The following is a 57,671-nucleotide window of genomic DNA, read 5'->3' as shown; positions in this document are numbered from 1 at the left end:
AGGCACCTATCCTGGCGACAGTAGGCGCGGGAGCTCCTTATATCAACGGTGGTAGTGTAAAGAATAGCGGGATTGAACTGGCATTGACCTGGAACGATCGTATAAACAAAGACTTCAGTTATAATATTGGGCTGAATGGTGCCTATAATAAAAACACAGTAGGAGAGATCCCTACCGAAGACGGTATCATTCACGGACAAACCAACCAGTTATATGATAATACCCCCGAATTTTATCGTGCGGAAAATGGTAAACCCATTGGGTATTTCTGGGGATACAAAACAAATGGCCTGTTCCAGAACGAACAGGAAATCACAGATTGGATCGCTGCCGGTAACGGTGTACTCCAGAATGATGTAAAACCCGGTGATGTGAAATATACCGACGTGAATCATGACGGTGTAATCGACGATAACGACAAGGTAAATCTGGGTAAAGGAATGCCCGACTTCACATTCGGTTTCAATCTCAGTTTCGAGTACAAAGGTTTTGACTTTTCTGTTTTCACCAGTGGTGCTGTAGGTCAACAGATTGTACAGTCTTACCGGTCACACACAAATAAGTATGCCAACTATACAACGGCAATTCTTAACCGTTGGACAGGTGAAGGCACAAGCAATAAAATTCCCCGCGTAACAGAACAGAATATCAACTGGCAGTTCTCCGACCTCTTTGTGCACGACGCAGACTATTTACGTATCAGTAATATCACCCTTGGTTATGACTTTTCCAGATTTATCAAACAGAAGTTCATCAGCCAGGCGCGTATTTATACCCAGGTGCAAAATGCCTTTACATTTACAAAGTACGAAGGTATGGACCCGGAAATCGGCTATGGTGTCGACGGTTGGGTAACAGGTATTGATGTAGGATACTATCCTCGTCCAAGAACAATCCTTTTCGGTGTAAGTCTTAAATTCTAATTAACTAATGGATAATAAAATGAACAAGATGAAATACAATATAGTAGTAGCAGTCATACTCTCCCTGATGCTGGGAATAGCCTCCTGTACCGAAAGCTTCTTGGACGTAGAGTCCAAAACGGAATCTACTACCGGTACATCCTATAAAAACGAGAAAGATGCCTGGCGCGCTTTGATCGGTTGTTACGACGGATGGCGTCAGACCTCCTCGGCTATACAGGTGGGTTTCTATCTGGGTGCTGAAACTATGGGCTATGAATGCTTCGGTGGAACCGGCAATGCCGACGGACGTAACTATCAGGCCATTGACCGTTTCGACATCTCTCAATCGCCCGCCGACCTGAATATCTACGAAAATGATTGGAGGAACTATTATGCCGCGGTTTATCGCTGTAATGAATTGATATCCCGCGAAGAACAAATTAGCTGGAATGAGACAGACAGTAAACGTGGCACCTATATGGGTGAATGCCGCACCATCCGGGCCCTGCTTTATTTTGACATGGTTCGCCTTTGGGAAAATATCCCCCTGTTTGACGAACCGGTGAATGAGAACCGTCCGCAAGCTGATCCTTCGGATGTGTTTACACTTATCTTTGAAGATCTGAAGTATGCCATGCAAAACATCCCCGCAGATGCTTATCCCAAGGCAAATGCTTTGAGCAACGACGGCCATATTACTAAATATGCTGCTGCAGCGCTTTTTGCACGCGCATATCTTTATTATACAGGATACTACGGTACCGAGCCAGCAGGCGCCACAAAAGCGGAAGCCCTGGCTGCACTGGAAGAGATCATTTCTTCCAATGAATACAACCTCGTAGGCGAATTCAAGAACTTATGGCCTGCCGCATCGGCCGGTGTGGCTGAAATCGGTGATATGGAAACCCTGCTCGGAACGTATGCCGGTGATGGTAACAGCGAAACCATTCTTGTCATGAAATTTACCAGTTCGCAAGATTACAATGGGAATAACGACGGCAACCGTTGGCAGGTAATGGTCGGTATGCGAAGTCTGAATGCGCCCCCTTACGGAAAAGGCTGGGGAGGGTTGACTGTGAATCCGGCATTCGTAAGCGAATTCCAAACCGGTGATACTCGCCGTAGTGCTTCCATCATCGACGTGGTCGGCGAAGGTATTACCGGGCTTGCTGATTATGAAGCCAGCTACAAAGACCAACGTGAATATACCGGCTATGCCGTGAAAAAATATGCACCGCTCTGCTTTGCCGACGGGACTTCCGCATCGAAAGCAGATGGATCGGGCGATTTCCAGATTTCCAACCATCAGGATTATGTAATTATTCGGTATGCCGATGTATTACTGATGGCGGCCGAGCTGGGAAGCCCGAACGCACAGGCTTACTTTGACGCTGTTCGTAAGCGTGCTTATACTTCCGACGGCGTGCTTTCTTCTAATTACGCGGCACTTCCTGTAACCAAAGAGAATATTATACAGGAGCGCCGTCTGGAATTTGCGTTCGAAAGTATCAATTATTGGGATTTGCTCCGCCAGGGAATAGACTACGCAGCCAATAAACTTGCGGCTGAGATCCCCGTGTATAGTGGGGGTTCCCAGGATGTAGTCTCTATCAGGGCTGACCGGATCCGTGCGACGAAAGGTCTTAGTCAGATCCCGTATAATCAAATAACGCTGGCAAACGGTATGCTGGTTCAAAACCCGGGATGGTAATCGCCATCATTAACAATTAATACAGGAATGAATATGAAACGAGCATGATAACTGTTCTCACCCGAGTTCATGACTAAATGCGAGTTCCATACGACACCATTGAAAATAAATAATTTTAATCGTATGAAACGAGCATGAAAATGATTTCACCCAAGTTCATGATTATCGCGAGTTCCATACACCGAAATATAAAAAATAAAATAATCGTATGAAATCTATATACATATTTATAGCAAGCGTAATTATACTTTTTTCCGCTTGTACGCCCGAACAATATGATTTGGGTGTAAAGGATGTAACACCGGACGATCTGGTGGAAGGAATTGCATTCAAAATAGAACATGATGCATCAAACCCCAATATCGTCTATCTTTCCAGTCTGATGGATAGCAGATATACCCCCCTGTGGAGTCACCCTCAGGGACGCAGTCAAAAGCAGAAAATAACATTAAAAATAGCTTTCCCCGGCACATACGAAGTAAAATTCGGCGTAGAAACACGGGGAGGGGTAGTATATGGAAATCCCGTTACTTTTACGATTGATGACTTCTATGCCGAGTTTGTAAGTGATGAATTATGGACATTGCTTTCAGGCGGTGTAGGCAATGCTAAAACATGGTATCTCGATCTCGATGCAGATGGAGTGAGCCGTTACTTCATTGGACCATTGTATTTTTATGGAACCGATGATAGCTGGGAAACAGTGACCAATGGCGTTACACTGCCTGAAGGGAGTGACTCATGGAACTGGAATCCCGACTGGCCTGGCAATAGCTGGTTGATGGATGCAGCCGACTTTGGCTCAATGACTTTCGATTTGAGAGACGGTGCAAATGTGGTGGTAGAACATAAAACGATCCCGTCGAGAGGAATAGAAAGGGGTAGCTATATGCTCGATGTGGATGACCATACTTTAAGGATGACAGATGCCTCACCTTTGCACGATATCAACCGTGACGGGGTAGTAATAGATTGGGGAGACATCAAGATCATGTCGCTTACCGAAAATACATTGCAATTGGCTGTATTACGAGATCCCGAACTGTCGGGAGAGGGAGCCTGTTTGCTGGTTTATAATTTCATCAGCAAGGAATATTATGACAACTGGACTCCGGGTGAGCAGGAAGAACCCGAGCCATCGCTTCCCGATAACTGGATGGATGATGTGTCACAGACCGTTCAGAAAACCATTGTATGGAAATTATCGGAAGCCAATCCGCTGGATTGGTGTGGTTTGGACGGAGCAAAAATGAACGGATGGAATAAACCCGAAGATTATCCGGATTGGTTGGGAACCCCAGATCCTACCGTTTATGGAGATTTCAGCCTGACACTCAACTCCGAGGATATGGAGGCAGCTTTCAAGCTGCCTGACGGAACGGAACTGACAATGGGCTATTCATTGGACGATAAAGGGATCTATACTTTTGATGAGACTGTTCCTGATTTTTCGATTATCAGTTGGGCATCTTTCCATCTCGATGCCAACCGTCAATTGCGTATTATGAGTATCGAAAAAGATGCTTCTGGAAGCGTTTCGGGGATATGGCTGGGAGCCCGCGATCCGGAAAAACCGGAATATATGGCCTATCACCTGATCCCATCTGCTGGCGGCAGTACGTCTGCCGATCCCTTAAAAGCATGGAAAAATGCCTTTGCAGGAAAGACCTTCAAACCCGATGTTCACTGGTTTGTCGACTGGGTAGGTGGCGCACCCGGTTTCTCAGGAGGATGGACAAGTTCTTCCACTTTCGGAGATGATTATACGTCCAACGGTTGGGTATGGGATGCCAATGTGAGAGCAGTTGCTGAGAGTGCCACTCTTAAGTTCGGCTTAGAGGGTGATAAGCTGAAAGTAACATTGAATCAATTAAAAGAGGGAGTTGATTATTCTGCGACAGGTGATGTGACAATTAATGCCGCTGATAACATACTGAATATAAGCATACCATTAGTAGATTATGCAGGGACAGCAGCCTCATGGCTGGGAACTGTGAATGATAAATCTCCCACGGGAAACTCTTCCGACTGGTTTTTTGTTTCTCATGGAGGATCTAATTTATCGAATATAGATACCCAGGGCTTCTGGTTAGGACGCTATACCTCTTCTATTGCCGCAGGAGATGAAAATGATGAAGTTTTGATCTTCCATTACGTGTTAGCTGAATAAAGAGGGTAACTAATGGGTCACAAAATATCGTCAGACGAATGCTTTAGTTGCAATCATACGACTTACGAAACTTGAATCACTAACATTTCTGTAAAAATAGAATGATGGATCTCATTAGGCAATATTTTATGGGAGTTTCTTTGCTCCTGGCGATTTTCTTTTACGCGACAGCCTGTTCCGGCAATGATGAGCCGGTAGCGCCGGAAATCATACCGGCCAAATCGGAGATGACTTTCTCCAAAACAGGAGGAACCGAGACACTGTCTGTAAAATCAAATGTAGCATTGGAGGTAAAAAGTAACGACGAAAGCTGGTGCCGGGTGGCACCGGCTTTTTCTGCTTCGGATGCCGTTTATAAATACACTGTTACGGTAGATGCCAATCCGGATACCGATGACCGTTCCACTACGATAACAGTAAAAGGGGGTAATATTACCCAAACCATAAACGTAGCTCAAACCGCTGCCGATGGATTGATGGTAACGCCAACTACATTCGATGATATAACCGGAGAGGGCACTCAGATTGAAGTCAGGTTGACGACAAATGGTGCGGTTACCGTCACCTGCAACGATAGCTGGATTACCGAAATAAGCAGTCGTGCCGCGATGACGGAACGAACCCTGACTTTTAACGTGGCAGCCAACTATGGCGATCCTCGCACGGGAAGTATCACCTTCACTTTGGGAGACCTTACGGAAACTGTAACCGTAAACCAGCTTGCAGGCAATATCCCGAACGTAGGAATGGAGAGCGACGCCCTGGTATTGGCGGCTAAAATGTATGCGGGCTGGAATATAGGAAATACACTCGAAGCCATTGGTGGCGAGACGGCCTGGGGTAATCCCAAAGTAACCGAAGACTATATAAAGAAAATAAAAGAACTCGGTTTTAATGCTATACGCATTCCGTGTGCATGGGACCAGTATATCGAAGATGCTGAAACGTATAAAATTAAGGATAGTTGGCTGAACCGCGTAAACGAGGCAGTGGGCTATTGTGTTACCAACGGTATGTATGCCATCGTTAATATCCATTGGGACGGAGGATGGTTGGAAAACAACTGTACGCCCGACAAGCAGGAGGAAAACAATAAGAAACAACATGCTTTATGGACGCAGATCGCCAATAAGCTCAAGCATTACGACGAACATCTGCTCTTTGCCGGCACCAACGAACCGAACGTGGATAACGCCCAGAAGATGGTCGTATTGAAATCATACCTGCAGACGTTCATCGATGCGGTGCGAGCCACAGGCGGAAACAATGCCGTACGCAACCTGATTGTACAAGGCCCTAATACCGATATCGACATAACCAATAATCTGTTTGGCGATATGCCGACGGATGTTGTGCCCAACCGGTTGATGCTCGAAGTGCATTATTACAATCCGTGGACATTCTGTGGTCTGACGCAGGATGAAAGCTGGGGTAGGATGGCTTACTTCTGGGGAACCCACTCTGTAACCGGATCGGATCGCAATGCCACTTCCGGTGACGAAGCAGAAATGAAATCATTGTTTGCCAAAATGAAGACGAAGTTCGTGGATAAAGGTATCCCTGTCATCCTGGGTGAGTATGGTGCTATCACGATGCGTACCGGATTGGGAGAACATCAGGAGGCACATAACAAGTCCCGCAATCTCTACGACGAAACCGTGACACGCGAAGCCAAGAATCACGGAATGGTTCCTTTCTATTGGGAGACAGGCGGAGTGGTAAATCGAAATACGGGTGAAATTAAAGACAATTACGCGATGGACGGCATTTTGAAAGGAGCAAAAGAGGGAAAATATCCTTTCTGAAACTGAGTGGAAGATACTTTCATGAAAAATAATAATTATATGAGGGCAATCAATTTAGTGAAAACTATTATTTGCATAGCGATGACCGTATGTGCTATCAACAATATGCAGGCTCAAAACGGGTATAAAAACCCTGTAATAAGGGGATTTAATCCTGATCCAAGTATTTGTAGGGTGAATGACGACTTTTATCTCGTGACCTCTTCTTTCGAATATTTCCCGGGATTGCCTATTTATCACAGTAAAGATCTTGTCAACTGGCAGCAAATAGGACATTGCCTTACTAGGGACTCCCAACTGCCATTGCATAAAGCACCTGCGTCTGCGGGTCTATTTGCACCTTCTTTACGTTATCATGATGGGTTGTTCTATGTAATCTGCACCAATGTGTCTGGAGGAGGAAATTTCTTTTGTACAGCTACCGATCCTGCCGGTTCATGGACTGAGCCTGTATGGATTGATATAAATAGTATCGACCCGGATATATTTTGGGATGATGATGGAAGAACCTATTTTGTTACCCAGGGAGATGAAGGCATCCGTGTTACTGAAATAGATATAAATACAGGAAAGAGATTGGCGCCCGAACGTCTTGTCTGGGGAGGTATAGGTGGCCGTTTCCCTGAAGCACCTCACATATACAAGAAAGATGGATATTATTATTTATTGTTGGGAGAAGGTGGGACTGAATATATGCATAGCGCTACCATCGGACGCAGTAAACATCTTTATGGCCCCTACGAATCCTGTCCTCTTAATCCGATTCTCACACACGCTAATCGTTTAGGTCAGGCCAACCAGATTCAGGGTGTGGGACATGCCGATCTTGTCCAGGCTCAGGATGGTTCATGGTGGATGGTATTTCTGGGGTTTCGGGTAACTCATAAGTGGGCTTATTATCATGTGCTTGGACGGGAGACATTCCTTGCTCCCGTTGATTGGCCTACAGGTGGATGGCCTCAGGTTAACGGTAATGGCACAGTATCAATCCAAATGAATGTCCCGACATTACCTCTTAAGCCGTTTGAGATGGTGCCTACTCGAACTGAATTCAATGAAGACAAGTTGAACTTTGATTGGCAATATTTACGAAATCCTATAAGAGATAATTATTCCTTAATAGAAGAGAAAGGACATTTAAGAATAACCGCATCCCCTTACACACTGAATGATGCCGAAGCTGTTTCTATGGTTTGCAGAAGACAGACAGGGCACGATTTCACAGCTGCAACACATCTGGAATTCAATTCTTTAAACGATAATGAAGAAGCCGGGATGACTTTGATACAAAATAATACGCATCATTATGACTTGTTATTAAAAAAATCAGATAAAAACAGGATTATCCAGTTACGTGTCCGTATAGGTTCGCTATCATATATTGCTGCTGAAAAAGTGGTTGACGGAAATAAAGTTTTGCTCAAGATAGAAGGTTCCCCGGATCAATATTCATTCTATTTTGCTGACCCGCAAAAAAAAGAATACATTGAATTAGGTAAACAGGATACGCGCTATCTGAGTACTGAAGTTGCCGGAGGATTCACCGGAGTAATGATTGGGCTGTATGCTTCATCCAATGGCAAATCGAGTAATGCTAAAGCATATTTCGACTGGTTTGATTATCAGCATGGAGAATAAAATATTAAGTATCTTGAAAACCTCTATTCGGTCATGAAATATTCATTATAGTCAATAAAGCAAACCGGGTGGTTTCTTCACAGAGACCACCCGGCTATTGGAAAATCAAAAAGTCATATAAGAAATAGAACTAATTAAGTTGTGGTTTCGATATTTAATAGTATTCATTCGATGATATTACAGGTGTAAGTGTCCGGGCGGTTTTTTCCGCAACGGGTTGGTTATACCTGTAAACCAAGTCGTATGTTGTTTCTCCGTTCCATCCTTTCACTTTAATGGAAAGGTTTACAGAGTCGGCGTTATCATCCCTGAAGGGTTTCAGATCGAAACAAACAAAACCTTCATATAATTTTGTCTGTGTACTCTCATAAGCATTGTGACGGAACTCCAGATCAATTGCGTTGGGTGATGATCCTTCTGAAAGTGTATTCTCTACAAGGTTGATCAGGTGCGGTTTTACACCACCATAATTGAACAAAAACGATACATTCAGATAATCACCCCCTACCCATATGTCCTTGATCCTTACCGGATCGTTGCCTATGCTGTCTTCGTTCTCCGCATTTAACTCAATTGGTTGCTTTGTAAGGATATTCCAGATATCATTTACTTTGATGTCATAATCGTATGTTGTTCCCGGGCTGTCCCAAAGAATAGTATAATTAAGAAAGACACGCTGGTTGTCCTTCGGGGTATATCTTATATTACTGGCCGCAGGCCATAGGCGTTTGCCATTGTCCAATAAGAATGAATAGTTGTTTTCGCCTTCCGGTACGACTGTGGCTATACTGATGTAAATATCTCCCAATGACCTTCCATTATCGTCACAGGAGGGAATAGCCAGTAAAAACCCCATCAAAAGGATACTGATTTTTAATACTGATTTCTTCATGCAACTATATTCTATTTTGTTTTCTTTTCTTTATTATAACAGATGCATAAAAAGAGAAAACGCTGCATGAAGAAACAGGGAAATTTTAATATTTAACATTGTTTAAGTTGTTCAGCCCAATTAGAGCTATTATTTCTTTACATTACTTTTGGTAAGTATATTTGAGAAATATGTATGATTAAAAGGATTAAAAAAGCCGGATGATTTAGTCGTAATCACACAACTTGTGAAACTTGAGTTTCTTTATAGAATATCTTTTGAATAAAGTTTTTTGATCAGGTCGGGCCTACCTATTCGTTTAAGTCTTTTGATTACCGATTGTCTCTGTTTAGGATCATACCAAAAGAAAAATTGACGTTGCTCATTTTTTTCCTCTTTGGTTTTGGCCGTATATACTGGTTGCAATGTATAAGGATGATAACCGGTGTAATAGATTTCGGTAGCCAGTGTCATGGGAGAAGGAGTGAAGTCCTGTATCTGTTCCAGCTTGAAGTTCAGTTTTTTTGTGATAACGGCCAGTTCAGCCATATCTTCCTCTCTACATCCCGGATGCGATGAAATGAAGTAAGGAATTAATTGTTGATTCAGTGAATGTTTTTTATTCACTTCATCGAAGATTTGTTTGAACCGGTCGAAATAACCGAAAGAAGGTTTCCGCATTATTTTCAGGGTATCATCCGATGTGTGTTCAGGAGCCACTTTCAATCTGCCTGAGACATGATTCCTGATCAGTTCGCCGAGGTATGTCCGGTACGATTCATTGGTTTTCTCATCGTTGCTCTCCTGCAACAGCATATCGTAGCGGATGCCGCTTCCGATAAATGATTTCTTTATTCCCGGCAATGCATCCACCGCCCTGTATATCTCTATCAGGTCGGAATGATCGGTATTCAGGTTAAAACAGACCTTCGGGAAGATGCAGGAGGGTTTTTTACACTTTTCGCAAATAGAGAGATCCTTCCCTTGCATCCGGTACATATTAGCAGAGGGGCCTCCCAGATCACTGATATATCCTTTGAAGTCGGGCATCTGGGTGATTTTCTCCACTTCATCCAAAATAGATTGTTTGGAGCGTGAAGCAATGAATTTCCCCTGGTGTGCAGAGATAGTGCAGAAAGCACATCCCCCGAAACATCCTCTATGGAGATTGACCGAGAATTTGATCATCTCATAAGCCGGGATATGCTTGCCCTTGTATTTTGGATGGGGTAGCCGGGTATAAGGAAGGTCGAACGAGGCGTCAATCTCTTCCTCTCCCATCGGGGGATAGGGGGGATTGACGACAAGCGTTCTGCCATCTACCTTTTGAAGAATGCGTGCAGCACGGAGCCGGTTGGATTGTTCCTCTACCACACGGAAATTTTTAGCCTGTTTCAATTTATCTTTCGCACACTCCTCATGCGAAAAAAGGGAGATTTCTTCATTGAACGGATTTTCCGGAGCTTCAGTGCATAGAAAGGCGGTTTGCGGAATATCATTGATCTTCTGGATGGATTTTCCGCTGTGGATCTCACGTATCAGTTGTTTCAGGGGGAGTTCCCCCATTCCGTATATCAGCAGGTCGGCTTTTGCATCTGTCAGGATGCTTTTGTGGAGTTTATCATCCCAATAATCGTAATGGGTGACCCGGCGCAGTGAAGCTTCCACTCCGCCGATTACGACCGGTATGTCGGGATAGAGTTCTTTCAGGATACGGGAATAGACAGTTACTGCCCTGTCGGGGCGCATATCGGCCCGGCCGTCAGGGGTGTAAGCATCCTGTGATCGGAGCCTTTTATTGGCTGTGTAATGATTGATCATTGAATCCATTACGCCGGCGGTCACTGCAAAGAAGAGGCGGGGAGTGCCCAGTTTCTTGAAATCACGTAAATCGTCCCGCCAGTTGGGTTGTGGTACAATCGCCACACGTAAGCCCTGGCTTTCGAGCAGGCGGCCAATTACTGCTGTGCCAAAAGAGGGGTGATCGATATAGGCATCACCGGAGAAAAGGATCACATCCAGGGTATCCCATCCACGAAGATCCAATTCTTTCTTAGTGGTAGGTAACCAGTCTGTGGGTTGGTAGGATCGGTTGTTAATCGGATCAACCATCGTTAGCCTGTTTTTGCCCTGCATTCAATAATACAGCTCTCTCTACTGCCAGGTGGATATTGGAACAGATATTCTCACTCCCGATGATCTGTGGAATATCCGACTTTTCGATACTTTCGCGTACATTCTCTTTCACTCCTGAAAGAATGATTTGTATCTTCTCTTTCTTTGACCGTCTACACAACATTTCGAGGTTGTTCAATCCGGTTGAGTCGATGAAAGGCACCATTCGCATACGGATAATCCGAATACGTGGATGATCCCCCAATTCCCGTGTTATCTCATCGAATTTACTGGCTACTCCAAAAAAGAAAGGCCCTTCAATTTCATAGACTTCCACACCATCGGGCAGATGAAGTACTTCTTCCTGAGTGTCGGCAGATTGGGATTCCATCTCTTTTGCCAGATCAATACTTCCGGTAGTACGGGATATCTGGGTACTTTCATTCATTCTCTTGAGAAAGCCGAAAATCGCAAGCATCAAACCGACTCCTATGGCGATGGTCAGATCGAAAATAACAGTAAGCAAAAAGGTGGTCATCAGAATACCCATAGTCGATTTCGACTGTCTGGTGAGTAATACGAATGTACGCCACTCACTCATGTTGTATGCTACAACCACCAATACCCCTGCAAGGCAAGCCATGGGGATATGCCGGGTAAGATCACCCAGGAACAGGACTATCAACAGGAGTACCACGGCGTGGATAATTCCCGCGACAGGTGTCCTTCCGCCATTGTTGATGTTGGTCATTGTGCGTGCAATGGCTCCGGTAGCCGGGATACCTCCAAAAAATGGGGTGATGATATTGGCCGCGCCCTGTGCCACCAGTTCCATATTCGAATTGTGCTTGTGTCCGGTTGCTCCATCCGCTACCGTAGCCGATAATAGTGATTCGATAGCTCCCAGCATGGCTATGGTAAATGCGGCAGGGGACAGCAACCGGATGCTTTCGAGACTTAGCGGTATTTGTTCCATATCAGGCAACTGGTTGTTGATGATAAACCTGTCGCCAATAGTCTCTATGGTTGTAATGCCTCCGTAGGTTTTCATCAGGTAAGCCGCCAAAGTCATCACGACAAGTGCTACCAGTGAGCCCGGCACCTTTCTTGATATTTTTGGGGTGAATATGATAATGACTACGCTTATCATGGCGATGAGTGCAGCCCACCAATTGATCGAGCCGAAATGCTGGAGGTAGACACCCCATTTTTCAATGAAGCCGGACGGCAATGCTGGAGTGGTAAGTCCGAAAAAATCTTTTATCTGTGTGGAGAAGATGGTCAGGGCGATACCACTTGTGAAGCCGATAACAATGGGATAGGGGATAAATTTGATGACTGCTCCCAGTTTCAGGAAACCCATTGCCAAAAGCATTATGCCGGCCAGTACGGTCGCAATGGCAAGGCCTTGCACTCCGTATTGCTCTACAATACCATAGACAATCACGATAAAGGCGCCGGTAGGACCACCGATCTGAACTTTACTGCCACCCAGGAATGAGATGATGAATCCGGCGATTATGGCTGTATAGATCCCCTTCTCCGGCGCAACTCCTGATGCAATCCCAAAAGCAATGGCCAGTGGCAATGCTACCACTCCCACAATTAATCCTGACATCAGGTCGGCAAAGAATTTCTCTTTGTTATAGGTTTTTAATGATTGAAAAAGTACAGGTTGAAAATCCTGCAAGAAATTTATCCTCATGAAAATAACGTGAATAATATACCCGGGTGCCTAGGTGCCCGGAAAAATGACAATGCAAAGGTAACAAATTAATGTGATGATTTGATGATAATGCACTTCATGCGATAATTAGTAATTACTAAATTCATCACACCGCTCCTTGTTCCACAAGGACGCAGACACGCTCTGTTACACGGTCTTCTCCAAAGGGGTTATACCTGGTCTTGAGGCTATTGCCGAACATTCCGGCAAACAGGTTGTAGGACCACGCTTTAAAACTACCCATAAAGGCGTCGATAATGTGATAGGAGGAGGAGTTGGTTTCCCGGTCAACTAATTTCATTAATAGTTGTCCCTGCGACCGGGTAAGTTTTTTCATTTTGGGGGTATATTGATCCATAAGGTATTTCTCCATCCGATTGAGGTGTTTTTGCCGCTCTTTATCGTTGGGAAGCGTCTCCATATATTCATATGTTTCCAGGATAATGGCCGCAATTTCTTTCGCGTAAGGGAGTGTTTTCTTTACATCACGAACCAGCCTGGTATAGGCTATCTGATCTTTGGTGTTGCGGAAGGTAAGCGGAGAATACTTAATAAAATCCTTCAACCACATACAGGCGACAGTGTCACCTTCCAATACCACGGCAGGATACACATTCGGCATTAAAAAAATAGTAGATGCCGGTGTGTTTGAGTCGGGGCTTATGTTAGCTGCATAATACCCCTGTGCTTTTATCGCAGGGGATAAAAGAGTTGTCAATAGTGTAAGGGATATAATGCTCAGTCTTTCCATAACAATGCAAAGATAATGGGTCACTTTTATTTTCTGTCAAAAAAACACGTTAAGTGTAGTTAATTAATCTTCGAGTTTTTAGATTGTTAAGTAAAATTGAACCAACAGAGAATAAAACAGGGCAAAACTATAAAAAAAGCACATTATTTTGAGGCATAATCGGGAAAAAAGTGTATTTTTGACTGAATTAAACAGAAGGCAATGGCATATTCTCATTTAGGCGGACTTGTTCACAGGCAGGCACAAAAATATGGTAAAAAAACAGCAGTCATGTATCAGGGGCCGGCTGGCGAGTGGTTGCATTTGTCATGGAACGATCTATCGGATAAGATCATGAAAGCTGCCCAAGCCCTGGCGGAAATGGCAGTGGAACCGGGAGATAATATCGGGATATATTCCCAGAATATGGGAAAATATCTGATCACCGATTTTGCAGTATATGCCAACAAGGCGGTGATGGTACCGATGTATGCGACTTCTTCGCCGATGCAGGTAAGTTATATTGTGAATGATGCCCGGATAAAACTACTTTTTGTGGGAGAGCAGTTCCAATATAATAATGCATATAAGGTTCAACAAGAGAATAATTTGCTTGAAAAACTGATTGTCTTCGACAGGAATGTCGTTTTGAAACCTGACGACAAGACGTCGGTCTATTTTGATGATTTCATTACTACCGGGGATAATTCCGAGTCGTTGGCATTGGTGAATGCCAGGTTGAAGCAACTGGATAATAACGACCTGGCGACTATTATCTATACTTCAGGGACTACCGGTGAGCCGAAAGGAGTGATGCTGACACATGCCAACTTCTCTGAAATATTCAGGATACATGATATCCGGCTTACCGATTTGTCGGAAAAAGATCTTTCCATGTGTTTTCTTCCTCTTACCCATATCTTTGAAAAGGCCTGGAGTTATTACTGTCTATACAAAGGAATAACTGTGGCAGTGAACAAGGAGCCGGGGGAAATCAGGGAAACCATTAAACAGGTGCGTCCCACATTGATGAGCAATGTCCCCCGTTTCTGGGAAAAGGTATATGATGGTGTGAAAGAGAAAATGGACAGCGCTTCGGGAGTTATGAAATGGCTGTTTACAGATGCCGTGAAAACAGGCCGCCGTCATAATTTGGAATTTATAAACGAAGGGAAGAGGCCTCCGATAGGTAACAGGATAAAATTCTTTCTCTACAGGCATACCGTTTTTTATCTGGTAAAACGGGTAGTGGGTATTGACCGTGGAAATTTCTTTCCTGTAGCAGGGGCTCCTTTGTCGGATACCATTAACGAATTCATGCAGTCGATAGATGTGCACCTGATATATGGTTACGGCCTTACAGAAACTACCGCCACAGTGAGTTGTTTTCCTGCAAGGGGATTCCGTATCGGTACCGTGGGAAAAGTAATGCCTGATGTGGATGTGAAGATCGGGGAGAACAATGAGATATTGGTAAAGGGGGCAACAGTGACGTGTGGGTATTATAATAAACCGGAGGCAACGAAGGCTGCTTTTACCGGGGATGGCTATTTCAGGACAGGAGACGCCGGTTCCCTTACGGAAAATAATGAGATTATTCTCACCGATCGGATTAAGGACCTCTACAAAACTTCCAATGGAAAATATATTGCACCGCAAATGATCGAAACGCGTATAGGGGAGGATAAATATATTGATCAGGTAGCGGTGATTGGAGACGAGCGCAAATTTGTAAGCGCGTTGATCGTTCCTAACTATGAAGCCCTCAAAGCCTATGCCAACCAACAGGGTATTGCGTTCGATTCGATGGAAGGGTTGGTGAACAATCCTGATATCCACGCTTTTATTTTCGGCCGCATCGAACTGCTGCAGGCACAGTTCACTTCCTATGAGAAAATTAAACGCTTCGCTCTGCTATCCGAGCCATTCCGGATGGAAACCGGTGAGTTGACCAATACCCTTAAACTACGGAGAAAAGTGATTCTGGAGAGGTACGCCGATATTATTGATAAGCTTTATGTATAGAGTGTTGAAGATTACCAATTACTAATTACCATATTAGTCTCATTGGCACATTAATCCCATTATCCCATTAAATCACTATCTTTAGAGAATATAGGATGCGCCTCGGAATAACTCAAGCAAGCTTGGTTATTCCCTCGGCTTTCACTATATTTTCATAATATAGGATGCACCTCGGAAAAGCTCAAACAAGTTTGGCTTTTCTCTCGGCTTTCGCTATATTTGCACCGTTTTTTAAAGTGTAAAGGAATGGATTACAATTTTAGAGAGATAGAAACTCGTTGGCAGCAGTACTGGATTGATCATCAGATATATAAGGTGGGCGAAGACCGGTCGAAACCCAAGTTTTATGTGCTTGATATGTTCCCGTACCCTTCGGGAGCAGGGTTGCATGTAGGGCATCCACTGGGATATATCGCATCGGATATCTTTTCAAGATATAAGAGACTACAGGGATTCAATGTGTTGCATCCCATGGGATATGATGCCTATGGTTTGCCGGCCGAGCAGTATGCCATTCAAACCGGACAACATCCGGCCATTACTACTGAAAACAATATCAGACGTTACCGTGAGCAACTGGACAAAATAGGGTTCTCTTACGACTGGAGCCGTGAAGTACGTACCTGTGATCCTGCCTATTATAAGTGGACCCAATGGGCATTCATCCGTATGTTCCATTCCTACTATTGTAATCAGGCACAACAAGCCCGCCCCATCGACGAATTGACAGAGGTCTTCTCACAACAGGGAACTGCCGGTCTCGACCTTGCCTGTAATGAACCGATGGAGTTTTCTGCCGAAGAGTGGAATGCCAAATCAGAAAAAGAGCAACAAGAGATATTGATGAACTACCGTATCGCCTATCTGGGAGATACCATGGTAAACTGGTGTCCGGAGTTGGGAACGGTACTCGCCAATGACGAGGTAAGTGAAGGCCTTTCTATTCGCGGAGGTTATCCTGTGGAACAGAAGAAAATGCGGCAGTGGTGCCTGCGGGTATCGGCTTATGCGCAACGCTTGCTCGATGGATTGGATAAAGTAGACTGGACCGACTCTTTGAAAGAAACACAGCGGAACTGGATAGGACGCAGTGAAGGGGCTGTGATGCATTTTAAGACCTCCCGGGGTAGCACTTTCGATATTTTCACCACCCGTGCTGATACCATCTTCGGCGTGACATTTATGGTGCTTGCGCCCGAAAGTGAACTGGTGGGCGAGCTGACTACCGATAGACAGCGTGAAGCGGTAGAGGAATATATCATCAAAACCAAGAAAAAAACCGAACGGGAACGTATTGCCGACAAATCGGTCAGTGGCGTATTTTCCGGGTCGTATGCCATACATCCCTTTACGGGAGAACAACTTCAGATATGGATTTCGGATTATGTGCTGGCGGGATATGGGACCGGAGCCATTATGGCAGTACCGGCGCATGACAGCCGTGACTATACCTTTGCCAGGCATTTCAACCTGCCTGTCATCCCCCTGGTCGAGGGATGTGATGTGTCGGAAGAGAGTTTCGATGCCAAAGAGGGGATCATGATAAACTCAGATTTCCTGAATGGAATGACCGTAAAGGAAGCTATCCCCGCAGCCATTGATGAGGTAGAGAAACGAGGACTGGGTTATAGGAAGATCAATTTCCGACTCAGGGATGCTATTTTCTCCAGACAACGCTACTGGGGTGAACCTTTTCCTGTCTATTACAAGGACGGAATGCCCTACACTCTTGATGAAAGTGAATTGCCGCTGGAACTTCCGGAAGTGGATAAATACCTCCCTACTGAAACAGGTGAACCTCCGTTGGGGCGTGCTGCAAACTGGTATACCAAAGAGGGCTATCCGCTGGAATTGAATACGATGCCCGGATTTGCGGGATCGTCGGCCTATTACCTGCGCTATATGGATCCGCAGAACGACAATGCATTGGTATCGGAAGATGCCGGCAGCTACTGGCGCAATGTAGACCTTTATATAGGGGGGACGGAGCATGCTACCGGACACCTTGTCTATAGCCGTTTCTGGAATAAATTCCTGTTTGACCTGGGTGTCTCCTGCGAGGAGGAACCCTTTAAAAAGCTGGTGAACCAGGGGATGATCCAGGGAAGGAGCAATTTCGTATACCGGATAAAAGGATCCAATACATTTGTGTCGCTGAATCTGAAAGAGCAGTATGATGTGACACCTATTCATGTGGATGTTAACATCGTGCACAACGATATCCTCGATATAGAAGCATTCAGGAACTGGAACCCCGAGTACAAGACGGCGGAATTTATCCTGGAGGATGGAAAATATATCTGTGGATGGGCTATTGAGAAAATGTCGAAATCGATGTTCAACGTGGTCAATCCCGATGATATAGTGGAGAAGTATGGTGCCGATACGCTCCGTCTTTATGAGATGTTCCTTGGGCCGCTTGAGCAATCCAAACCGTGGGATACTAACGGAATTGATGGTGTACACCGCTTCCTCCGCAGGGTATGGAATCTCTTTTATAAAGAGGGCAATTTATCAGTGACTGACGACGAGCCGACGAGAGAGGAGTTAAAGGCGCTGCATAAACTGATTAAAAAGGTGTCGTTCGATATCGAACATTTTTCTTTTAATACGTCGGTTTCCGCCTTTATGATTTGTGCGAATGAACTCACCTCATTGAAATGCTCCAAAAGAGCGATCCTGGGCGATCTGGTTGTTTGCCTTGCTCCTTTTGCTCCACATATGGCAGAAGAGCTCTGGCACGCGTTAGGTAACAACACAACGGTATGTGATGCGGAATGGCCGGTGTGGAACGAAGAGTTCCTCAAGGAGGATGCCTTCCCTTATGCGATCTCTTTTAACGGGAAATCACGGTTTGTATTGGAATTCCCGACAGATGCAACCAACGAAGAGATCGAAAAAGCAGTGCTTGACCATCCCAATTCCCAAAAATGGATAGAAGGCAAAAGCCCGAAAAAAATAATTATTGTACCAAAGAAAATCGTGAATGTGGTGATATAAATGGGAAAATTACCTGAATTCAGCCTGAAGAGGTTTTACTGGAAAGACTACCTGGTCATCGTCCTGGGTACTTTCATGTATGCATTGGGTGTTACCCAGTTCATTATGCCGCACCATTTTGTGATGGGTGGACTTGCAGGAGCCGCTTTGCTTTTAAATTATGCTTTCGGGTTACCTGTGTCGTTGATGGTATTTGTAATGAATGCCGTGCTGTTATTGGTAGCCTTTAAGGTGCTGGGATGGCAGTTTCTGGTAAAAACTATCGTGGGAGTTTCATTACTGTCCTTTTTCCTGGGTATGTTCGAGAGTTTTCAATGGCAACCGATTATGATGGACGAGCCGCTTATGGCAGGACTGATCGGCTCCATCGTGGCGGGTTCGGGAGTAGGGTTGGTAATGTCGGTCAACGGTAGTAGTGGTGGAACTGATATTGTAGTGCTTATTATCAATAAGTACAGGAATATTACCCCCGGCCGCACAATGTTGTTTGTCGACCTTGTCATTGTGGCCTCTTCTTTTCTTATTTTCAAGAGTATGGAGACCATTGTATTTGGAATCATTATTATTGCGGTGATGGCTACTTCGGTCGATTGGGTGCTGAACGGTATTCGACAATCGGTGCAGTTCTTTATCTTCTCAACCAAGTATGAAGAGATCGCTACCCAGATCAATCTCCAGTTACACCGTGGCTGTACCGTATTGGATGGCGTCGGATGGTACTCCCAAAAGCCACAAAAGGTACTTTTGGTGATGGCCAAGCGAAATGAGTCGACATCCATTTTCCGGCTGGTAAAACAGATCGATGGCAATGCCTTTATCTCACAAAGCAATGTGGTGGGCGTCTATGGACAGGGATTTGACCGGATGAAATAATTTCAGGACTTTCCACTACTCGCCTTATCCACCAGATAGATCATAGATTTATAGGAAATACCACTGTTTATTGATAATCCTATCTCACATGTTCGACTGTTGGAGTATCCCTCTGTGGCATCTCGAATTCCTTGCCTTAGTGGTGCAAGTGCCGAGTTGTTGAGCTCAGGATAGAAAAACCCCCTATCGCCCGCCCAACCACAACAGTTGATATTTTCGGGGATGATCACCTTTTCTGCACAACGTGACGCCACTGCACGAAGTTTCTCTTCCAGATGCATCTTCGTAGAGCTGCAGGTAGTATGGATGGCAATAGATATAGGTTGTAGGGTAAATTGCAGCCGGTCGAGTAAAAAATCGTGGATAAACTCTACCTGGTCATACAGCCTAAGGCGCTTGTCGAGTGTTTCGCGCATATGCAGCAGGCAGGGACTCATATCACAGACAATGGGCAATTCACCGTTTCGACTAGCTTTCAATAGTGCCTCGTTCAACTCATTCTCCTTTTTTTGTGCCTGCTTCCGGAATCCCTTACTGCTAAAAGCCATTCCGCAACACAGGTCATCTTTTCCCTCAGGAATAATAACCGCATAGCCTGCTTTTTTCAGCACTGAAAGCATTTTTTGAGGTATATCTTCCTTCTCTTCATAACCGGATGAAGGACCACCCATGGCACGGGTGATACATGCAGGGAAATAAACAACCATAGGTGCATCGGGGTTGGTGGCAGGGAAAATATTGCGTTTGATTTTTTTACTGCCGGAGGGCGTATGGCGTGTCCATAGCGGGAATGCTCCGTCACCTAACCGGTAAAGCCCTTTTGTCACGCTTTCCATCGTCCGGTACCCTACACTCTTTCCGATGTAATGAGGGATCGGTAACAATCTGCGTAACAAGGAAGTCATTCCTGCCATATTATCGGCAATGGTATCGGCAACCCGGTTGGCGAGCCTGTTGTTTTGCTGCCATCGCAACTCTTTGATAAGTTTTCCTGTATCAATCCCTACCGGGCAGGCAATACCGCACAATCCGTCGGTAGCACAGGTCTCTTCCATAGGATAGGAGATATTTCTCAACTGTTCCTGTACCGGATCCTTTTTCTTATTCCCGGAAACAGCCTGCTCTGACAGATGCCGGTAAGCGATGATCCGTTGCCGGGGGGTAAGGGTCAGATCCTTTGATGGGCAGCTCACTTCACAAAAACCACACTCGATACATTTATCAATAATAGGATTGGCCTCCGGGATCCGTTTCAGGTTCTTGATAAAGATTTCATGGTCATCATTGATCAATACGCCCGGGTTGAGTATATTTTCAGGATCGAAGGCTTTTTTGATGCGCTTCATCAATCCATAAACTTCTCCACCCCATTCTTTTTCTACAAAAGGAGCCATATTCCGGCCGGTACCATGTTCAGCCTTGAGGCTGCCATTATGTTTTACTGCGACCAGTTCGCAGAGTTCCTGCATGAAAACGGCATATTTTTCTACTTCCTCGGGAACATTGATGTCAGGGAATACAGTGAAGTGTACATTCCCGTCTAACAGATGTCCCCACATCACTGCATTTCCATAACCGGTACGGACAAGTAATTCGCGAACGTCGGTAAGTGCATCACCCAGAGACTCGGCCCTGAATGCGATATCTTCAATAATACTGGCTGTACGGGGTGGGCGGGTAGCGGCTGCCGAAGTGAAAAGCCCGTTCCGGACATTCCAGTAGAGGTTGTATAGATGTTTGTCGGTAGTGAATCTGATCGGAGTAAGCGTATCTATATGTGCCAGCTTTTCTTCAATCTCAGCCATTTGTGCCAATAAAGTCCCTTCGTCGTCGGCTGAGGTGTCGATTAACAGTGCGGCAGCACCCTCCGGTAATGACCTCAACTCTTCGGGCATACCCTCTTGGTCTTCCACGGCACGTAACGCGTTACGGTCCATCAACTCGGCAGCGCTTACCTGGCAACTCCGCAGCGGAATGATCGTATTACTCACATCGTGAAGGTTGGAGAAATAGATCATCGCCGTAGCTTTAAGAGGCGCATCGTGAACTGTCTCGAAGGTGGCCTGTGAAACAAAACCCAGGGTTCCTTCCGAACCGATCATCAGGTGCTGGATAATCTGGATGGGATCGCTGAAATCGATCAGCGAGTTCACCCCGTAACCGCAAGTGTTTTTCAATTGGAATTTTGATGTAATCTTTTCCCGGATAGCTTCGTTATTGACAGTCTCTTTGTGCAACTGTTCTATTTCTGCAATAAGCTGAGGATGGTCGGCAATGAAGGCACGGCAACTCTCTTTATCTGCGGTATCCAATAACGAGCCGTCGGCAAAAATAATACGCATCGACCTGATAGTATTGTAACTGTTATACCGGATACCGTAGCTCGATCCACTCGCGTTATTGGCAATGATCCCTCCAATCTTGGCAGAATTGATGGAAGCCGGTTTGGGGCCCAGTTTACGTTTATATCTTATCAATATACGGTTGGCGGCAGCACCGGTGAGTGCGCAGCCGAATGTGGCAGTAGCTCCCTTATCAGTGATGGTGGAGAATTCAAAACCATTCCCTGCTTCCATTAATATGGAATCGGAGATGGTCTGTCCGCTTAAGCTGGTGCCGGCAGCTTTAAATGTTACAGGCATATTTTCTGTCCGGCAGAATTCCAATAAGCGGATTACCTCATCTTCCGAGTTCACCCTTACCACCGCTTTGGGGATAAGCCGGTAGAGCCCTGCGTCAGTTCCTTTGACAAGACGCGAAAGTTCATCAGTGAACACCTGATCCTGAGGGAGTAATTGTAAGAGCCGGTTGCGTAATTGTTTAACTTCCATACTGCAAAGCTACGTATATATTCTTAAAAACGCAATAAATATGTATTGGAAGATATGGCACTAAAATATTGATATGAAACCTATTAAAAACTTTTTACAAAACGTTTAGCGATGGTGCAGTCATTCTTTATTATGAACCGACAAACGAAAGAATAAAAAAAGCTGTCGTTTCGGACAGCTTTTACACACTTTTTCATTTAAACGATGAGTTTCCTTGTCAGCTCAATGATGCGAAGACTTCTTTTTCTTCGGCTTCCAAAGCAACTTTTCCTTCTCTTGCCAGCCATCCCAGTGCTGCGTAGAGGTCTTTGTCGGTTAATTTCGTTGCTTTTTTGATCTCTTTTACATTCTGCCGGCCATTCTCGTCCAGAATTGTCCATACCTTACCGGCGTTGATTCCAATTTGTTCAACCATTCATTTTGATTTTTAATAGTAATAACCTAATAATTTCGGAGCAAAGTTACAGTTATATTTGCAGAAAAACAACAAATCAGGATGATAATCAATCAGGTAGTGTTTTCATATCAATTTTTAGTTACCTCTTTCATCAGGTCTGAGACTTGCCTGATGAGTGAATGCCGGTTGTCATTACAGATCACATAATCGGCATATTTTATTTTTTCCTCTTCAGGGAGTTGGCTGTCCATCCGGGCTTCTACCTCATTGCGTACCGACCCGTCACGTTGAATGACCCTTTCAATGCGAAGCTCTTTTGGGGCTTGTACCATAATCACTTTATCTACAAATTGGTGAAAACCCGCCTCTATAAGCAGGGCGGCGTCGAGGATCACCATAGGGTAATGTCTCCGTTGCAGGCACCATGCCGTAAAATGCCTTGCCAGTTCGGGATGGATAATGGAATTGACAATGGCCAACTTGCGGCTATCATGAAATATGATAGAAGCTAACTTTTTTCTATCGAGCTTGTCATCTATATAGAGGTCTTTTCCAATTTGTAATGTCAGTTGTTCTCGGATATAAGGTGATGAATCGTTCAGTTTTTTTGCTTCCAGATCAGCATTGTACAAAGGAATCCCGTGCAGATGGAAAATTTCTGATACAACAGACTTGCCACTCCCTATTCCTCCTGTGATACCAATCCTTATCATCTTTTAGTCTTACTTTCAAACAGGAATTCCACCGAAGTGGGAGAAATACGGGGATTGATAATAGAAGAGGGTGCGTCGGTGAGTTCAAGTTCCACACGCCCATCCTCGTTAGAATGAAACTTCCTGTAGTCGAGCTTAATGGAGAAATCTTCCGGGACGATCTTCTTATACTCATCAAGTGTGACAGAGAAAGTGACATTGGCGCGTGACGGGAAAAATTTTACATCGAGGTTTGACGGTATATGGGTGGCGGTAATGGGGACCTCGATGGTCCGTTCTGTATATTCACGTATGGGAATATATATATCTACCCGTGAAGGTATAAATTTTACCCCTTCTACATTGTTTATTTTGACTGGCAGTTGCGAAGTGGCCTTCAGGTTTTTGAATACGGTATATTCGGTTACGGCACCTTTCAACTTTTCTAGCGACTGCTGGGAACCGTATGCCATTACTACTTCCGGTATAAAGGTCGCACTGTCTGCCACTAAATTGGCCCTGCTTGTGGTAATCTCACCATCAAAAATTACAGGCAATTCTTTGTTTTGTAACTTAGAGGTTGCCAAAGAGATATTCATAGGATAATAACCCCTTATAGTGGTGCTGGGAAACAGCTGGTTCCTAATGAGTTGCCTGTACTGGTCGCCCTGAAGTACCGTATTGTTGCCTTCAGTAATTTCGGCAACATCGATTTCGAGTGAATCTCTTTTTCTCATATCGAGACGAAAGATCTGCGCTCCATTATCGGCTACACTTACCTCTAAAAAGGAAGGTAAGGGGTTGTCAAACACCACATCGTCGGGGATGTTCGTATATTTTAACGGTATCCTGTAAGTGCCCTCTACGTTTTCTTTCTGAAAGAAGAGCATTAACCAGAAAATAAAAGCCAGCACCAGGAAGAAAAGGAAAGCCAGTACATTTTTCCACTGGACAGTGGAAAAAAAGGCCTTAATCCCAGGGAGCCATTTCTTGATGATAGCTTTTACTTCCATCACAAACGTAGTTTACTTGGTCTGTTGTGCTACGTCGGCCGGTGAGGCGTATACTGAACCCTTTTCAAATTTTAATTTTACGCCATCAGCTACTTCCACTAAAAACCATGTGTCGCCTACCTCTCTGATCCTTCCATGGATACCCCCTGAAGTAACAACCTTATCTCCCGCTTTCATTGCTTCGCGGCTTTTCTGCAATTCTTTCTGTTTTTTCTGTTGCGGACGTATCATAAAGAAATAAAATACGGCGAAAATGGCAACCATCATTAACAGGGTACCGCCCATGCCTCCTGCACCACCTGGCGCTGCTTGTAATAAAACATTCATAAAAATTATTGTTTAGGTGTTTATAATTAATTTTTAAAGATACGCTTTTCTTTTTTTATCTCCTGTACAATCGCATCCAAAATTCCATTGATAAAGGTGCCGCTTTTGGGTGTACTGTATGATTTGGCGATCTCGATATATTCGTTTAGTGAAACATTGGTTGGAATAGACTCAAATGTAAATATTTCGGTAAGTGCTACCTGCATTATGATAAGATCCATGAATGCAATGCGGTCGAAGTCCCACTTTTCGGTATGTTTCTCGATGAGTCCGCGATATTCCTTCTCGTCCAATATGGAATTATGGAGTAACTTCAACGCGTACTCCTTATCTTCTTCGTCCTTAAACATTGGTAGCAGAGGTTGTTTATCGCCATTCTTTGGAGAAAACCGCTTGATGGTCTTCATTACAAAAGTTTGTACGATCTCCACATCGTCATTCCAATAAATGCACTCATCCTCCAAAATATCATCCAGCTCTTCGTTCACGTAGATAAACTGTTTGAACGTTTTCCGCCAGAACTCCTGGTCCTCTTCGTAAGAGGGAGAAGCAATCGCCGTATACTCTTTGTAAGTTTCCGAAGATAAAATCTCGTCTAACAGGCTCTTGATAAATGCCTCGTTAGACTCCCATGACATAGGACGTTCCGCAAGCTGTTTTTGGAACTGTTTGTTCTCGCGCAACTGCAGGATGAACTTATTGTCAATAAGATGGGTGTTGGGATGCAGATCCTCCTCCGTCGGCAAAAATTTATTCCGTTTTGTCTCAATTCTGTTTTGATACGTATCGGTGAGCTCTACCATCAGAAGAAGTAGAAAATAATAAAGATCATATGATTTTTGTAAGCCGAACAATAATTCTTTTTCAGCGTTACGCAAATCTCTATTCGTATTTTGGTACCAAGCATAAACCAATTGTACAACCCTGATACGAATTAAATTCCTGTTAATCATTGTTTTAATGAACGTTTTCGTTAAGCTAAATGAGCATAATACAAACTTGCGTGTATTATGCCATAGCGAGAATTGAAAATCGAGGAGCGAAGGCGACTCAAATTGTCTAACTTTAGTAAACTTAGTTTTAGAGTTGCAAAAGTAGCTATTTTTTTGGTATTAAACACACTGTTGGACGAAAAGTAAGCATATGGGGGTGAAATTAGGACAGTGACCGGTGAATTATTTCAACAAATTTCGTAGATTTGCGTGTATTGTGGAAAAGTGGGAGAGACTGGAGGGGAAATGATGGTGTGCTTCGCACGATAAAAGTGGACTGGGGAGACAAGGAGATCTACATCCTACATCTGAAGTCTTACATTTGAAATTAAAACTAAGTTATATGAAGAAAAGAATTTTTATACTTGTACTTATGTTGGTCGGTATATCGGTTATGGCACAGCAACAGGAACGGAATATTTCTATTATCCCCGAACCTGTTTCGCTTCTTAAGAAAGGAGGGCATTATGTGTTGCCCGATGAAATAATTATTTCAAGTCCGGCAGACAAAGAGACTGCCTACATAAGCCGATTATTGAAAGAAAAACTTTCAACGGCACCCGGGAAAAAAGTGAAGGTAACCACCTCCGCTGCCAATGCGAATATCCAGATCTTATTGAATAAGACGGCCGATAAGGAGATTGGCAACGAAGGATACCGGTTAGAGGTTGCACCCGGGAAAGTGGTACTAAAAGCCAATAAGCCTGCCGGCCTGTTGTATGGGGTGCAAACGTTTTTCCAGCTTTTACCTCCCCAGATCGAGAGTGATAAAAGGGAGGAGAATGTTTCATGGCAGATACCGGTGGTGGAGATTGTGGATTATCCCCGGGTAAAATGGAGGGGATTGATGCTTGATGTCTCACGTCATTTTTTCACGGTAGATGAGGTAAAGCAATTTATCGATAATATGGTGAAATATAAATACAATATATTTCACTGGCACCTTACTGATGACGAAGGTTGGCGTATTGAGATCAAGAGCCTGCCGAAACTGACAGAGGTGGGGGCCTGGCGCACCGGGCAGATAGGCTGGTTCGGCAGCCTTTCCGATCCTGATCCCGATGCTGCTAAGAGCTATGGCGGTTTTTATACCCAGGATGAAATTAAAGAGGTGATTAACTATGCTATGGAGCGCAATGTCCAGGTGATGCCTGAAATAGACGTGCCGGGACACGCTTCTGCGATACTCGCAGCCTATCCCGAATTGGCCTGTTTCCCGGAGAGTGGAGACCATTTTGTGCGTACGGGTGCTCCTTTCCTCGACTGGAATACCGGAGGGCGACCTGCTGCCATTTATGAGAATACGCTTTGCCCTGCCAATGAAAACGTCTATGAATTCATGGATAAGGTGATTACTGAAGTGGCGGAACTTTTCCCGTTTGAGTACATTCATACCGGTGGCGACGAAGCTCCCTATACTTTCTGGGAAAAGAGCCCGGCTGTCAAACAGTTAATGGCCCGTGAAGGAATAGAAAATATGGCTGGCGTACAATCCTATTTCGGTAAACGGGTAGAACAGATCATTCTTTCCAAAAGGAAAAAAATGATGGGTTGGGACGAGATCCTTGAAGGCGGTATCACACCCACTACCGCATTGATGAGTTGGCGTGGGATTGAACATGGGATTGAAGCTTCCAAATCGGGACATTATGTAGTGATGAGTCCGACTAATTATGTATATATCGATTATATGCAGGGTGATCGTTCTACTGAGCCAATTGTATATAACAGTCTGCGATTGAATCAAACCTATCAATTCGACCCTATACCGGAAGGTGCCAATGCACAGTATATATTGGGTGGACAGGCAAACTTGTGGACTGAACAGGTATATAATATCCGTCAGGTGGAATACATGGTCTGGCCGCGCGGATTTGCTGTGGCTGAATCACTCTGGTCTCCAAAAGAAAAAAAGGAATGGAATCGTTTCGTTGCTAAGACAGAAGATCATTTTGCACGTTTCGATTTTGCGCAGACTAAATATTCCCCGGCGATGTACGATCCTATTGTAACAGTCACAAAGGAAGGGGAGGAACTTGTGGTGACACTCACCACAGAAATCGAAGGACTGGATATTTACACCAGTTTCGATGCTTCTACTCCTGACAATTTCTATCCGGTCTATAAGGAACCTTTACGGATTCCGAAAGATGCTTATGTAATGAGGATTATTACTTATCGTGACGGGAAACCTATCGGGCGACTGATGAGTATTTCCGCAGAGGAACTCAGGAAAAGAGTAAAATAAATAATCTCTTAAAAAATATTGGACTGTTGTTTAATAAAAAGAAAATCATTACCTTTGCGCCGCTTTTTTGAAAGCTCCCGTGTGATGGGAAATAAAGAAAGCACTTTATTTTGAGTAACACAAACAAATTGTAAAAATGAAAACATTTGAATTGAAAGGCGAGATCAGAGACGATTTCGGAAAAAAAGCGGCCAGGGCATATCGCAGCGAAGGGCTGATCCCGTGTGTTGTATATGGCGGACATGGCGAAGGGAATGTGAACTTCGTTGTGAAGCAAGGAGATGTTCGCAAGTTGATTTATACTCCGGAGGTCTTCCTGGTAAATCTCGACCTTGGAGAAAAGAAATTACAAGCCATTGTAAAAGAATTGCAATTTCATCCGGTAAAAGATACTATTCTTCATATCGACTTCCTGCATGTGGTTGAAAATGCACCTGTAGTGATTGAAATCCCTGTTCGTCTGACTGGTCTGGCTGCTGGTGTGAGAGCCGGTGGTAAGTTGTCGCTCGATACACGTAAGCTGAAAGTGAAGGCGTTGCCGTCTAAATTGCCTGAAGAACTTGTAGTAAACGTAGAGAAGCTGGAATTGGGTAAATCTATTCAGGTTGGCCAGTTAAACTTCGAGGATGTTGAAATATTGAATGCCAAAAATGCGGTTGTTTGCCGTGTGCAGTTGACACGTGCCGCAAGAGGGGCAGCAGCAAAGGCTGATAATTAAGAAATTGAATATTATCGCATAAAACGAGCTTAAGAATTATTACTGGTAAAGTATATGATTAAAGCGAGTTCCATATGACACATTTTGAATAAATAATTTCAGTCAAATGAAATATTTGATTGCGGGATTGGGCAATATCGGACCCGATTATGAGCAAACCCGCCACAATATTGGATTTATGGTATTGGACGCTTTTGCTAAAGCGTCCAATGCTGTTTTTGAGGACAGGCGATACGGGTTTGTTACAGAGATGCGGCTTAGAAATAAATCGCTTATCCTGCTCAAACCTTCTACCTTTATGAATCTGAGCGGGAATGCTATCCGCTACTGGTTGCAGAAGGAAAAGATCGAAAACCGGAATCTACTGGTGGTGGTTGATGATCTGGCTTTACCCTTCGGTGCATTACGAATGAAATTGAAGGGGAGTGATGCAGGCCATAATGGTTTAAAGCATATCCAGGATCTGATAGGACAGAATTATCCACGGCTCAGATTCGGGATTGGAGATAATTTCCCGCGAGGCGGACAGGTAGATTATGTCCTGGACCGGTTTTCGGAAGAAGAACAGCGATTGTTACCCGAACGGATCGATATGGCAGTAGACATGATCCGCAGCTTTTGTCTGGCGGGTATTCATATTACAATGAATCAGTACAATAACCGGTAGATCCTGCCTGTATGGGCAGGCTGTCTGCTGTGAATTTTCCCGTCTGATGATAGTCTTCGTTCTGTTAATCTACTAATCTGAAAGAAATGGATGAAGTAAGGATAGATAAATGGTTATGGGCAGTGCGTATCTTTAAGACACGTACTGCTGCTTCCGAAGCCTGCAAGAAAGGGCGGGTGGTGATCAGTAGTGTTGCCGTAAAACCTTCAAGGAATATCAGGGCAGGGGAGATCATTGAAGTGCGAAAACCGCCGGTCACTTTTTCATTCAAGGTGCTGGCATTGACCGATAAACGCATGGGTGCAACCAAAGTGCCCGAGTTCATGGAAAACGTGACCCCTCCCGACCAATACGAACTGCTGGAGTTGAACCGGATCAGCGGATTTGTCGACAGGCAAAGGGGAGCCGGCCGTCCTACCAAGAAAGAGCGGCGCGACCTGGAGCAGTTTACCGACTCCTTCGATTTTGACGAATTTGATTTTTAAAAAACTATCTAGGTTGACAGGAGTTTAAGACAATAGGATAAACCCATTAATTTATGAGTCTTTTTACAAATAAATATCACCTCATCCTCGCTTCCAATTCTCCGCGGAGAAAAGAGTTGCTTTCTGGAATTGACGTGGAATATGAAGTGCTGACTTTACCGGATATCGACGAGTCGTATCCCGACGACATCCCACATGAGGAAATTCCGGAATACCTTGCAAAGAAAAAAGCATCAGCATATATTTCAATGATGCAAGATGACACGCTGCTCATTACTGCCGATACGGTGGTATTGTTGCATGGCCGTATTCTTGGTAAACCGTTAAACAAGAGAGATGCAAAACGGATGCTTAAAAAACTCTCCGGAGAAACACATCGTGTGGTTACGGGAGTTTCCCTGACCTCGAAACAAAAACAGGTCTGTTTTTCGGATACGGCTCATGTTACATTCGGACAGTTGACGGACGATGAGATCGATTATTATGTGGAAAAATATAATCCATCGGACAAGGCAGGTGCTTACGGTGTGCAGGAGTGGATTGGCTATGTTGGAGTAGAGAGAATAGAAGGTTCTTACTTCAACGTGATGGGATTGCCCATTTTCAAGGTATACCGGGAATTGAGACGGTTTTAGAAGCCACTTTTTTCCTATGTGTTAGCATGAGAAAAATAAAAAAATGTATCTTTGCGCCCCGGGTACTAATGAGTTAATATGCTAATGAGATGATGTATTGATTTAATAATTGGTAATTATTATAGGTGTAATCTGCTAATCAGTAAATCATCAATTTGATAAATCGTCTTGGCTCTTGGTTCTTGACTCTTTTTAATTCATAATATATATGCTGACAGTAGAAAAAATCGGGGGTACCTCCATGTCTCAATTTCAGGATGTGCTTCAAAACATTATCAAAGGGGATCGCAAGGGAGATGAACTATATAACCGCATCTTTGTGGTTTCGGCCTATAATAACGTAACCAACTGGTTACTTGAACACAAGAAGACCGGTGAGCCGGGCATTTACAATAAATTCCTGAATGGAGAGGATTATAGTAGCGCACTGGATGCGTTTTGTCAGCGTTTACTTCTGATCAATGATGGTTTTGCCGATTACGGGCTCGACCTGAAAGAGGCACGCGACTTTATTCGTTTTCGGGTGGATCAGGCCAAAACGGTGCTTTACAGCCTCGGGAAAGTGTTGGCATCGGGTTATGTAGATCCGAAAGCGATACATCTGGCTGCACGCGAAATTCTGGCATCCATCGGAGAAGCTCATTCAGGATGGAATTCCGTCAACATTCTTAATAACAACGGTATCAATGCCCGTTTTGTGGATCTGTGCGGATTTAATGATAATGAATCGTTGACTATTGATGAACGAATCCATAAGGAATTCAGCGATATAGATTTCAGCAGTGTACTTTGTATCGCTACAGGGTACACCAAAGGTACCGAGGGGATTATGCGTGCATTTGACCGGGGATATAGCGAAGTGACCTTCAGTAAGATCGCTGTGGAAGTGAAGGCCGATGAAGCGGTCATTCATAAGGAGTACCATCTCTCAAGTGCAGATCCCAAGATTGTGGGAGTGGAGAATAGTATTCCCGTAGGACATACCAATTATATCATTGCTGACCAGTTGGCCGACATCGGCATGGAGGCCATTCATCCCAAGGCAGCTAAACCATTGGAACTGGCAGGTATCAATATCCGTATAAAGAATACCTTTGAGCCCAATCATCCCGGAACACTTATATCACGTGATTATATCTCACCCGAACCCCGTGTGGAAATCGTTTCCGGTTCGCGAAAAGTGCTTGCCATCGAAGTGCACGACCCGATGATGGTGGGTGAAGTGGGTTTCGACGGGCATCTCATGCAATATTTTGTGAAGCATGAGGTGAGCTATATTCTGAAATCGACCAACGCCAACTCTATTACAATGGTGGTGTGGGATCATGAGAAGAGCAGGGAATTAGTCAAAGTCCTTCAGGAACAGTTTTATCAGGTTAGAGCAGAGCCGATGGCCATTATTTGTGCCATGGGTTCCAATATTGCACTTCCCGGATTCCTTTACAGGGCGACGAAAGCATTGTATGAGAAAGGGATCAACGTGGAAAGTTTTGCCCAGTCACTGATGCAGGTCAATATGCAGTTCGTGATCCAACGTGAACGGTATGAAGATGCGGTGATCGCACTGAACGAAGCGTTGTGCAGGTGAAAAATATATATTAAATATTCTTAAATGGGCTCTCCGTATATTGGAGAGTTTATTTTTATATATTTACTTTGTATTTCAAAGTACTTTTAATTATGAAGAATAACGAAGCGGTCGAAGCAGTAAAAGAGATACGGGTAATGATGGAGAAATCATCTCGTTTCTTATCGTTCAGTGGCACATCTGCCATTCTTATCGGTTTATATGCGTTGGCGGGAGCATTTGTAGCCCGTGGCATTATATCACCGGTTAAAGAGATTCCTGGTGAGTATTCTACCCCCGGCTGGATTACCATTGCCCCTCATATTATTCTTGTGGCTCTTATTGTATTCGTATTATCATTGTCTACAATTCTGTTCTTCTCAGCCCGGAAAGCGAAAAAAATGAATCATTCTTTCATCAATGGTCCGGCTTACCGCACATTTCTGAACTTTTTCCTGCCCCTTACCGTAGGTGGAATTTTCTGTGTTGCACTTCTTGTCGGAGGAGATGTAGGAATTATTGCTCCGGTCATGTTGCTGTTTTACGGACTATCGCTCATTAATGCATCAAAGTACACGTACGGAAATATTTTCTGGTTGGGATGTAGTGAATTGCTTCTCGGACTGATATGCGCATTCTTTCCCGGAAAGGGACTGTTGTTATGGGCGATCGGATTTGGTGTCCTGCATATTGTGTATGGTATTTACTTCTATTTTCGCGTTGAAAGATATTCTGCAGCATGATTGAACATCTGGAAGATATCAATAAAGCATTCGAGAGCAAAGTCCGGCTTGGGATTATGTCGGTTCTCATGGTGAATGATGAGATCGATTTTAATTCACTGAAGGAATTGCTGGGAGTGACCGACGGTAATCTGGCGAGCCATACCCGGGCACTGGAAAGCCTGGAATACATCGTTGTGAAGAAACAATTTGTCGGCAGAAAACCGAGGACCACATTCGCTCGAACCGGAAAAGGAGAGAAGGCGTTTCGGGAACATCTTCAGGCATTGGAGTCTTTTTTGAATAAGGTGGAACGGTGAAGAGGTGGAAAAAGATGGTGAAAAGGTGTGGGACAGTGGAACTGTGAAATGGAAGACAAACAGGATAATTATCTACCGATTTGGTAATTCGTAATTGATAATTTGTAATTGATAATTGACAATATGGAAACAATGGATTCTTCAAATCCAATGACACCGTTACCGTCGGAAGGGAACGGAAATAAAAGGAGTTTTATTGAACGCTACTCTGCAAGTATTAAGCTGGTGATAATTGGATTCTTAACTCTTCTGTTGTTGATTCCGTTAGGAATGATCCGCGGGCTTATCAATGAGCGAAAATTAACGAAATCCAGTGCAGTTCAGGATATTACTTCAAAATGGAGTGGTGAGCAGATCGTGGCCGGACCGTGTATCGCTATTCCGTATACTCAGGAGCGGATTGTGAACGATAAGCGTGAAATAGTTAACAGGGATATCCTTTTGTTTCCTGAAACGCTGGATATACAAGCTAATGCGGCAGTGGAAAAACGCAAGCGCGGCATTTATGATGCGTCGGTCTATAAATCCGAGATCACTTTGGAGGGTACTTTTGATATGAGTGAGATTGAGAAGGCCGGTATTAAAGAAGAAGATATAAAGTTTGATAAAGCCCGTGTTATCATGGGAATAACCGATCTGAGAGGCATTCGTGAGGTAGTCTCATTACAACTTAACGGGGAGACCTTCCTTATGGAACCCGGAATTCCGGTGGAAAATTTATTTACCGGCCCGAATCCGGACATGAATATATATATTCCCGACACAGAAAAATCGGTGGCAGCACCGAATGTTTTTTCCGGGATCTTTGCAGCGGGGCTGAATGCCCGTACCGATTCGTCGGTCATAACTGCAATGAGGGATGGAAATACATCCTTTTCCGTAACGTTGTATCTGAACGGATCGATGGGGTTGTACGTTGTGCCGGTGGGAAAAGTGACGACGGCAACTTTTCAATCGGATTGGGCAACACCGAGTTTCGGCGGCGATTTCCTGCCCGTGAACCACGATATCACGGATGAAGGTTTTTCGGCCGCCTGGAAAGTGTTGGATCTTAATCGCAGTTACGGACAGGCAGTAGGGGGCGATGACAGTGCAGCGATCAATCTGATGGCTTCGTCGCTCTTTGGGGTGAAATTCATTCAATCGGTCGATCAGTACCATCAGAATTTACGAAGTGTGAAATATGGTGTACTGATTATTTTGCTTACGTTTGTGGTAGTGCTTTTTATTGAATTGATTAAGAAAAATCCGGTCAATCCGTTCCACTATTTACTTGTCGGATTGGCATTGGTGCTCTTTTACGCTCTGCTCCTCTCCATGTCCGAAATATGGGGATTTAATCTTGCGTACGCTGTGGCAGCACTCATGACCATTGTGATGATCACGCTCCATATGGCGGCTATCCTTGGAAATCGGAAACAGGGGGTATTGGTGGGATCACTGTTGGCTTTTCTGTATGTCTTTGTCTTCCTGTTGATCCGGATGGAAAGCTACTCCCTGTTAGTCGGTAGTTTGGGGTTGTTTGCTATTCTGGCAGTGATCATGTATTATGCGAGGAAGATAAGGATATGAGAATTATTAGTAGGTTCATATTTACACCTTTACATCAACTCTACATTTTTGAATGTAGAGTTGATTTTTTTAATTAACAACTATACATCTAATTTTTCAATATGGTGATAATTAAGTTTATATTGTAATAGTTAACCATACATTCCGGCCTTATTCCCTTTGATTGTGTGTTATGTATTTTTCCTGATATTGAGGTGTCGTCATTGAAAAGTTTCGTAACATTGCAGAAAAATTGTTGTCGTGTAACAGTTTTTATTTTAGTTATAACCAATCACATTTTAATTGCTATATCAATCATGTTATTTTCCCGAACCAATCAATCCATAGAACTCATTGATAAATTCTTGAATTGTGTTGACCAGAGTTTGTTGCTTTTTAAAGAAGGAGTGAAAAATTACCTGTATAATAATACAGAGAAATTCAATAACGATATATTGGAACTCGCTAACTCAGAGAGAGATTCTGATAAGTTGCGTCGAGAGATTGAAACGACCTTGTATGTCCAATCGTTGATGCCACAGGTACGGGGAGATATCATGCGCCTGCTTGAAGAGATGGACAATCTGATTGATCAGGCAAAAAAGAATTTATTCCAATTTGAGGTGGAGACACCCAATATTCCTGCAGAGTTGATATCCGACTTTATCCGCCTTACCCAAACATCGGTCTCTGCTGCCGAATCCACGATACCTGCCGCGAAGTCATACTTTAATGAGCCTGTAAATGTAAATGAAAAGATACACAGGGTTTATTTTTATGAAAAGGAAACTGACCTGATGGCAGATATCATCCGGCGAAAGATATTTAAAGAAATGCCGGATCTAAAGTTGAGTGAAAAGTTCCATTTGCGGTATTTCACATTGCATATAGAAAATATCTCGGACACGGCCGAAAAAGTAGCGGATCTGCTCTCTATTATGGCAATTAAACGAATGGTATAATATTTAGGAGATATGTTTATATACCTTTTCCTTGTAAGTGGGCTGTTTCTAGGCTGGTCATTAGGCGCCAATGACGCATCCAATATCTTTGGTACGGCAGTCGGAACCCGGATGGTCAAATTCAGGACAGCCGCTATCATCGGAAGCATATTCGTTATACTGGGGGCGGTAATACAGGGGGCCGGTACCACGAAGACCTTATCTGAACTGGGTTCCGTAAATATGATTGGGGGCGCTTTTACGGTCGCACTGTGCGCCGCTATTATCGTGACGATAATGACAAAGTATCGCTTGCCTATTTCAACAGGCCAAGCCATTGTCGGGGCTATTATCGGCTGGTGCTATTACACTTCAAATCCTGTTGAATACGGCATTTTGGTAAAAATAGTGGGCTCGTGGGTTTTTGGCCCGATCCTGGGCGCCGTATTCTCTTTTGTCTTGTATTTGCTGGTTCGCAAATTTATCCATTCATCGCGTATGCACATGCTGAAGATGGAGTCAATCATCAGGACTTCATTAATAATTGTCGGCGCGTTTGCCGCCTACAGTCTGGGTGCAAATAATATCGCCAATGTGATGGGGGTATTCGTGAATTCGTTTTCTGTTTCACTCAGTATCGGCTCGTTGTATATTTCTTCAACACAATTGCTGTTTTTCATCGGCTCCCTCGCGATCGCCTTAGGTATTTTTACCTATAGCAAGAAAGTAATGTACACAATAGGCAACGGTGTTCTGTCAATGACTCCGGAAATGGCGATCGTGGCAGTACTGGCGCAAGCTTTGGTTTTATTTATCTTTTCTTCTACATCCCTGTCCAACGCGTTAATAAGTACCGGTTTGCCGCCGATACCTTTGGTGCCGGTTTCCAGCACCCAAGTGTTGGTCGGTGCCTTGATCGGCGTAGGACTTGTGAAGGGAGTACAGGAACTGAAGATGAAGATGCTTGGGAATATTATGCTGAGTTGGATTACTACTCCCATCCTGTCGGCTGCTTTCACGTTTGTCAGTTTATTCTTTGTGGACAGGGTTTTCGGAATCCCGGTGTCGGATAATGAGATCATCCCCGATCCGGTAGTTCATGCGGAGCAAGCTGCTGCTGTGACATACTACATACCTGTAAATGCAACCAATAAATTTTTCCTTATGGCGCTGATCCTTCTGGTAATAGCTTTTATTATTTATACTGTTGTCCTGAACAAGCGTAATTACGCGAAAGCGCGTGCCGAGGGTTATCGGCAAGCCGAACAGAATCAGTTTAGCGATTACCAGAAAGCATTGAATGAAATAGAAGTCAGTACCGTTCAATTGGAAAATGTGAGTCTGGCCACCCGTTTGGAGGAGAAAAAAAATCAGCTGATAACCTATTCGTTAAACATCGGTGAACAGCGCAGATACCTGGAACTTATTTCGGACTCCATAGAGCAGGCTATCAGGGCTAGTACTGCCGAGGAAAAGAATAAACTACTGAGAAACCAGTTGATAGAGATAAAACAGCGTATGAGTTTTTCGGGTGAAGTAGATGAGATCTATCGCCAGGCCGAACAAGTGCATATGGAATTCATCGAAAAACTAAATGAATCCTATCCTAACCTGACAAATAAAGAAAAGAAAATTCTGGTCCTGCTGCGAATCGGTTTGTCATCAAAAGAAATGGCGCCACTGCTTAATATTTCAACCAAAAGCGTAGAGATATCGCGTTACCGGTTAAGAACCAAAATGGGGCTGAATAGAAACGACAGTCTGACACAGTTTATTCAATCACTATAACATGTTTAATTTAAAAATAATATTACGAATGAGAAGAAAAACAATTTGTTTATTGCTGGTACTTTTTGTTACAGGCTCCGCTTTCGCACAGGACGGGGTAAAATACGACCAGTATGGAATGGAAGTACAGTCTAAGAAGATTAAGACTGAAATGCAGGATGGAAGGCTTGTTTTCGAATCGGAAGATTCTGATTACAAGATATGGCTTGATGGACGGGTTCAGGCCGACTACGCAGGCTTTTTCGGTGTGGATGATGATTATGACGAGATTGGAAACGGAGCCAGTATCCGTCGTGCCCGTTTTGCGGTAAAAGCCCAGGTAACGCGGAACTGGTACGGTGAATTTGATATCGACATGGCTGACGGGACTGCGGAGTTGAAAGATGCCATTCTCCGTTACGACGGGATCAAGAATGTGGAAATACAAGTGGGTAACTTCAAAGAAAATTTTTCCATGCAAAGGAATACCTCATCCCGTTACCTTCAGTTTATGGAGCGTCCTATGGTGACATATCTCGCGCCATCCCGTCATCTGGGAGCCAATATCAAGTACAGTATCCCATTGATCTGGGCGTCAGCCGGTATTTTCTTTCAGGAGATTGCAGGATTGGAAGAAGTGACCAATGTACAGGATAACAATAAGGATTATGGTCGCGGTACCGGAGAGTCGTACACCGGAAAACTGGTTTTACGCCCGTTACACAAATACAATGACATGGGGTTGCATATAGGAGGAGCGGTATCATACCGGACTCCCAAATCTACTGATGCGCCATCCGATTTTGGCGGTGTACGCTACAGTGCCAGGAACTCTACTTCTATCAACCGGAAAAAGTATGTCGATACCGATGTGATTAAAGGGGTAGATCACTCATTGCTCTATACAGCAGAGTTGGCAGGCCATTATAAAGGGCTTCGCGTGGAAACCGCCTATATTGGGAGTACCGTTTCCCTTAAGGACGATTCCCCCATGGTGAACAAGGATAACAAGAATTTCGGCGGATGGTATGCACAGGCCGGATATCTTCTTTTCGGCGGTCAGCAACGCTACGATTACGGAGGAGCAAAATACAATCGTGTACAGCGCGGACAAAAATGGGGTGATTTGGAATTGACTGCCCGTTATGAGAGTATCGACCTGAACGATTTCGATGGAGGTGTCTATGGTGGGGCATCCGAAGCTTATGCCCTGGGCATGAACTTCTGGGTGAATAATAATGTGAAATTCATGCTCAACTACCAGTATAACAACAACGACCGTTATGCGAATGGTAAAGGTAAATTGTTGGTAGGCCATGATGCGGCCGGTAAACCTACGAAAGACTATACAAAAGTGACCGAGTCGAAAGGCAAAGCGGGTATAGATTACAGCATGGTATCACTGCGTTGTGAAATTGTTTTCTAATAATCCTCTAAATTTACAATCATAATGAAGACTAAATTTTTAATAGCAAATATATTTATTGTACTGGTATTACTGGCTGTATCATGCGTGGAAGACGAGATGTATAAAGGCCCGGCAAACATAGAGAAAGTAGAGTTCGCCCCGCTGGAAGTAACTCCTGCTGATGACGTGACCATAACGGCGACCATTACCGACCTGCAAGGCGTGACCGGAGCCAAGATTCAATATAAGGTAAACGGCGGAAGCCAGTCGGAGGTAACCATGACAAAAGGAAACGGTGATACCTATACCGGGGTAATTCCAAAACAGGCCGATAAGGCAGTTGTTACATTTACTGTGTCAGCCGATAATAAAGCAGGGGTCTCTGCCGTCTCAAATGAACTGACGTATACGGTGGGAGCACCTCCTATTGATTATAACAATCTGGTATTAAATGAAATTGATGGCAATAGCAAAGCTATTGAGTTATTTAACAAGGGATCGGTGGAGCTTTCATTGACCGGCGTATCACTTGTGAAGAATAATGGTTCAAGTGCCTGGTGGACAGGAACGGCGGAGAGCGGTAAAATACCCGCAGGAGGATATGTGCTTATTATCCAGAGTAACCCTGACAATCCGCATTTGTCAGGAGGAAGCGGAATTTCACCAAAGCAAAACCTGAAATTTGAATTGTTCGGACCTGATGGAGCGAGTTTAGGCGTCTTCCTGCGTGGAGATGAATCGAATCTTGGTGTTGGTATCAGTGATACCGCACCCAATTCCTATCAACGGATTCCCAATGGAACCGGAGACTGGAAGTTGGCCACGCCGACAAACGGTGCTGCTAATCCAGCCACAGGAAACGATATTCCTCAAAGCTAATAAAACAATTTCTCGATATGTAAATCAGACGGAAGACCGGGATGTTGCATGCCGATTCGGTTTGTTTATTCCGGTCCTTTCTGAGGTTGTCGTATGAGTTGTAATAATAAATATCAAAATAATATGAGCAAAGAAAAGATGGAGATTGGTGCAATCTCGAAACCGAGATTTGAGTTCCGTTCATTCGGACGTTGTTTTTGTGAGGCGGAAAAACGGATGGCCCGTCTTTCCATTCCCGTACCCGAGAAAGTATGGGAGCGTCGCAGCACGGAAACCTACATCGTGAGTCGTACGAACGATGTAAATAATACAAAGATACGCGACGGAAAAATGGATATCAAGACCTACGTACAGACTGTTGACGGATTGGAACAATGGAATCCGCTGATGAAAGGTGAATTCCCTATCTCCGCTACCGTGCTGAACGAAGAGGTATTTCCCGCTTTCAAAGTAGATAACCTGCCCCAACTCACCAAAGATACCTATACACTGGAGGAGTTCCTGGGTATGATCGATGCGCATCCCGACCTGCAGGCTGTGACAGTGGAGAAACATCGCTATGGATATATGGTGAACGACACGATCTGTGAAACCGGAGAAGTGTATATCAACGGTGCGATGGTGAAAACCATCAACTCCGAATCGACCGAAGTGGAAGATATTAAAAAAACCATTCAGGAAGTCGGTCTGGGAGGTGTGGAAAATATCAATTACCTGCAGGCGATCAAACGTGTGATCGGAATGATCAACAAACCATTGGCAAATTAATTATATAACAATCATGGCACAGGAAATAGAAAGAAAGTTTTTGGTGACGTCTGATGCTTTTAAGAATGAAGCGGCCAGGCAGATGCGTATTACCCAGGGATACCTCTCGTCGGTTCCCGAACGCACCGTTCGGGTACGTATCAAAGGCGACAAGGGTTATATCACCATAAAGGGAATGGGCAGCGCAAGCGGAGCATCCCGCTATGAGTGGGAAAAAGAGATCCCGGTAACGGAAGTAGAGGAGCTGCTTAAGATCTGCGAACCGGGCGTGATCGACAAAACCCGTTATGAAGTAAAATCGGGCAAGTTTACTTTTGAAGTGGATGAGTTCTATGGTGAAAACCAGGGACTGGTTGTAGCGGAGATAGAATTATCCAGCGAAGGTGACCAGTTTGAAAAACCGGAATGGCTGGGTGAAGAAGTGACCGGCGATGCCCGTTTTTACAATTCGATGTTGATGAAGAATCCTTATACCAAGTGGTAGAGTCAATTTGAATCTGTTTTCATGAAGAGTCGTGCTGCCATGTGGTAGTCACGACTCTTTATAAACGTTATTTTTATACTACCTGAGACATAGTTACAAGCTTTTTCGGGAGACGTAGTCTGTATGACACGTGTCCCGTACCTGAAAATTTCCCAAACAGAAGAGAGAATGGAAAAAGAGACGAAGTTCGATCCGATCGACATGAATAATTACCGGATAGAGAAACTGCCTAAGATGCAAAAATCCGGTGTTGAAAAATGGATGGCTATGGTGGGAGCCCCTTTGGCTATCATCGTTTTTGCACTGATCTACTGGGTTATCGATATACCTTTCCTGAATACGCTCTCGGCGGATGGCCTGGATACCACAGCGACAGCACGCCTGGATATTCTGGGTTATGAGGCGTTTATCAGGATCAATTACGCCATGCTTGCCATATTTGCTGCAGCTATCGTGCTGTGGATTACCGAGGCCCTGCCCAACTACCTGACATCGTTACTGGTGATCTTCGGCATTGTTGTTTTTGGGGTTACCACCGAGAAGACCGCTTTTGCACAACTTGGACATCCGGTGATGTGGTTGAATATCCTCTCTTTTGTGCTTGCCAGTATGCTGGTGAAGACGCAGGTGGCCAAGCGTTTTGCATTGTGGTTTATGGTACGCTTCGGGAAATCGGCGTCGTGGATAATTTTCAGTTTTATCATTATCAATATTGTCCTTTCTGCTTTTATTTCGGCCACAACAGCCAAAGCTGCCATTTTATTGCCTATCTTTATGGTCATTGCTGCCATCTATGGGGCTACCGGAGGAAGCAAACGAAATAACTTCGGGAGGAACCTGGTCTTGCAAAACCTGTTCCAGATCAATGTGGGGGCCTCAGGTTTCCTCACCGGTGCCGGTTCCAACCTGTTGGCCGCGGCATTGATGGCGGGAGCGATCGGCGGAAGGATATTCAGCTATCAGGACTGGTTTGTCGCCGGGTTCCCGTTGGCTATTATCCTGATCCTTATTGCATGGTTTGTGGGATCCAAAATTATTTTCCCGCTAAAGGAAGAAGAAAAAGTCCCCCAGATTGAAGGAGGAATGGAACGCCTTAAAGAGGAACTTCACAACATGGGGAAGATGGGTGTGCAGGAATATAAGGCTATTGCCATATTTGTGGCGGTACTTGTGCTGTGGGCGACAGACAAGCAACACGGTATCAGTCAGACAACGGTAGCCTTCGCGGGTGCTATCGTGGCATTACTTCCCAAAATAGGGATTGTGAACTGGAACGAAGTGGATATTCCCTGGCACCTGATGCTGTTCTCCGCAGGCGCGTATGCGTTGGGCGTAGGTCTTGATGCCACCGGCTTACCCGGGACAATCGTCAATGTTTCTTTTGCCAAGCTGGGAATCACCGCGGCTACCCCTTTCTGGGTAATCTATCTGGTGCTGACATTCCTGATGCTTTTCAGCGCATTGATATTCCAGTCCAAGACGATGCGTACACTGATATTCATCCCTATTGCACTGGGTATTGAACAACAGTTTGGCTTCCATCCGTTGAGCCTCGCCTTTCCGGTGGCATTGCTGAACAATCACGTATATGTGTTGCCGTTCAACAGTAAACCCGCTGCGTTGTTATATACAACTGACCAGTATAGTTGGAGCGATACATTTAAATTTGGCTTTACGATGATGATCATTGCCTGGGTGATGATTATTGTCTGGGGAGAGACGGTATTCAGATGGTTGGGATACACTAACGGATTATTCTTTTAAAAAGATAGGAGAAGGTTGATAAAATGATTGATATTGCAGCTAAGATACATGATAAGTTTTCCATTGAGTTCAAGGTAGGATTCCATGTTCGCCGTAAACGCGACCAGAGCAATTTTTCTATCAACACCTGGATGTTCATTCCGAATAGCCTCGATATCAATTCCCTTACCTATGATAAAAGCCATTTTTACCGGGATGTAAAGAGTTATATCCGGTTGATAACTCCCGTTTTTTTGTTGCGAGAGATATGTGAAGGTGAGGCTATTCCATTGAAGAATCTGGAACGGGTTTTCCATAAGACTGCCAGTGAGCCTACACGTACCGCCATCAAGGAGTATGAATCCCAGATAAAAATGTTCACCGCCATCTTTAAAAGTGCTATCCGCGATGAAGTGGTCCATCTGCTGAAAAATAATATCAAAGATGATATGGAATACCTGATTGCTTCTTATGTGGAGAGTGTCAGGAATATCCTTTTGAAATTCAGGTATCTCCGGAAAATTATCAATGTGCCGACCATCTCTTCCGAATATCTCAATTATTTTTTCTTTGCCGATGAATATATCAGCAACCTGGTAGACCAAAGAACGTGTTATCTTATCGGTTTTCTGCAGAGAAAGGATGCGGGGAAGTATGAGCAATCTATCGGTCTTCTGACTTCATTATGGCACGATGAGGCAGCATACCGGCAAGAGATGAAATATATCAGCGTGGATAAGGATAATCCATTAAAAAACAGGGAGTTTATTTTCAGGAGAAGCATCTTGAAGAAATATGCCGAAAGCGATCTCTTTTTACGGGCACGTAAAAAGAAAGATGGTGTGCTGGTGGAGCAAATTTATTACAGCCTTGCCGCCGGACTCTCCATGATTTTTGCCACGACCGTGGCATTCTCGTTCCAGATGAAGTACGGCAACTTTACAATGCCGCTGTTCATCGCGCTGGTGGTAAGCTATATGCTGAAAGACCGTATCAAGGAACTGATGCGTTACTATTTTGCACACAAGCGGCTTAACCGGTATTTTGACAATAAGACCGAAATAGGCATCAAGGATGCTTCAATAGGATGGATCAAGGAAGCGGTTGATTTTATTACTGAGGACAAAGTGCCCCGGGAAGTGATGAATATGAGGAGCAGGAGTGCTTTGGTGGAAGCAGAGAATCGTATAACCGACGAAAAAATTATCCTTTACCGCAAGCAAGTATTTCTGGACCGGGTGGAAATCAACAAGAACAGTGAATATCCGATTGCAGGGATAAATGATATCATGCGTTTCCACCTCTCCCGTTTCATGCAAAAGACGGATAACCCCGAAGAGGCGATTTACTACCTCAATGAAGAAGGCGAATCCGTTGAGATATACGGAGAAAAGATTTACTATCTGAATATTCTGATGCAGTTGCAATTTGAAGACCAGATGGATTACAAGCGCTTCCGGGTTTCCTTTACCCGTGCAGGAATTATCCGGCTTGAGGAGTTGGTGTAGGACCGGAATTCTATTCCTCCTCTTCGTAATTCTGATACAGGAAGTCGTTATAGGGAAAGCGGGTGATATGAATCTCTTTTACCTTATCATAGATAATCTGTTTCAGGTTGTCGATGTTTGTTTTCTCCCTGGCCGAGATAAAGATGCAGTTCTCCTTCATCTTGTGCATCCAGGTCTGTTTTAGCTCTTCGAGTGTGTAATTCTCCCGTTTCTTCGGAGTGAGATCGTCTTCATCTTTCTCGACATGTGAAAAAGCGTCAATCTTATTGAAGACAAGGATGGAGGGTTTTTCTGTTTCGTCGATCTCGAACAGGGTTTTTTCTACCACTTCTATCTGTTCTTCAAAGGCGGGATGTGAAATATCCACCACATGTACCAGGATATCGGCCTCGCGTACCTCGTCGAGGGTCGACTTGAAAGACTCGATCAGGTGGGTGGGGAGTTTGCGGATAAAGCCGACGGTGTCGGTAAGCAGGAACGGCAGGTTCTCGATGGTCACCTTGCGCACGGTCGTGTCGAGCGTGGCAAAGAGCTTATTCTCTGCAAATACCTCACTTTTGCTCAACAGGTTCATCAATGTGGATTTCCCTACGTTGGTATATCCCACTAATGCTACCCGCACCAGTTTTCCCCGGTTCTTACGCTGGACGCTTTTCTGTTTGTCGATCTCTTTCAACTCCTGCTTCAGGCGCGATATCTTGTCGAGGATAATACGGCGGTCGGTCTCCAACTGTGTTTCCCCCGGTCCGCGCATGATGGTACCGCCACCGCCCCGTTGCCGTTCGAGGTGGGTCCACATACGGGTTAATCGCGGCAGCAGATACTGGTACTGCGCCAGTTCCACCTGCGCCTTGGCATGTGCTGTCTGGGCACGCATGGCAAAGATGTCGAGAATCAGGCTGGTACGATCCATGATGCGGATCTTGAGCTCTCTCTCGATGTTACGGAGTTGGCGGGCGGACAATTCGTCATCAAAGATAACCACACCGATCTCATTCTCCTCCTCTTCCACGTAATTCTTTATCTCCTGCAGTTTTCCGCTACCCACAAACGTCACTGTATTGGGTGTCTCTAAGCGCTGCACAAAACGTTTTGCGGGAGTAAGACCTGCTGTTTCTGCCAAGAATGCCAGCTCGTAGAGGTATTCATTCACCTTCTCTTCGTTTTGTTCGGGTGTAATAAGTCCTACGAGTATGGCGTTTTCTTTTTTTATTTCGTTAGTAATGAGATCTTTCATATTTATAGACTTTTAGAGCCAAGAATCAAGACCCAAGATTTGGGATTTGGAATCCTGGTTGTTTGATTTGGGGTGTAATAGATTGATTGAAGCCCGCTTTCCATATTCTCATTAATTTCTAAATTGTCTTGGTTCTTGGCTCTTGGTTCTTGGTTCTCATTTAAAACCAGAATCCTATTCCCGCACTGAAAAATACCTGCGAGTAATCCTTGATAAATTGGTATTTCAGCTCGAAGTTAGCCCGTACCCTGTAGGCTATGTCATGCTGAAACCCGAGGCCAAGATTCGCACCCAGACGATTCTTTGTCCAGTCCTTCTCGGAATCTCCGTTCCCTTTTGAAGCATCGTACTTCCATTGGGAGTAATGCAGACCGGCAATCGGATATAGTGAGGCAGAGTAGGAAACCGGCAGGATGTAATGTGCATCCAGGTCCGTCATCCACATATTTTCTCCTTTGTCTTCCAGAAAATAGGTAAATGAAGGCGCGAACCGGATATTATTTGTCCGGTAGAAATGAATATGTATTCCACCACCCAGATTGTTGACCTCCGCTCCATATCCTGCATGTACACCCAATCCTAAGGTACCCTCAAATTGCGCTTGTATCTTTGGGATAGATAACAGCAAAAAGAGGAAAACTACAATAAATATTCGTCTCATATTGTAAAACTAAAAACTAAAAATTAAGAAAGAACTATCGCCGAAGTGTGTATCGGCGCAACTATTATCATGCGAAGCATATATCATTTATCGCACGAAGTGCATTATCCGCTTATCCGCTCAATCACTCAGGCACCTTTCCACTTCAATATATCATCCCACTCCCCAGGCACAAATTCTTCTCGGTGTCATATACCACCCCGAATTGTCCGGCAGCAATGCCCTGCACCGGCTCGGAGGAATGGATACGGTATAAATCACCGATCTTTGAAATTTTTCCCGGTGTGAACTCCGGTGTATGCCTTATCTTGAAGGTAATCTCTTTTTCTCCATCAAAATCACCCCAGATATCTTTGGTGATAAACTCAAATCCTTGCAGGTTGATGATTTCACCATACTGGTGTATCGTGTCGTACCCTTTAGAAACATACACGATATTCCGCTGTACATCTTTCTTGATCACGAACCAGGGGCCTCCACTCAATCCCAGCCCCTTGCGCTGACCGATGGTATGGAACCAGAAACCCTGATGCTTGCCCAGGATATTCCCGGTCTCCAGTTCCACGATAAGGCCGTCCTTTCTACCCAGGTAGCGTTCAATGAACTCGTTGTAATTTACTTTTCCCAGGAAACAAATACCCTGGCTGTCTTTGCGTTGGGCTGACGGTAACTTCTCCCGGGCGGCAATAGTCCGTACTTCCGACTTAAGCAGATCGCCGATCGGAAACATCAGTTTAGAGACTTGCATATAGCTTATTTGCCCCAGAAAATAGGTCTGGTCCTTTATGTGGTCTTTCGCGGTGGAAAGCCATGTCAATCCATCCAACTCCGTGGTGGTGGCATAGTGCCCGGTCGCAATCTTATCGAACTGATGGCCCCATTTCTGTTCAAAAACACCGAATTTGATCAGTTTGTTGCACATCATATCGGGATTGGGCGTCAATCCCCGTTTGACCGAATCGATGGTGTAGCGTACCACACTATCCCAATACTCCTCATGTAACGACACTATCTCAAAGCGACATCCATATTTTCTGGCGATGAATGACACGATCTCGATATCTTCTTCCGACGGGCAGTCGATATATCCGTCCTTGTCCTCCATCCCTATTTTTATATAAAAGATGGTCGGGTCGTAGCCCATTTCCTTTAACCGGTGTACTACAACTGAACTGTCTACTCCTCCTGATACCAGTGCCGCAATCTCCATTCTTGCATTGATTTTGATGTACAAAGGTACAAATAAGAAGGTACAAATAAGAATTGATCTGGAGAAAATGGGTTATTTATTGTGTAAAATAAACGAAAAAGAAAAAATAGTATTACCTTTACAACTTCGGAATGGTATATCGATATGCCATTATTGAGATCTTTTGCCGCCGGACTTTTTGACATCCTGTTGCAGTGCTCCCGAAGCCGATTCGGGATTTGAGAGAGAAAAGAAAAAAACGATATAAATGACTTACAGATGGAATTATTCAACCCTTACAAACGACCAAAAAAATAGAAAAAATGAATTAGCGAAAGAATTAAATTTACATCCCGTTCTTACTGAATTGCTTATCAAGAGAGGTATAGAGACTAAGGAAGAAGCAACCGGATTCTTGTATCCTAAACTCAACGAGTTGCATGATCCTTTTCTGCTACCTGACATGGATGTAGCGATCCGGCGGATTGAGCGGGCTCTGGGTAACAAAGAGCGGATCCTCATTTACGGGGATTATGATGTAGATGGTACTACCGCAGTTTCGTTGGTATACAAGTTCTTTCGGGGAATAACAAGTAATATTGATTATTACATTCCGGACCGGTACGATGAAGGGTATGGCATTTCGTTTCAAGGAATCGATTATGCCGTGGAGACAGGCGTAAAGCTCATTATCTCTCTCGATTGTGGCATTAAGGCCGTAAGTAAGGTTGCCTATGCCAAAGAAAAAGGTATTGATTTTATTATTTGCGATCATCACATGCCGGATGATCAACTTCCGGATGCCGTAGCTGTTGTCGACGCAAAGCGGCTTGACTCCACTTACCCGTACAGCGACCTGTCCGGCTGCGGAGTCGGTTTTAAATTGGTGCACGCCTTTTCACAGCGTAATGGGTATCCTTTTTCCGATATTGAACCGCTGCTCGATTTGGTGGCAGTAAGTATTGCGTCTGATATTGTCCCGCTTACGGGTGAGAATCGCATCCTGATGTATCATGGCCTGAAGCAGCTTAATTCTAATCCCAGTTTCGGACTGCGAGGTATTATCGAGATCTGTGGGTTGCAACGCAAACATATTACCGTTAACGATATTGTCTTCAAAATAGGTCCGCGCATCAATGCTTCGGGGCGGATGATGAACGGGAAAGAGGCGGTCGACCTGATGATCGAGAATGACATGACTTCTGCCAGGGAGAAGAGTAAGAATATTGATAAGTATAACGAAGACCGGCGTGAGTTGGATAAGAAGATCACAGACGAAGCAATAGCCTATATCGATAACCATATTGATATTATTCAACAGAAAAGTATCGTAATTTATAATGAAACATGGCATAAGGGGATCGTGGGAATCGTGGCATCGAGACTGACCGAGAAATATTATCGCCCGGCAGTGGTGCTTACCAAATCGGGAGAAATGATCTCCGGGTCTGCCCGTTCGGTTCCCGGGTTTGATGTATATAAAGCCATTGAATCGTGTCGTGATATCCTGGAGAACTTTGGAGGCCATACCTATGCTGCAGGCCTGACATTGCGGGAAGAGAATCTGCAGGCATTTACCGAACGGTTTAATATGCTCTCTTTTGATGGTGTCGAGGCGCGGATGATGTTACCCCAGATTACTGTCGATGTGGAGATATCACTTTCACAGATAACCCCGGCACTCATAAACGGGCTCGACTTGTTTAATCCATTCGGCCCTGAAAATGAGAATCCCATATTTCTTACCAGAGAGGTGTATGATGCCGGAAACAGCAGGCTTGTGGGAAAAGAAAGCCGCCATATTAAGTTGGAGATTGTGGATAAGACAACTGACAGGCCATTTCCCGGCATCGCTTTTAGCCAGCACAATTTCTATCAACGTATTAAAGCCGGCCTGCCGGTGGATATTTGTTATACCATCGAAGAAAACAGGCATGGTGCCAATTCCTTTACTCAGCTTATTATTAGGGATATAAAGGAGTAATAATATAGGGCGTTTGCATATGCAATCGGATCTTTTTCATAATATACTGCGTGAAAACTGGGGGTATTCCTCATTTCGGCCTTTGCAGGAAGAAATTATCCAGTCTATATGGGAAGGACGGGATACCTTGGGGTTAATGCCTACCGGCGGCGGTAAATCGTTGACCTTTCAGGTGCCGGTATTGGGCATGAAGGGGATCTGTCTGGTGGTGACACCGCTGATAGCGTTGATGAAAGACCAGGTGGACAATCTGCGTGAGCGGGGTATCAAGGCGGCAGCCGTCTACTCGGGGATGTCGCGTGAAGAGATTATTACCACACTTGAAAACTGTATTTTCGGGGATTATAAGTTTCTCTACGTCTCCCCCGAACGACTCTCATCCGAAATTTTTATCGCAAAGTTGCAGGCCATGAATGTGTGTCTGCTGGTAGTAGATGAATCGCATTGTATCTCGCAATGGGGATATGATTTCCGTCCCTCTTACCTGAAGATTGCGGAAATCCGTAAACTGTTGGAAGGTGTTCCTTTGCTTGCACTTACTGCTACGGCTACCAGGGAAGTGGTAGATGATATCCAGGAGAAGCTGCTCTTCAAGGAAAAAAATGTATTCCGGGTAAGTTTTGAACGGGAGAACCTGTCGTATGTGGTACGGACTGTGGAGAACAAAACGGGGGAACTTTTGCATGTTCTTCAATCGGTTCCCGGATCGGCTATCGTTTATGTGAGGAGCCGGCAAAAGACGGCAGAGGTCGCGCAATCACTCCGGAAAGCAGGAATTTCAGCCGACTTCTTCCATGCAGGCCTATCTTATGAAGACAAGGTATTCAGACAAAATGCCTGGAAGATGAACGACTGTAGGGTGATAGTCGCTACCAATGCTTTCGGGATGGGGATCGATAAGCCCGATGTGCGTACCGTAGTCCATCTGGATCTCCCTAATTCGCTTGAAGAGTATTTTCAGGAAGCGGGTCGTGCAGGACGTGATGGAGAGCGTTCTTATGCCATTATTCTATACACAAAGGCCGATAGCGCCAAATTGAAAAAAAGGATAACAGATTCATTTCCTGCCCGTGATTTTGTACTGAGAGTCTATGAAGCGCTGGGGAATTATTACCAGATAGCCGTAGGGGCAGGATATAACGATGTATATGATTTCAGCCTTCAGGAGTTTTGTCAGCCATATAAACTTCCTTTCCTTCAAACCCATCATGCGCTTAAAATATTGGAGCTTGCGGGATATATTGAGTATACGGAAGAGATAGATATGCGTTCCCGTATCCGCTTTCTGATCTACCGGGACGATATCTACTCGTTACATCTGGAGAAAGAGATGGATGGCCTTTTACATGCTGTCCTGCGTAATTATACCGGTGTTTTCTCGGACGATGTATATATTGACGAGTCGTTACTGGCTGTAAAGACCGGAAAGAGCCGACGTGAGATTTGCGAGATGCTTATTGCCCTCTCCAGGGCAAAATATATCCGCTATATACCGCAGAAGAAAACACCTTTTATCGTGTTTACCACTTCCCGTGAAGATGCTCAGTTCGTATCCATTCCCCGTACTGTCTATGAAGAGCGGAAAAAGCGCTTCGAAAAGCGGATTTTCTCTATGATCCATTATGCGGAGGAGGCAGATGTCTGTCGTGGCAGGATGCTGCTGATCTATTTCGGGGAACTCTCCGCGGAAGATTGTGGACACTGCGATGTTTGTCTGAAGAAGAGTGCGACCGGCCTGCCCAACTACCTGTTCCATCAGATCGCGAACAAGTTGAGGGATACTTTACTACAACAAGTATCTTTGCGGTTCAATGAGCTTATTGATGCTGTTTTGGATAAAAACGAAAATTCGGAGGAAAACCGGGAGAGAGTTATTCCGGTACTCCGGTTTCTCATCGATACAGGAGAGTTTACCTTGACAGATGATGTGGTGACTTCCGTAAAGAAAGTAGAAAACTAAAAAATATTTAAAAGAATAAGCTTTTTGTTTTTTGAGTGCTGAAACCTTAAAATTGCTATCTTTGAGAACCGAAGTATATCACATTCTAGTATTCATAACCTGCGTAAACTCACAAGAGGAAGGAACGTGTGATATTAACTATATAGTTTATATATAGATGTTTAATTCAAAAAAATAAGGAGATTGCAAAATTACATTTACACATGTTCTAAATTTCGTGTTTACGCATGTTGTATATATTGCGTAATTAAGACGTTAGCGGCAAGGCTATAAAACCCGAACCGACAGCGAAACCGTTGATAATTTAGGGACAATTTTGAACGACTTAACACATAAAATAGTAACTTTGCATAATAACTTAGGACGAAGAAAATGAGAGTAAAAGAGCCATTATTTGACTACATAAGCCCAGACACCGATTATACAATTAAAAACAGTGACTGCTTGACCGTTCTCAAGAAAATTGAAGACGGCAAATTTGACCTCATTTTGACTTCACCACCTTACAATGTGGGGAAATCATATGAGACCAAGACAAGTATTGAAAAATACCTCGAAACACAGGAAGAAATTATATCCGAACTCGTAAGGACACTTTCCGATAAGGGAAATCTTTGTTGGCAAGTTGGCAATTACGTTGACAAAGGTGAAATTTTTCCTCTTGACATATTCTACTACCAGATTTTCAAAAAGCACGGACTTAAACTTCGTAACCGCATAGTTTGGCATTTCGGACACGGACTACACGCAAGCAACCGTTTTAGTGGACGCTATGAAACCTTACTCTGGTTTAGCAAAACAGACGACTACATTTTTAACCTTGACAATGTAAGAGTTCCTTCAAAGTATCCTGGTAAAAGGCATTTTAAAGGTCCTAAAAAAGGTCAACCGTCAGGAAATCCACTTGGAAAAAATCCGAGTGACATTTGGGAAATAATCGAGCAAGACTGGGACAAGGCTATGTGGGATATTCCAAATGTAAAATCAAATCACCCTGAAAAAACAGACCATCCTTGTCAGTTTCCAATTGAATTGGTAGAGCGTTGTGTTTTAGCCTTAACAAATGAAGATAGTTGGGTTCTTGACCCTTTTGCTGGTGTTGGCTCAACAGTAATTGGTGCAATTAAAAACAACCGCAACGGAATGGGTATAGAAAAGGAAAAAGAATATTGCAAAATTGCCAACAAACGAATTGAAGACCTAAAAGAAGGAAAATTGAAAATAAGACCAATTAATAAACCAATCCATAAGCCGACAGGAAAAGATAAGGTTGCTCAAATTCCAAAAGAATGGGCTGGACTTACATTTGTAAACGGTAACGGAACAAACGGACACTAATGAAAATAGCACAAAAATATTCACACTTAAACGGAGAAGAATACCTTATCGTTCATCACAATGACCTTTATAAAGAAATTAAGCAAGTCATTGCAAGTATTAACGCTGACCAATTCAGAACGAAAATCAGCAAAGAAAAAAGGAAAATTGGAAACAGCCTTTTGTCTCCAATAGACTTGAATGAAGCCTTTAATACCGAGTTCAATAAAAGAAAATGGGCAGAAAGCAGATACAATTATTACATTACTCTCAACCGAGAATTAATGGAAAAAAGTGTGCTTATGTCTGCAAAAGAACAAAAGGAATTTCTCATTGCTAATGGCGAGGAAGAACCAATTTATAGCTACAACCAAACAGACTTTGTGAAGGACAAAATCGCTGTTGAAGTTCAATTCGGTAAATATGCTTTTGTTGCGTTTGACCTGTTTGTAAAACATATGTTATTTTACTCTGGAGGTGTTATCAATTTAGGAATTGAAATTCTGCCGACAAAGAAAATGCAAGCACAAATGAGTAGCGGTGTTGCGTATTACGAAGGTGAAGTTTACAACGTAATGAGACAAGGACGAAACAGCCCACCAGTTCCTCTACTAATTTTAGGCATAGAACCATAATGGACAGCCAAGAAGCCTAGCCGGTAACAGGCAGTTTGGCAAAATGGCAGGTTCAGTGCTAAATTCAACAGCGATGACATATTTTCTCATTTGGGTAGAATTTATCATAGAGCAAATGCACATGGAATTTTTATTTCAGCATCAGGATACTCACCGTCAGGTGTGACAGCTGCAAAAGAAGCATTGGTAAAAAATGCGTTGCTTGTAATGTTTGACTTGGAAGAATTTGTCAAAGTAATTGACGGAGAGATTGACTTTAAAAATTACCTGCGGGACAAGATTAAATCAGCAATTATAGAAAAAGAACCATACAAACGAATGATATAACAACGTGCCATAGCGGTTTTGCGTCAGGCGGGGGGGGGAGGGAACGGCTTCGCATGAAAATTTGTGCTAAATTTGGTGTGTCGGCTTCATAAGGAAGTTTCGTGGTAAAAGCCCCGCCCGAACGCAAAGCCGCAAACTGTTAGCGGGCATTAAAAAAACACAACCAACAGAACAGATAAAAAGATAAAATGTATCATCCTAATGAGATAAAACCTGATTTTAATTCAGGGTTTCAGGGGTATGCGAAGTTCATCATCCGCATCAATCTTACGTCTCGGTTGATAGGAACGTCGCTCCGCAATCCGTTACTGGCCATACCGCAACCGTTATGTGCTTCGGATTTGAAAATAGTATCAAAAAAAGTTTTCACAAAATACAAAGGAAACGCATTAAGCAGTGAGGAGTTCGCAGACTTTATTAATAAAAACGAAATAGATGAATTCTATCTAACAGGAGCAGATGCGATTGCAAGCAAAGCGGTTAAACCATTTCGTAAGTAAAACAAAAGAGAATAAAAAGATAACAGGATTTGGTGGAATTGAAAAATACTATTAATCCGAATAAAATGCCAGCACATAACCGACCCGTTATGCCCCATTTTTACGAGTGAGCCATAGTTTACTCAAAAGAAAAAAACACTCACCGAAATTCATCGATAAGTGTTTGATTGTTAGCGTGACTCCGACAGGATTCAAACCTGTAACCTTCTGATCCGTAGTCAGATGCTCTATTCAGTTAAGCTACGGAGCCCTCATTTGCGGGTACAAAAATACACTATTTTTGTCAAAACGCAAAATAATTTGATGATTTGTTGTATAGGCAGAGTCAAGCAGCAAGTGCAATTTACATTAATTGTTTGTAAAACTCAACTTTGGGTGTGTTAAAGTCCAATTTTTTCCTCGGTCTTTCATTCAGCCTGTGCTGTATCCGCTTCAATCTGTCGGGTGGATAGTCCTTGAAGGACGCCCCCTTGGGGATGTATTGCCGGATGAGCTTGTTCGCGTTTTCGATCGATCCTTTTTGCCATGCCGAATAGGGGTCGGTGAAGTACACCGGGGCTTCCAGCATCTCCGTGATCCGTTCGTGCGCCGCGAACTCCAAGCCGTTGTCCGTGGTGATCGTCCTTATCACGTCCTTGTAGGGTAGCAACATGCGGCACAGCACCTTGGCCAACCCTTTCGAGTCCCTTCCGCGGGGCAGTTCCCCGATCATCACGAGGTTCGTCTTCCTTTCCGTCACCGTCAGTATCGCCTCCGACTGGTCGGCCCCTATCATCGTGTCCATCTCGAAGTCGCCGAAGCGCTTCCCGTCGGCCTCCACGGGCCTTTCCCGGATGCTCCTGCGGTTGGGGATGCCTCTAACGGAGCCCACCGGTCTCTTGCGGTGCTTGAGCCTGTGACGGCAATGCTTGTAAAGGTCGCCCCCGGCCTTCTTGTCCTCCCGGATCCACTTGTAGATGGTCTCGTGGGAGACCCGGATATTCTCCTTCTTTCTCAGGTGTCCGCTGATTTGCCCGGGCGACCAGTCCTTGCGCACGAGCCGGATCACCTTTTGTTTGATCCATTCCGGGGTGGCCCGGTTGCCGGGCAGGCGTTCCCTTCTCTCCATCGCCATCTCGTGGGCCAGTCGCCACGAGTAGCCCCCGCGCTTGTCCTTGTTGCGCTGCAACTCCCTGGACACCGCTGAAGGACTGACACCTATCAAGCTCGCGATCGTCCGCTGGGTGTCACCGTTTTCTAAACCTAAATAAATCGCGTACCTTTGTTCTGAAGTTAACTGTTTGTATTTTTTCATAAGCAACATAATAGTTAATTTTAGGGAGACTTCGGTCTCCTTTTTCTTTTATGTTGCTGTCCGACTCTCTTCGGGGGCTTGCGCGCCCCCGGCCGTTAGGCAAACCCCCGCGGTGTTTTTCATGATTGTTGTGAAGAATCATTTCAAAAAACAACACGTGGATGTTGCACTTCTAAGTTGAACTTAGGATATGCAGAAAAAACACCTGCATCGCCGAAGGAGGCGACCGGAATTATTTTAGTCATCAAAGGTTCCATATATCGAAATAAAACAATAAAATAATCGTATGAATAGTTTGCTAATTTTCTGAATTATTGTAACTTTGCAGTCCGATTATTAGTTTTTATCAATTAAAGGTTTGATTCAGAGCTTTTTATTTGCCAAACCCACCTTAGCCGGGCAAAATAAGGGCGGTGAGGATCGACTTCACAGTAATTTACTAATTAAAATCAACAAAAGTGGATACACTAAGTTATAAAACTATTTCTGTAAACAAGGAAACGGCACAGAAAGAATGGGTTGAAATTGATGCCACCGGGCAACCGTTGGGCCGTCTCTGTTCCAAAGTAGCCAAACTGCTGAGAGGAAAGTACAAGGCAAGCTTTACCCCGCATGTGGATTGTGGTGATAATGTAATCATCCTGAATGCCGACAAGGTTGCGCTTTCGGGTAACAAATGGACAGATCGTATTTATTTGCGTTATTCCGGTTATCCCGGCGGACAACGCGAATATACTCCTGCCGATTTGATGGCAAAAGGTCCCGACAGACTTTTCAGAAAAGTAGTGAAAGGGATGCTGCCGAAAAATAAATTAGGCGATGCTATCATCAAGAACATGTATGTTTATGCAGGAAACGAACATCCCCACCAGGCCCAGAAACCCAAAAAATTAGATATTAATACGCTAAAATAATATGGAAGCAGTAAATGCAATAGGAAGACGCAAAGCAGCCGTAGCCCGTGTTTTTGTTACAGAAGGTACCGGCAAGATTGTGATCAATAAACGCGATCTGGAGAACTATTTCCCTTCTTCTATCCTTCAGTTTATTGTAAAACAGCCGCTCAACACCCTGAACGTAGCTGATAAATACGACATCAGGATCAACCTCGATGGCGGTGGTTACAAAGGACAATCGGAAGCAGCCAGATTAGGTATTGCCCGCGCATTGGTAAAAATCAATGCTGAAGATAAACCCGCATTGAGAGCTGCAGGCTTCATGACCCGTGACCCCCGAGTGGTGGAAAGAAAGAAACCGGGACAGCCCAAAGCCAGGAAAAGATTCCAGTTCTCCAAGCGTTAATACTCTGGCCATACGATCCGGAAGATTCCCGTTGTTGGTATCTTTTCGGGGTATGCCAATAAAAGCCGCTTGGCGGTTATGACGTTTAGTATCTAAATCGTAAGGACGTTATCCGACATCAATGGAGAATTGGGGTAATTTACCTTACGATTCGGTTTAGAAAAAGAATGTAAACGAATAAATTAAAAAACAAAAATGGCAAAATTAGAATTTGACCAACTTCTTGAGGCCGGAGCGCATTTCGGTCACTTAAAAAGAAAATGGAATCCTGCAATGGCTCCTTATATCTTTATGGAGCGTAACGGAATCCATATTATTGACCTCTACAAAACTATCGCTAAGGCAGAAGAAGCTGCTGCCGCTTTAAAACAGATTGCCAAAGCAGGTAAGAAAATACTCTTTGTCGCAACTAAAAAGCAGGCGAAACCTGTGGTTGAAGAGAAAGCGCAAAGCGTGAATATGCCTTATGTGATCGAACGTTGGCCGGGCGGTATGCTTACCAACTTCCCCACTATCCGCAAGGCAGTGAAGAAAATGGGTAGCATCGATAAGATGATCAAAGATGGTACGTTCGATACGCTCTCTAAACGTGAGAAACTGCAAATTACCCGTCAACGTGCGAAGCTCGAGAAGATGCTGGGTTCCATTCAGGATCTTACCCGTCTTCCTTCTGCAATTTTTGTGGTAGATGTAATGAAAGAACAGATTGCGGTGAAAGAGGCTGAACGTCTCGGCATTCCTGTATTTGGTATTGTCGATACCAATTCAGATCCCTCCAATATTGATTTTGTGATCCCCGCTAACGACGATGCCGCCAAAGCGGTTGACCTGATACTTGCTTTCCTTTGTGAATCCATTAAAGAAGGACTGGACGAGCGTAAAGTGGAAAAAGCAGATGCCGCCGCTGCCGAAGAGCAGGACGAAGACGCCCCGCAACGCCGGGAACGCAAATCGAAAGCAGCCAAGAAAGAGCGCGTGAAGAAAGAAGATACCGAAGCGATGAAAGCTGCCGTAGTGAGCAAGTTTGCGAAGG

Annotated in this window: 48 protein-coding genes, 1 tRNA gene and 1 pseudogene (2 of these 50 only partly in view); 35 read left to right on the top strand and 15 right to left on the bottom strand. The window is 44.2% G+C overall.

What is annotated here, in order from left to right:
• From PSM36_RS16200 to PSM36_RS16180, 5 genes are all read left to right on the top strand, one after another.
• A protein-coding gene (locus PSM36_RS16200) for a SusC/RagA family TonB-linked outer membrane protein (protein WP_076931794.1) crosses the window boundary here: on the top strand, positions 1-923 show its final stretch. It extends 2,251 nt beyond the left edge of the window; only the last 923 of its 3,174 coding nucleotides appear in the window; the start codon falls outside the window, past its left edge; its stop codon occupies positions 921-923.
• A 19-nt stretch (positions 924-942) separates the two neighbouring features.
• Positions 943-2,616 carry a RagB/SusD family nutrient uptake outer membrane protein gene (locus tag PSM36_RS16195; protein WP_076931793.1) on the top strand — a complete coding sequence of 558 codons (1,674 nt, stop codon included), beginning with the start codon at positions 943-945 and terminating at the stop codon, positions 2,614-2,616.
• A 208-nt stretch (positions 2,617-2,824) separates the two neighbouring features.
• Positions 2,825-4,786 carry a hypothetical protein gene (locus tag PSM36_RS16190; protein ID WP_076931792.1) on the top strand — a complete coding sequence of 654 codons (1,962 nt, stop codon included), beginning with the start codon at positions 2,825-2,827 and terminating at the stop codon, positions 4,784-4,786.
• Between the two features lie 101 nt (positions 4,787-4,887).
• Positions 4,888-6,591 carry a cellulase family glycosylhydrolase gene (locus PSM36_RS16185; RefSeq protein WP_076931791.1) on the top strand — a complete coding sequence of 568 codons (1,704 nt, stop codon included), beginning with the start codon at positions 4,888-4,890 and terminating at the stop codon, positions 6,589-6,591.
• An 81-nt stretch (positions 6,592-6,672) separates the two neighbouring features.
• Positions 6,673-8,229 carry a glycoside hydrolase family 43 protein gene (locus tag PSM36_RS16180; protein WP_154671106.1) on the top strand — a complete coding sequence of 519 codons (1,557 nt, stop codon included), beginning with the start codon at positions 6,673-6,675 and terminating at the stop codon, positions 8,227-8,229.
• A gap of 154 nt (positions 8,230-8,383) precedes the next feature.
• Here the strand turns inward: PSM36_RS16180 and PSM36_RS16175 are convergent, their stop codons facing one another.
• The 4 genes from PSM36_RS16175 to PSM36_RS16160 all read right to left on the bottom strand — a co-directional run bounded on the left by PSM36_RS16175 (position 8,384) and on the right by PSM36_RS16160 (position 13,692).
• Complete coding sequence (locus PSM36_RS16175; RefSeq protein WP_076931790.1) at positions 8,384-9,121, bottom strand: NigD1/NigD2 family lipoprotein; 738 nt, start codon at positions 9,119-9,121, stop codon at positions 8,384-8,386.
• 243 nt (positions 9,122-9,364) lie between these two features.
• The gene (locus tag PSM36_RS16170; protein WP_076931789.1) at positions 9,365-11,212 is read right to left on the bottom strand and encodes a YgiQ family radical SAM protein; all 1,848 of its coding nucleotides are present in this window, start codon (positions 11,210-11,212) and stop codon (positions 9,365-9,367) included.
• A complete protein-coding gene (locus PSM36_RS16165; protein ID WP_076931788.1) occupies positions 11,205-12,920 on the bottom strand; it encodes a SulP family inorganic anion transporter in 1,716 nt (571 codons plus the stop codon). Before PSM36_RS16165 ends, PSM36_RS16170 begins: the two co-directional genes overlap by 8 nt.
• Before the next feature lie 127 nt (positions 12,921-13,047).
• On the bottom strand, positions 13,048-13,692 hold the full coding sequence (locus tag PSM36_RS16160) for a DUF4294 domain-containing protein (protein ID WP_083711104.1): 645 nt from the start codon (positions 13,690-13,692) through the stop codon (positions 13,048-13,050).
• Between the two features lie 201 nt (positions 13,693-13,893).
• On the opposite strand from PSM36_RS16160, the gene PSM36_RS16155 reads away from it, so the two are divergent.
• The 3 genes from PSM36_RS16155 to PSM36_RS16145 all read left to right on the top strand — a co-directional run bounded on the left by PSM36_RS16155 (position 13,894) and on the right by PSM36_RS16145 (position 19,569).
• Positions 13,894-15,696, top strand: a complete 1,803-nt coding sequence (locus PSM36_RS16155) for an AMP-dependent synthetase/ligase (protein ID WP_076931786.1) — start codon at positions 13,894-13,896, stop codon at positions 15,694-15,696.
• Positions 15,697-15,942: 246 nt separating this feature from the next.
• Entirely contained in the window at positions 15,943-18,696 is a 2,754-nt protein-coding gene (gene leuS, locus PSM36_RS16150; RefSeq protein WP_076932329.1) for a leucine--tRNA ligase, read from the top strand.
• Entirely contained in the window at positions 18,697-19,569 is an 873-nt protein-coding gene (locus tag PSM36_RS16145) for a YitT family protein (RefSeq protein ID WP_076931785.1), read from the top strand. It abuts the gene before it with no gap.
• Between the two features lie 2 nt (positions 19,570-19,571).
• On the opposite strand, the gene PSM36_RS16140 is transcribed toward PSM36_RS16145, so the two are convergent.
• From PSM36_RS16140 to nusB, 6 genes are all read right to left on the bottom strand, one after another.
• On the bottom strand, positions 19,572-22,400 hold the full coding sequence (locus PSM36_RS16140) for an FAD-binding and (Fe-S)-binding domain-containing protein (RefSeq protein WP_076931784.1): 2,829 nt from the start codon (positions 22,398-22,400) through the stop codon (positions 19,572-19,574).
• A 217-nt stretch (positions 22,401-22,617) separates the two neighbouring features.
• A complete protein-coding gene (locus PSM36_RS16135) occupies positions 22,618-22,815 on the bottom strand; it encodes a winged helix-turn-helix domain-containing protein (protein ID WP_076931783.1) in 198 nt (65 codons plus the stop codon).
• Between the two features lie 110 nt (positions 22,816-22,925).
• The gene (gene coaE, locus PSM36_RS16130) at positions 22,926-23,510 is read right to left on the bottom strand and encodes a dephospho-CoA kinase (RefSeq protein WP_076931782.1); all 585 of its coding nucleotides are present in this window, start codon (positions 23,508-23,510) and stop codon (positions 22,926-22,928) included.
• Positions 23,507-24,505 (bottom strand): YbbR-like domain-containing protein, encoded by a 999-nt coding sequence (locus tag PSM36_RS16125; RefSeq protein WP_154671051.1) that lies wholly within the window; start codon positions 24,503-24,505, stop codon positions 23,507-23,509. The genes coaE and PSM36_RS16125 overlap by 4 nt, the downstream gene beginning before the upstream one ends.
• Positions 24,506-24,514: 9 nt before the next feature.
• A complete protein-coding gene (yajC, locus tag PSM36_RS16120) occupies positions 24,515-24,838 on the bottom strand; it encodes a preprotein translocase subunit YajC (protein WP_091906788.1) in 324 nt (107 codons plus the stop codon).
• 17 nt (positions 24,839-24,855) lie between these two features.
• The gene (gene nusB, locus PSM36_RS16115; protein WP_076931779.1) at positions 24,856-25,782 is read right to left on the bottom strand and encodes a transcription antitermination factor NusB; all 927 of its coding nucleotides are present in this window, start codon (positions 25,780-25,782) and stop codon (positions 24,856-24,858) included.
• Positions 25,783-26,164: 382 nt separating this feature from the next.
• On the opposite strand from nusB, the gene PSM36_RS16110 reads away from it, so the two are divergent.
• From PSM36_RS16110 to PSM36_RS16030, 17 genes are all read left to right on the top strand, one after another.
• The gene (locus PSM36_RS16110) at positions 26,165-28,069 is read left to right on the top strand and encodes a beta-N-acetylhexosaminidase (protein WP_076931778.1); all 1,905 of its coding nucleotides are present in this window, start codon (positions 26,165-26,167) and stop codon (positions 28,067-28,069) included.
• A gap of 136 nt (positions 28,070-28,205) precedes the next feature.
• Complete coding sequence (locus PSM36_RS16105; RefSeq protein ID WP_076931777.1) at positions 28,206-28,787, top strand: 50S ribosomal protein L25/general stress protein Ctc; 582 nt, start codon at positions 28,206-28,208, stop codon at positions 28,785-28,787.
• Positions 28,788-28,893: 106 nt separating this feature from the next.
• The gene (gene pth / locus PSM36_RS16100) at positions 28,894-29,454 is read left to right on the top strand and encodes an aminoacyl-tRNA hydrolase (RefSeq protein ID WP_076931776.1); all 561 of its coding nucleotides are present in this window, start codon (positions 28,894-28,896) and stop codon (positions 29,452-29,454) included.
• Between the two features lie 86 nt (positions 29,455-29,540).
• Positions 29,541-29,939 (top strand): RNA-binding S4 domain-containing protein, encoded by a 399-nt coding sequence (locus PSM36_RS16095; protein ID WP_076931775.1) that lies wholly within the window; start codon positions 29,541-29,543, stop codon positions 29,937-29,939.
• 53 nt (positions 29,940-29,992) lie between these two features.
• Entirely contained in the window at positions 29,993-30,574 is a 582-nt protein-coding gene (locus PSM36_RS16090; protein WP_076931774.1) for a Maf-like protein, read from the top strand.
• Between the two features lie 208 nt (positions 30,575-30,782).
• Positions 30,783-32,162 carry an aspartate kinase gene (locus tag PSM36_RS16085; protein WP_076931773.1) on the top strand — a complete coding sequence of 460 codons (1,380 nt, stop codon included), beginning with the start codon at positions 30,783-30,785 and terminating at the stop codon, positions 32,160-32,162.
• A gap of 92 nt (positions 32,163-32,254) precedes the next feature.
• A complete protein-coding gene (locus PSM36_RS16080) occupies positions 32,255-32,884 on the top strand; it encodes a hypothetical protein (RefSeq protein WP_076931772.1) in 630 nt (209 codons plus the stop codon).
• The gene (locus PSM36_RS16075; RefSeq protein ID WP_019538429.1) at positions 32,881-33,183 is read left to right on the top strand and encodes a winged helix-turn-helix domain-containing protein; all 303 of its coding nucleotides are present in this window, start codon (positions 32,881-32,883) and stop codon (positions 33,181-33,183) included. The genes PSM36_RS16080 and PSM36_RS16075 overlap by 4 nt, the downstream gene beginning before the upstream one ends.
• Positions 33,184-33,315: 132 nt before the next feature.
• Positions 33,316-34,755 (top strand): cell envelope integrity protein CreD, encoded by a 1,440-nt coding sequence (creD, locus tag PSM36_RS16070; RefSeq protein WP_076931771.1) that lies wholly within the window; start codon positions 33,316-33,318, stop codon positions 34,753-34,755.
• Between the two features lie 296 nt (positions 34,756-35,051).
• Positions 35,052-35,696, top strand: a complete 645-nt coding sequence (locus tag PSM36_RS16065; RefSeq protein ID WP_083711103.1) for a DUF47 domain-containing protein — start codon at positions 35,052-35,054, stop codon at positions 35,694-35,696.
• A 12-nt stretch (positions 35,697-35,708) separates the two neighbouring features.
• Positions 35,709-37,463 (top strand): inorganic phosphate transporter, encoded by a 1,755-nt coding sequence (locus tag PSM36_RS16060; protein WP_076931770.1) that lies wholly within the window; start codon positions 35,709-35,711, stop codon positions 37,461-37,463.
• A 28-nt stretch (positions 37,464-37,491) separates the two neighbouring features.
• Positions 37,492-38,868 carry an OprO/OprP family phosphate-selective porin gene (locus PSM36_RS16055; protein WP_076931769.1) on the top strand — a complete coding sequence of 459 codons (1,377 nt, stop codon included), beginning with the start codon at positions 37,492-37,494 and terminating at the stop codon, positions 38,866-38,868.
• A gap of 24 nt (positions 38,869-38,892) precedes the next feature.
• On the top strand, positions 38,893-39,729 hold the full coding sequence (locus PSM36_RS16050; protein WP_076931768.1) for a lamin tail domain-containing protein: 837 nt from the start codon (positions 38,893-38,895) through the stop codon (positions 39,727-39,729).
• Between the two features lie 123 nt (positions 39,730-39,852).
• The gene (locus tag PSM36_RS16045; protein WP_076931767.1) at positions 39,853-40,497 is read left to right on the top strand and encodes a hypothetical protein; all 645 of its coding nucleotides are present in this window, start codon (positions 39,853-39,855) and stop codon (positions 40,495-40,497) included.
• 13 nt (positions 40,498-40,510) lie between these two features.
• Positions 40,511-40,981, top strand: a complete 471-nt coding sequence (locus tag PSM36_RS16040; protein ID WP_076931766.1) for a CYTH domain-containing protein — start codon at positions 40,511-40,513, stop codon at positions 40,979-40,981.
• Between the two features lie 168 nt (positions 40,982-41,149).
• The gene (locus PSM36_RS16035) at positions 41,150-42,745 is read left to right on the top strand and encodes a DASS family sodium-coupled anion symporter (protein WP_076931765.1); all 1,596 of its coding nucleotides are present in this window, start codon (positions 41,150-41,152) and stop codon (positions 42,743-42,745) included.
• A gap of 23 nt (positions 42,746-42,768) precedes the next feature.
• Positions 42,769-44,232, top strand: a complete 1,464-nt coding sequence (locus PSM36_RS16030) for a hypothetical protein (RefSeq protein WP_076931764.1) — start codon at positions 42,769-42,771, stop codon at positions 44,230-44,232.
• Positions 44,233-44,242: 10 nt separating this feature from the next.
• Here the strand turns inward: PSM36_RS16030 and hflX are convergent, their stop codons facing one another.
• The 3 genes from hflX to mnmA form a co-directional block, all read right to left on the bottom strand.
• Entirely contained in the window at positions 44,243-45,469 is a 1,227-nt protein-coding gene (gene hflX, locus PSM36_RS16025) for a GTPase HflX (RefSeq protein ID WP_076931763.1), read from the bottom strand.
• A gap of 160 nt (positions 45,470-45,629) precedes the next feature.
• Positions 45,630-46,130, bottom strand: a complete 501-nt coding sequence (locus PSM36_RS16020) for an outer membrane beta-barrel protein (protein WP_083711102.1) — start codon at positions 46,128-46,130, stop codon at positions 45,630-45,632.
• Between the two features lie 145 nt (positions 46,131-46,275).
• Positions 46,276-47,340: a tRNA 2-thiouridine(34) synthase MnmA gene (gene mnmA / locus PSM36_RS16015; RefSeq protein WP_076931761.1), complete on the bottom strand. Its 1,065-nt coding sequence runs from the start codon at positions 47,338-47,340 to the stop codon at positions 46,276-46,278.
• 247 nt (positions 47,341-47,587) lie between these two features.
• Between mnmA and recJ the strand changes: the two genes are divergently transcribed.
• From recJ to PSM36_RS17965, 7 genes and pseudogenes are all read left to right on the top strand, one after another.
• A complete protein-coding gene (recJ, locus tag PSM36_RS16010) occupies positions 47,588-49,303 on the top strand; it encodes a single-stranded-DNA-specific exonuclease RecJ (RefSeq protein ID WP_076931760.1) in 1,716 nt (571 codons plus the stop codon).
• 19 nt (positions 49,304-49,322) lie between these two features.
• Positions 49,323-51,263, top strand: a complete 1,941-nt coding sequence (locus PSM36_RS16005) for a RecQ family ATP-dependent DNA helicase (RefSeq protein ID WP_076931759.1) — start codon at positions 49,323-49,325, stop codon at positions 51,261-51,263.
• Positions 51,264-51,635: 372 nt separating this feature from the next.
• A complete protein-coding gene (locus tag PSM36_RS16000; protein WP_076931758.1) occupies positions 51,636-52,601 on the top strand; it encodes a DNA-methyltransferase in 966 nt (321 codons plus the stop codon).
• A complete protein-coding gene (locus PSM36_RS15995) occupies positions 52,601-53,215 on the top strand; it encodes a BglII/BstYI family type II restriction endonuclease (protein WP_076931757.1) in 615 nt (204 codons plus the stop codon). Before PSM36_RS16000 ends, PSM36_RS15995 begins: the two co-directional genes overlap by 1 nt.
• A gap of 90 nt (positions 53,216-53,305) precedes the next feature.
• The gene (locus tag PSM36_RS15990) at positions 53,306-53,542 is read left to right on the top strand and encodes a hypothetical protein (protein ID WP_197684907.1); all 237 of its coding nucleotides are present in this window, start codon (positions 53,306-53,308) and stop codon (positions 53,540-53,542) included.
• A gap of 188 nt (positions 53,543-53,730) precedes the next feature.
• A complete protein-coding gene (locus tag PSM36_RS17635) occupies positions 53,731-54,042 on the top strand; it encodes a hypothetical protein (RefSeq protein ID WP_197684906.1) in 312 nt (103 codons plus the stop codon).
• A pseudogene (locus PSM36_RS17965) lies at positions 54,017-54,097 on the top strand (YdeI/OmpD-associated family protein); the annotation flags it as partial. The gene PSM36_RS17635 and the pseudogene PSM36_RS17965, both read left to right, overlap by 26 nt.
• A gap of 121 nt (positions 54,098-54,218) precedes the next feature.
• Here PSM36_RS17965 and PSM36_RS15980 read toward each other — a convergent pair.
• A tRNA-Arg gene (locus PSM36_RS15980) sits at positions 54,219-54,292 on the bottom strand.
• Between the two features lie 93 nt (positions 54,293-54,385).
• On the bottom strand, positions 54,386-55,336 hold the full coding sequence (locus tag PSM36_RS15975; RefSeq protein WP_076931995.1) for an IS30 family transposase: 951 nt from the start codon (positions 55,334-55,336) through the stop codon (positions 54,386-54,388).
• A gap of 458 nt (positions 55,337-55,794) precedes the next feature.
• On the opposite strand from PSM36_RS15975, the gene rplM reads away from it, so the two are divergent.
• The 3 genes from rplM to rpsB all read left to right on the top strand — a co-directional run.
• Positions 55,795-56,250, top strand: coding sequence for a 50S ribosomal protein L13 (rplM, locus tag PSM36_RS15970; RefSeq protein ID WP_019538441.1), 456 nt, complete (start codon positions 55,795-55,797; stop codon positions 56,248-56,250).
• 1 nt (position 56,251) lies between these two features.
• Positions 56,252-56,638, top strand: coding sequence for a 30S ribosomal protein S9 (rpsI, locus tag PSM36_RS15965; protein ID WP_076931756.1), 387 nt, complete (start codon positions 56,252-56,254; stop codon positions 56,636-56,638).
• A gap of 195 nt (positions 56,639-56,833) precedes the next feature.
• On the top strand, positions 56,834-57,671 hold the 5' portion of the coding sequence (gene rpsB / locus PSM36_RS15960; protein ID WP_076931755.1) for a 30S ribosomal protein S2. It continues 20 nt past the right edge of the window; only the first 838 of its 858 coding nucleotides appear in the window; its start codon is at positions 56,834-56,836; its stop codon lies beyond the right edge, outside the window.

The sequence above is a fragment of the Proteiniphilum saccharofermentans genome (assembly GCF_900095135.1).
In the GTDB taxonomy this organism is placed as follows: Bacteria; Bacteroidota; Bacteroidia; order Bacteroidales; family Dysgonomonadaceae; genus Proteiniphilum; species Proteiniphilum saccharofermentans.
This window is presented reverse-complemented; position numbering and strand designations above follow the sequence as displayed.

What these genes read in the sequence shown, in the direction of transcription:
- PSM36_RS16195 (WP_076931793.1), top strand. Translation starts at nt 943, where the DNA reads ATGAACAAGATGAAATACAATATAGTAGTAGCAGTCATACTCTCCCTG.
- PSM36_RS16190 (WP_076931792.1), top strand. Translation starts at nt 2,825, where the DNA reads ATGAAATCTATATACATATTTATAGCAAGCGTAATTATACTTTTTTCC.
- PSM36_RS16185 (WP_076931791.1), top strand. Translation starts at nt 4,888, where the DNA reads ATGATGGATCTCATTAGGCAATATTTTATGGGAGTTTCTTTGCTCCTG.
- PSM36_RS16180 (WP_154671106.1), top strand. Translation starts at nt 6,673, where the DNA reads ATGACCGTATGTGCTATCAACAATATGCAGGCTCAAAACGGGTATAAA.
- PSM36_RS16175 (WP_076931790.1), bottom strand. Translation starts at nt 9,121, where the DNA reads ATGAAGAAATCAGTATTAAAAATCAGTATCCTTTTGATGGGGTTTTTA.
- PSM36_RS16170 (WP_076931789.1), bottom strand. Translation starts at nt 11,212, where the DNA reads ATGGTTGATCCGATTAACAACCGATCCTACCAACCCACAGACTGGTTA.
- PSM36_RS16165 (WP_076931788.1), bottom strand. Translation starts at nt 12,920, where the DNA reads ATGAGGATAAATTTCTTGCAGGATTTTCAACCTGTACTTTTTCAATCA.
- PSM36_RS16160 (WP_083711104.1), bottom strand. Translation starts at nt 13,692, where the DNA reads ATGGAAAGACTGAGCATTATATCCCTTACACTATTGACAACTCTTTTA.
- PSM36_RS16155 (WP_076931786.1), top strand. Translation starts at nt 13,894, where the DNA reads ATGGCATATTCTCATTTAGGCGGACTTGTTCACAGGCAGGCACAAAAA.
- leuS (WP_076932329.1), top strand. Translation starts at nt 15,943, where the DNA reads ATGGATTACAATTTTAGAGAGATAGAAACTCGTTGGCAGCAGTACTGG.
- PSM36_RS16145 (WP_076931785.1), top strand. Translation starts at nt 18,697, where the DNA reads ATGGGAAAATTACCTGAATTCAGCCTGAAGAGGTTTTACTGGAAAGAC.
- PSM36_RS16140 (WP_076931784.1), bottom strand. Translation starts at nt 22,400, where the DNA reads ATGGAAGTTAAACAATTACGCAACCGGCTCTTACAATTACTCCCTCAG.
- PSM36_RS16135 (WP_076931783.1), bottom strand. Translation starts at nt 22,815, where the DNA reads ATGGTTGAACAAATTGGAATCAACGCCGGTAAGGTATGGACAATTCTG.
- coaE (WP_076931782.1), bottom strand. Translation starts at nt 23,510, where the DNA reads ATGATAAGGATTGGTATCACAGGAGGAATAGGGAGTGGCAAGTCTGTT.
- nusB (WP_076931779.1), bottom strand. Translation starts at nt 25,782, where the DNA reads ATGATTAACAGGAATTTAATTCGTATCAGGGTTGTACAATTGGTTTAT.
- PSM36_RS16110 (WP_076931778.1), top strand. Translation starts at nt 26,165, where the DNA reads ATGAAGAAAAGAATTTTTATACTTGTACTTATGTTGGTCGGTATATCG.
- PSM36_RS16105 (WP_076931777.1), top strand. Translation starts at nt 28,206, where the DNA reads ATGAAAACATTTGAATTGAAAGGCGAGATCAGAGACGATTTCGGAAAA.
- pth (WP_076931776.1), top strand. Translation starts at nt 28,894, where the DNA reads ATGAAATATTTGATTGCGGGATTGGGCAATATCGGACCCGATTATGAG.
- PSM36_RS16095 (WP_076931775.1), top strand. Translation starts at nt 29,541, where the DNA reads ATGGATGAAGTAAGGATAGATAAATGGTTATGGGCAGTGCGTATCTTT.
- PSM36_RS16090 (WP_076931774.1), top strand. Translation starts at nt 29,993, where the DNA reads ATGAGTCTTTTTACAAATAAATATCACCTCATCCTCGCTTCCAATTCT.
- PSM36_RS16085 (WP_076931773.1), top strand. Translation starts at nt 30,783, where the DNA reads ATGCTGACAGTAGAAAAAATCGGGGGTACCTCCATGTCTCAATTTCAG.
- PSM36_RS16080 (WP_076931772.1), top strand. Translation starts at nt 32,255, where the DNA reads ATGAAGAATAACGAAGCGGTCGAAGCAGTAAAAGAGATACGGGTAATG.
- PSM36_RS16075 (WP_019538429.1), top strand. Translation starts at nt 32,881, where the DNA reads ATGATTGAACATCTGGAAGATATCAATAAAGCATTCGAGAGCAAAGTC.
- creD (WP_076931771.1), top strand. Translation starts at nt 33,316, where the DNA reads ATGGATTCTTCAAATCCAATGACACCGTTACCGTCGGAAGGGAACGGA.
- PSM36_RS16065 (WP_083711103.1), top strand. Translation starts at nt 35,052, where the DNA reads ATGTTATTTTCCCGAACCAATCAATCCATAGAACTCATTGATAAATTC.
- PSM36_RS16060 (WP_076931770.1), top strand. Translation starts at nt 35,709, where the DNA reads ATGTTTATATACCTTTTCCTTGTAAGTGGGCTGTTTCTAGGCTGGTCA.
- PSM36_RS16055 (WP_076931769.1), top strand. Translation starts at nt 37,492, where the DNA reads ATGAGAAGAAAAACAATTTGTTTATTGCTGGTACTTTTTGTTACAGGC.
- PSM36_RS16050 (WP_076931768.1), top strand. Translation starts at nt 38,893, where the DNA reads ATGAAGACTAAATTTTTAATAGCAAATATATTTATTGTACTGGTATTA.
- PSM36_RS16045 (WP_076931767.1), top strand. Translation starts at nt 39,853, where the DNA reads ATGAGCAAAGAAAAGATGGAGATTGGTGCAATCTCGAAACCGAGATTT.
- PSM36_RS16040 (WP_076931766.1), top strand. Translation starts at nt 40,511, where the DNA reads ATGGCACAGGAAATAGAAAGAAAGTTTTTGGTGACGTCTGATGCTTTT.
- PSM36_RS16035 (WP_076931765.1), top strand. Translation starts at nt 41,150, where the DNA reads ATGGAAAAAGAGACGAAGTTCGATCCGATCGACATGAATAATTACCGG.
- PSM36_RS16030 (WP_076931764.1), top strand. Translation starts at nt 42,769, where the DNA reads ATGATTGATATTGCAGCTAAGATACATGATAAGTTTTCCATTGAGTTC.
- hflX (WP_076931763.1), bottom strand. Translation starts at nt 45,469, where the DNA reads ATGAAAGATCTCATTACTAACGAAATAAAAAAAGAAAACGCCATACTC.
- PSM36_RS16020 (WP_083711102.1), bottom strand. Translation starts at nt 46,130, where the DNA reads ATGAGACGAATATTTATTGTAGTTTTCCTCTTTTTGCTGTTATCTATC.
- mnmA (WP_076931761.1), bottom strand. Translation starts at nt 47,340, where the DNA reads ATGGAGATTGCGGCACTGGTATCAGGAGGAGTAGACAGTTCAGTTGTA.
- recJ (WP_076931760.1), top strand. Translation starts at nt 47,588, where the DNA reads ATGACTTACAGATGGAATTATTCAACCCTTACAAACGACCAAAAAAAT.
- PSM36_RS16005 (WP_076931759.1), top strand. Translation starts at nt 49,323, where the DNA reads ATGCAATCGGATCTTTTTCATAATATACTGCGTGAAAACTGGGGGTAT.
- PSM36_RS16000 (WP_076931758.1), top strand. Translation starts at nt 51,636, where the DNA reads ATGAGAGTAAAAGAGCCATTATTTGACTACATAAGCCCAGACACCGAT.
- PSM36_RS15995 (WP_076931757.1), top strand. Translation starts at nt 52,601, where the DNA reads ATGAAAATAGCACAAAAATATTCACACTTAAACGGAGAAGAATACCTT.
- PSM36_RS17635 (WP_197684906.1), top strand. Translation starts at nt 53,731, where the DNA reads ATGTATCATCCTAATGAGATAAAACCTGATTTTAATTCAGGGTTTCAG.
- PSM36_RS15975 (WP_076931995.1), bottom strand. Translation starts at nt 55,336, where the DNA reads ATGAAAAAATACAAACAGTTAACTTCAGAACAAAGGTACGCGATTTAT.
- rpsI (WP_076931756.1), top strand. Translation starts at nt 56,252, where the DNA reads ATGGAAGCAGTAAATGCAATAGGAAGACGCAAAGCAGCCGTAGCCCGT.